Source organism: Arthrobacter monumenti, from assembly GCF_054511255.1.
In genome coordinates, this window is record NZ_JBTNCY010000002.1 from 1 (window position 1) to 57,263 (window position 57,263).

Sequence of the window (57,263 nt, forward strand, 5' to 3'; positions counted from 1 at the left end):
CATAACCCACCGGCATGGCGAACTTCGCCGGCCATCGAAATCCCGCCAACAAAACACCCACCACAAGGATGGGCAACAAAGCTAGAAGGCTAAGCACTGCAAGGTTATCCACAAATTGGTCCTCTCTGACCAGATTCCACAATACGAAATATAATTTTTGTGATGTGAACTGAGCCTAGGCGTGATGAGAGTCACGGTCAACAGCTTTTGCCGAAAACATCAGAATTGCTATTTCATCTGACACATAATCAAATTCCATCATGCGAAATTACTGCGCATAGCTGGTCATATTCTGGAAGTTAGAGAAGATAATTGGGCTTGCATATTGAACTAACGGCGCCCGGATCCAAGGTGAGGTGACGGGATCTGCCTAACGCCGACTAAAGTCAGCGACGTGGGCATAGTTTCCCGGCACCCACCCTTGCGGCTGTGAGCGCTATATCGGCAGCCACGGCCGTAGCGGCTCCCACCCGCCAAGCTCACCGCGAGGGGTTTCTCTTTCAGGGACCCTTTAGTGAAAAAGTTCGAGATCAGCCGGAGGCCTTCTTCGCCCGGCGGATGCGGTGCAGGATCGGTTCGGTGTACCCGTTCGGCTGGCTCGCGCCAAGCAGCACGAGGTCACGAGCAGCCTCGAAGGCAAGCCCAGGACCATCCGGGCCGACCAGCGGCTCGTAAAGAGCGTCGGCCGCGTTCTGTTTGTCGACGATGCTTGCAATACGATGCATGCTTTTGAGTAGATCCTCCTCGGTGATGACGCCGTGGGTCAGCCAGTTTGCCAGAAGCTGACTGGAGATCCGCAGTGTTGCCCGGTCTTCCATAAGTCCGACGTCGTTGATGTCAGGCACCGTCGAGCATCCGATGCCCTGGTCGACCCAGCGTACGACGTAGCCGAGGATGGACTGCACATTGTTGTCGAGCTCCGCCTGCTTCTCCTCATCCGTCCAATCGGGGTTCGGAGCCAGCGGAATCTCGAGGATCGGGTCGACGCCGTCGTGCGCTCTCTTCTTGACCTCATCTTGCAACAGGAATACGTCGACCTCGTGATAGTGCAGGGCGTGCAGAGTCGCCGCGGTCGGCGACGGAACCCAAGCAGTTGTGGCACCGGCCTTCGGGTGCGCGATTTTCTGCTCGAGCATCGCGGCCATCAGGTTGGGCATCGCCCACATGCCCTTGCCGACCTGCGCTCGGTGCTGGAATCCGGCCGCGAGACCGGTATCGACATTAGAGTCCTCGTACGCTTGGATAAAGCGCTGCGACTTGAGGTCGGCCTTTCTCACGAACGGGCCGGCGTAAAGGGACGTGTGTATCTCGTCGCCCGTGCGATCGAGGAAGCCCGTGTTGATGAACACGACGCGGTCCTTCGCTACTTCGATGCATGCCTTGAGGTTCAAGGTCGTCCGCCGTTCCTCGTCCATGATGCCAAGCTTCATGGTGAGCGGTGCGAGACCGAGTACCTCCTCGACCCGGCGGAATAATTCGACCGTGAACGCCACCTCCTCGGGTCCATGCATCTTGGGCTTGACGATGTACACCGAACCGGTGCGCGAGTTCTTGAGATTCGTCTGGCCCCTCAAGTCGTGGAGAGAACCGAGCGTGCATATCAGGGCGTCCAGTATGCCCTCGGGGATCTCACTGCCCTCTCGGTCGAGCACGGCGTCAGTCGTCATGAGATGACCGACCTGACGGATGAACATCAGAGCGCGTCCATGCAGGGTGACGGGGTCTCCCGTGAGCCTCTTGAACGTGCGATCCCCGTTCATGGTGCGAGTGAAGGTCTTGCCGTCCTTGAACACCTGCTCCGAGAGGGTTCCCTGATTCAGCTGCAACCAGTTCCGGTACCCAAGTGTCTTGTCGTCGGCGTCGACCGCTGCGACAGAATCCTCGAGGTCCATGATCGAGGTCAACGTAGATTCGAGCACGATATCTTTCACCCCCGCAGCATCGGTGCCGCCGATGAAATGTGAGGGATCAATCTGGATCTCCATGTGGAGCCCATTGTGGACGAGAAGGATGCCCGTCGGGGCGTCCTGCGGGCCCGCATAGCCCACGAGCTGGGCCGGGTCGTTGAGCCGGTTGGTACTCCCGTCGGCGAGTGCGATCACCAAGCCATCGCCGTCGATCGTGTACGAGATGGCGTCGGCGTGCGAACCTGATTCAAGTGGAGCGCTGTCGTCGAGCAGTTTGCGACCGATAGCGATTACCTTCGCGCCACGCGCGGCGTTGTATTCAGCACTCCGAACCAGCTCGCCCTCATCGGCGATCGCGTCCGTGCCGTAGAGCGCATCGTAGAGGGAACCCCAGCGTGAGTTCGCGGCGTTGGCGGCAAAGCGGGCATTCAGCAGCGGCACTACCAGCTGCGGACCGGCCTGGGAAGTGATCTCGGTATCCACCCCCGTCGTGCTGATTGTGAAGTCGTTCGGCTCCTCGACGAGGTATCCGATCTCTGTGAGGAAGTTTTTGTAGGCCGTCGGCTCGGGCTTACCAGGGGCGGCACGATGGTAGTCGTCGATCTTTGCCTGCAGTTCGTCGCGTTTGACGAGCAACTCACGGTTGCGGGGCGCGAGATCGCGGAGAATCTTCGCCGCTCCCTCCCAGAATGCGCCGGAATCGACGCCGCTGCCCGGCAACGCCTCGTCCTCGACGAATCGGAAAAGGGGCGTAGCTACGCTGAGGTCGCCGACCTGGATATAGTTCATCATTTGCTGCTCCTGATCACTTTTTCGCAACATGGAATGTAGAGTCTACTCTGTGGAATATATCAGAGCGGGAATCGTGGCGGCTGAGATCGGGCGCGATTAAACGACCGGAAGGAACCATGGGAAATTACTTTGAGACAGCCAACATCACCTACGAAGCGGCACAAAACGCGGTCAGCGTGGCAATCGCCGAAGGCGCGAAAATCGGTGTGCTCGCCGTCGTCACTGTCGTCGATTCCAGCATGACCATGGTGGCGTTCGGCAAGGCCGATGGGGCCACTCCACACAGCGTCGAGACGAGCCGCCGAAAAGCGGATACCGGTGCATCCACTCGCAAGAAGACCGGCTGGATGTCGGACGCGTTTGCGATTCAGCTTCCGCTCGGCACCGGCGGCCGGGTCACAAACATCCAAGGTGGATCCCCGCTGAAGTTCGAGGGCAAGAACGTCGGCGGCCTCGGCGTCGCCGGAGGCACCCCAGACCAAGATGCTTCCATTGCGGCCGCAACGCTCCTCGCCATCGGTGCCGACGCCGATTAGCCCGCTTTTCGCCGACCGCACCCCTGGACGTTCGTCCCTGACCTAAGTGAGCTTCAGGAATCATCCCTCGACGCCACGATGACCGATTGCCGTCCTGGAGGAGAGTCACGCATACTGCTTGGGTCGAACGTCAAGTCCCTGTACTCACTGAGGCGGACTGTTTGGAATTCCTGGTCCATGGCGCGGCGAATCGCGTCCGCAACATCTTCAAAGGGAAGGTTCTCCTTCGATGCCAACTGCTGAATCTGAGGGCACCTTACCTGCTTCGCCTTTTTCCTCAATTCACGAGGAGTTCGTTTCTGTATTGCCCTTACGGACAACAACGCAACGATCAAGGCAAATTGAACAAATGCGATCCATGTAGGTTCCGAATCGGAAACGAACGTATATACAGCGCTGACCACAAAGAAGACGACTATGCCCCAGGCCAGAATTTCCCAGTTCCAGGACTTTCGCTTTAAGTCAGCAAACTTTGGGCCAGTGATGTAGAGCCAATTAAGGTCTTCGTGGCCTAAGGAATGCTTATACGTGGTTCCGCGCTGGTTACCTTCAGTTGTCATAGAAATCGCCCGACCAGATCCTTTCAGGAAGTACGCCAGCGCTCATGCTATCTGACTGCTTCAGCAAGGCACGACGACGGCGGTACCCTGGTGCCGCCGTCGTCCATCCCGCTCGATAAAGTTGGGGCAACGGAAGGACCGCTCATGCGCGTGGGGATTATCGGTGGGGGCATCGGTGGGCTGTGTGCCGCCATCGGGCTGGAACGCCATGGAGCCGACGTGGATGTATTTGAACGCGCCACGTCGATCGAACCGGTGGGGGCCGGGCTGTCGATTTTCGGCAACGGGCTGGCGGCCCTTGACTCGATAGGCGTCGGACAGCGGTTCCGGGAATTGACCGATAGCCATGGCGCCGTCACCTCTGGTGGCCAGCGCAGGCCGGACGGTACATGGTTGGCCATGCTGCCACCTGGGGCGCTGCCCGAACTCCGCGTCATCCACCGCAGCGACCTGCACGACCTGCTGGTCTCCGCCCTGACGCCGGGAACACTTCACCTCGGATCGACCTGCACGGTGGAACCGGGTGGTGGCAGGGAAATGAGAGTCACCGAGGCGGCGGGTGGCACACGGACTGAGCGCTACGATCTGGTTGTCGCCGCCGACGGGATCCGCAGCCCGACGCGTGCGGGATGGGCCAACGACCCTGGGCTGAGGTACTCGGGCTATTCGGCCTGGCGCGGCGTCACCCGTGGACCTGTGGATCTCGGCGGGGAGGCGGGCGAGACCTGGGGTAGGGGACTGCGCTTCGGGGTGGTCCCGCTGACTGACGGGCGCGTCTACTGGTTCGCCGTCGCGAACATGCCGGAAGAGGCCGTAATCGACGACGAGTTCGCAGAGGTCCGCCGCCTGTTCGGTGCTTGGCACGAACCGATCCCGCAGCTGCTCGAGGGCACCGATCCTTCGGCCGTCGTCCGCCACCCAATCCACGACCTGGCCAAACCGCTGGCATCGATCCGGCGCGGTCGCACGATCCTGCTCGGCGATGCCGCACACGCCATGACGCCTGATCTGGGGCAGGGAGGCGGCCAGGCCATGGAAGATGCAGCCACTCTCGCCACTCTGCTGGCACCGGACGCGCGGCGCACGGCCCCCGACATCGACGGCATCCTGGACCACTACGACTCGCTACGTCGAAAGCGGACTCAGCCGATGGCACGCAGGTCCCGGCTCGTCGGAAGGGCCGCGCAGCTGCGGGCGGCACCCGCCGTCGTGCTTCGGGATGCCGCCATCCGACTCACACCGGCAGGCGTCATGGCACGGCAGGTTCGCTCCCTCCAGCGGTGGACGCCGCCCGTCCGTGACTAGTTGAGCGTAGCGGTGTCGATGACGAAGCGGTAGCGGACATCGGAGGCGAGCACGCGCTCGTAGGCCTCGTTGATCTTATCTGCCGGGATGACCTCAATCTCGGCGCCAAAGTGGTGCTCGGCGCAGAAATCGAGCATCTCCTGGGTTTCGCGGATGCCGCCAATCATGGAGCCGGCGAAGGACCGTCGTCCGCCAATGAGCGAGAACGCGTTGACCGGCAGCGGCTCGGCGGGTGCACCAACGTTGACGAGCGCACCGTCAAGGGCGAGCAGGCCCAGGTAGTCGCTGATGGGAAGTGAGGCGCTGACCGTGTTGATGATCAGGTCGAAGGATCCGGCCAGATCCGTGAATGTGTTCTCGTCGCTGGTGGCGAAGTAGTGCTCGGCGCCCAGGCGGAGCCCGTCTTCCTGCTTCTTCAGGGACTGCGAGAGCACTGTCACTTCCGCGCCCATGGCTGATGCCAGCTTCACAGCCATGTGTCCGAGCCCGCCGAGTCCGACGACGGCGACCTTCTTACCCGGTCCGGCGCCCCAGTGACGCAACGGCGAGTACGTGGTGATGCCTGCGCACAGCAGCGGTGCGGCCACGTCGAGCTCGATGCCCTCGGGGATCCGGAGCACAAAGTCCTCGGTCACCACCACGTGGGTGGAGTACCCGCCCTGGGTAATGGAACCGTCGCGATCCACGGCACCGTAGGTACCCGTGTTGCCGTTGAGGCAGTACTGCTCCTCCCCAGCCACGCAGTTCTTGCACTCGCCGCAGGAGTTCACCATGCAGCCGACGCCAACCCGGTCGCCGATGGCGTGCTTGGTGACGTTGGAGCCGATTTCGGCAACGACCCCGGCGATCTCATGGCCGGGTGCCAGCGGGTAGGCCTGGGATCCCCAGTCGCCGCGGACCGTGTGGATATCCGAGTGACAGATACCTGCGTACTTGATGTCGATCAGCACATCGTCGGGGCCGACGTCGCGGCGTTCGATAGTGGTGGGGATGAGGTCCTCAGTGGCGGATGGGGCTGCGTAAGCATTAACGGTCGTAGGCATAAATGACTCCTGCACATCGTGTTGCTTGAATTCTTTTCCATTTGCCAAACGTCAGAGTCCGACGTCGTTATTCCTCAGTGGGAGAACGAACCGCTCAGCCATTTGCTGGACGTGGGTCAGGATGCCTATTGACAGAACGACAAAACGGGCGGATTCTAAAACTGTCAGCATCGCTTTTAGAAGGAGAGTGTCATGGCTGCCATGGATATTCCGGCCCCAGCAACTAAAGGAATGGGCCACACCCTGCACCGCGCCCGGGTGGAACCGGCGTATGGAGCATTTTTGATGTTGTGGATCGGATTCATTGTGCTTCCGATCGCGTTCGGCCTGGACAAGTTCGCTAACGTCCTGACCAATTGGGAAGCCTATCTCGCGCCCTCGGTCGTCGGCATGCTGCCCTTCAGCGCCTCCACGGCGATGCTCATCGTTGGTGTTGTAGAAGTCGCGGCGGGAATCATGGTCGCTATCAAACCCCGCTACGCAGCCTATGTTGTGGCGCTCTGGCTGGGCGGCATCATCGTCAACCTGCTGATCTACTCCGGTTTCTACGACGTCGCCCTGCGTGACTTCGGGCTTCTCGTTGCCGCGGTCGCGTTGGCGCAATTAGCCCGCTCCTACGACCGCGAGGCAGATAAGGGAGGCCGGGCCAAGGCCTGAGCAGGAGCTGGGCGCAGAAGATCCACGTCTGGCTCAGAAGCTGCTTACCGCTCACAGTCGCCGGCGGCTACTGGGCAATTGGCCAGGCGCCGCGAATTTACTGGACTCTATAACGAGACACAGAACCGGCGGGAAGGGGACTGAACCCCTTCCCGCCGGTTCACGGCTGTATCCGTTCGGCACGGAAACTATGGAATGGCTAGCACTCGAGCAACAGCATGTGCCCCGTGCCGACCTAGCGTAGCGTCGTGGCGCTGATGTCCGAGGTCGTCTTGGCCCTCTGGGGAAGGACAGCCCGGTAGTAGGCCTTTCCTGGCTTGTAGGTGCGGTAGCTGGCCTTGCCGCTGCTGAGGCTGACCGTCTTGATGGTCTTCCAGCCACTCGTCGTCTTTCGCTGGATCTTCACCCCGGTCGGGCTATAGTACGAGTACTTATATGCGGACGGGTTGTAGTAGCGGGCGGAGACATTGACAGTCACGTAGTTGCCCTTGCGGGCCGACGAGATGCCGGCCTTTGCTTTCCCTCGGACGTAGAACGTCTTGGCGGTGCGGTCCGTGTAATCCAAAAAGTCGTAGTTCGACTTGTATCCGAAGATATCCGATGGGCCGATCTTGTAAGCACCGAGGCCGTCGCTGCCACAAATTAACATCCGCTCGGATACGTCGCTGCCACCAAACATCAGAAAATTCTTAATGTAGCCGTTGCGGGTGACATCGGTATCGATGTAGAAGTCCTCGACTGAACTGGATACAGTACGTTTCACCTTTACGGTGTTGTACTTGCAATCTGATGACGAAAACACCATGTTATTGGCCGTAAAGCCGGTGACCTCGACGGGGCGGGTGGCGGCCGACGCGGCCGGCACCGAGATGAGCCCTGCCGTCAAGGAGAGGACGGCTCCAACCGCCAGCAAGCCCAGTTTTTTGCGCGCTGAATGACGCATGATTCCCCCAAAGTGATGTGATGCGAGTGATCGCCGTGCAGAGCCGTGCGAGGCGGCCAGAGTGGCTCGCTGAATAAAGTGTAGCTTCAACCGGTGGTATGTCAACGCGCGGACCTAAGGGGCTCAACTGCAGGGTCAGCCGAACCGTTTCCGGGGAGCAAGTCCTATTGAAGTACTCCGCTAAAGTACTCTTCCGGTTTCCGGTTGGCGTTATTGGGGTGGTGTGTTGATAGCTGCATAGCTGGGCGCGCTCTCCGAAGCCACGGGCTCATCCGCCTGGATGGCTCGTGCGGCAGTTTCAATGGAACCGAGTGAAAGCCTGAAGAGGAATGATCCCGTGCTGACCCGTGCTGCACCGGCGCTGGCGAGTTCGCTGAGGGTGGGGCCGCCGGGTTTGAACAGCACATTCACGGGTGCCGGAATTTCCGAAACAACTGCGCGGATAGGCTCCTGTCCGGTGATACCGGGGACGAAGATTCCGTGAGCTCCGGCCTGGATGTAGGCGCCAGCCCTTGAGATGGCCGTCTGATGCTTATCCCGATCGGATCCCTCGTCCTTGATCCAGTAAGGGTCCGTGCGGGCATTGATGAACAGCCCTGGAGCGGCACGGGATATTGCCTTGATTTTTTCCGTCGCGACCTCAACCGGGATGAGGGTATCGTCGGCACGGCCGTCTTCGATGTTGATTCCGACTGCCCCGGCGGAACGAATCTCACGCACGTAGCCCACCACGTCGTCGGGGTTGTCACTGAATCCGTTCTCAATATCAGCGCTTACCGGAATACCGAGACGCGTACACTGTTCGACGAGTGCCAGGACGTCGGCGAATGTCCGTCCTTCGCCGTCGGGCTGTCCTCCGGCGTAGGCGGTTCCGAGGCTTGTTGTTCCTATTACACTGTGGCCCGCCGAATGCAGGCAGCGTGCGGATGCTCCATCCCACGCGTTGACCAGGAACAATGGTTTCCCTGGTTGATGGAGGGCCGCGAAGTTGTCGAAGTCCACAGTGGTCACACTCCCCAGAAGCCGAGTGAGAATTCTGCGATAACAGTGGCTAGGACGAACGACGCGGTGATGGCGACGATCCCAACAGGCACAATTTTCCAGCCGATTTGGCGCAGCAAGGGTACGTCCTTACCGAGGCTGAGGCCAGCGCTAACGAGTACCACCGTGGCAATGGACAGGAAGTCCACAGCAGTAACATACTGCACGAGCGTTTCGCCGATTGGCGACCATGGTGACGAGATGAGCGCACCGATGGTCGTTACCCAGACGATGGAGTAAATGAACCGCATAACCTTCGTCAACGCAATGCTGATAACCAATAGCGCGTCCATGGTGAGATAACCGAGCACGATGTCCCAGTTGAAGCCCCCAGCAACTATCGAGGCGGTGATGATGCCGATAATGGTTATGCCTCCGAGGCCGATCCAGAGCGGTACGGTAATTGGTTCCGTACCGGCGGACACAGCTTCCCGGAACTGACGGTTATCGGCGGAATTTTCATCGGCGGCCTGGGCCGCTGTCTTCTTGTGCGTGAGGAAGTGGTAGAACTTATCGGCCAGCGGGAGGGCAATGTAGATTCCGACGTACACGCCAAGAACGGTTGTAATCAGGTTGGAGATGGCGGCCAAGGCGAGGACCGCATCGACTTGAGCTGGAAAGGCATCCGCAATGCTCGCCGTCGCAGCGGCCATCATGGAACCCGAACCTACTCCGGCGCCCATGGCCAATGCGAGTGGATCGAAAATGTCGAGCGAAGTTACGAGCCCGGCAAGCAGTGAAATGTAGACGGCACCGAAGAGCGTTCCAAACACATACATTGCGAGTACGCCGCGATACTGATCGGAATCGGAACCATACTTCTCGCTGACCATTGCAAAGGCCGGCTCGCGGTCAAGGGAGAATGTTGCACCGATGGTTGGTTTGCCCATCCTCAGCAGCACCGCCAGGGGAAGTGCCAGGGCGATGGTACCGAGAAGGTGGCCGAATTCCTGAAGCAGGAGTGCCGGACCAGCTTCGAAAACGGTGCGCAGGCTCGGTCCGATGTTGAAGGCCAGGCGGGCAACCAGCAGTAAAACGAAGAGCCCCACCAAACTGTTGGCTACCCGTTGGAGCTTCAGCGGCATCGGCTTGAATTTTTGGATCGAAATGATCGCGCCAATAATGATGCCCCATACCATCGGGAAGATCGAGATTGCGGCCGGGCCGACAGGAATCTCAACAGTGCCGATAAGTTCGGACACGATGGCGATGACGAGTGTGGCCGCAAGGATGGGCACAACGTCTGCGAGACGCGCCCGTTGAACTGCCGTCTTTTCTACTTCGGTTCCCATGATGGGCCTTTCTACATTTCGTTAAGGGCTGCGGCGTTGGACCGAACGGTCTCAATATGATCTGGGGAAGTGGCTATCGTGGCGGCGATCCACGCCATGGCAATAGCTGAATCGAACATCAGGTCGTAGGCGGCAGGTGTATCCGCTGCTGCTGCGAAATCCTTCGTGTGAAGGGCATGTCCAACTCCGGGGATGCCTACGAAAGGATGGATGCTCGGCACTTTTTGGGACACATTCCCCATGTCAGTGGAAGCGGGCAGCAGCGGGAGTCGACCTTCGACGGAGTGGCCAAGGAAGGAGATCGATTCATTCCACAGCGCCGCCAGCAGGTCGTCTTGAATCAGCGGTTCGTACAAGGGTTCCGTCGCTTCAATCTCCAGTTGCGTGCCCGTAGCCAATGCCCCGGCTTCAAAACAGCGCCGCACCTTGGCGAGTAACTCCTCGTAGGCGGCAAGCGTGGTGGCCCGGCACTCGAATTCGACGACGGCCTTATCGGGGATGATGTTGGTGACCCGTCCCGCTTCCCTGACGAATAGCGCGACGCGGTTTGTGTCTGGCAATTGTTGGCGCAGCAGACCAATGGCTACCTGGGTGATAGTCGCGGCGTCCGCTGCATTGATGCCCGCGCTGGGACTTGCGGCGGCATGTGCTCCCCGACCGGTGTAGGTGGCACGGAATCGCCCCACTGCCTGGCACGTCGATCCGGTTATGTTGTAGGTGGGAGTTTCGTTCGTCGGGTGCATCATCATGGCGATATCGACGTCGTCGAAGGCGCCTTCGCTGATCAGTACAGCCTTGCCGCCACCATGTTCTTCGGCCGGTGTGCCGATGACCTTCAGCCTGATATCGAGTTGATCGACAAGCGGCTTGAGGCCAAGGGCGGCAGCGACACTTGCACCGGCGATGACGTTGTGTCCGCAACCATGGCCGATTCCCGGAAGCGCGTCATATTCGACGCAGATTCCTACGGTGAACTGACCGGTGCCGGCGACCGCAGTGAACGCGGTAGGCAATGAGCCGTAACCGCGCGCCATGTCGAAGCCTTCGTCCTCAAAGAGCTGGCAGAGTGCGGCCGCTGATGCGGTTTCCTCGAAGGAGATTTCAGGATTCGAGTGGATCCTCCTGCTCAGCTCCAGGACCTGGTCTGCCTTGTCAGCAATCGTGCTGGCAATGGCGGAGTTAACTGGATTGCTGTGATTTATGGCTTGGTCGATATCCGGCATTAGATACCTCTGTTCAATTCAGGAGGGATGGAGTTCAATTTCTAAACGGACGTTCAGGGTTCGGTGGGCCGTTCTTGGATAAGTTCCATAAACATTGTGTGGTGCAGCGTTTCCACATGCGAGCGGGCTAATTCCACTGCGGCGGAAACATCGTGTCGGATCAGGGCGGCCACCAGGGCAACATGGTCCTCGTTGGCGCGGTGTAGATCCTCGATGGGGTAGGGGACGAAGTACTCATACAGCTCGGTCAGAGCCGCAGTATGGACTTCTATGGCGTCACCCAGATGTGACGACTCGGCAACGAGACGGTGAAATTGATTGTCTGCTTGATGGTACTCCGACCAATTCTTTGCAGCGGCCATCTCCTGCGTCAACGTTTCCAGCTGTCCCAGCTCCTCGTCGGTGGCATTCACAGCGGCGAAGTGGGTCACTGCGCATTCTGCCAGCAGCCTTCGGTCCACGAGTGCGTGGATAGCGGGGGCATCGGCGCTCGCCGACCGCAAACGGTTCAGGACATCCTGGGGCGGGTATTCGGCTACGAACGTTCCGCCATCGCGGCCACGACGCCGAACGACTAAACCCTCTTCTGCCAGGTTCGCCATGGCACGCCGGGCAGTCATGGGGCTGACGGAGAGGCCCAGCGCGATGTCTTTCTGCCCCGGGAGTTTTTCGCCGGGTTTGAGCAGGCCGAGCCAAATCGCAGTTGCAAGCCGCGCGCGTACGGCATCGATGGCGCTGCGTCGGCCTACCCTGGCCAGAGCTCCTGTATGCAGCGCGGACTCTTCTTCGAGCATCCTTGATGGAGCGTTCATAGGCCAACCATATCGGCGTTTCCGCGCATGGTTTGATATTAGCTCAAATTGATCTAATATTGCATGCGTCACATCAGTTTTCCTCTAAAGGTGCCTCGCCATGTCACACGTTTTGCCACTTCTCGCCGTTCAGGCGGAGCCACGCCAGATTAGTGAACCGGTGTCTGCGTTCGCGGCGGAGGTTGGCGCCGCACTGGACAACCACCCGGAGTCGCAGTTGGTGGTCTTTCCGGAACTGCATCTCTTCGGTGACGGCGTTCCTGACCAGCAGCGAACAGAAGCGCTTCAGGATTCCGCCCAGCCTCTCGACGGTCCGCTGGTTCGCGATCTCCAGGAGCTGGCCGGGGATCTGAAGCGATGGCTCGTTCCGGGCAGCATCTGTGAGCGGGGGCCTGAGGGGCAGCTGTTTAATACGGCTTTGGCTATCTCCCCAGAGGGAAAGCTGGCGGCCAGCTATCGCAAGATCTTTCCATGGCGGCCTTACGAACCGTATGACCCGGGCGATGCTTTCGTCACCTTCGACCTCGAAGGATTCGGCCGTGCGGGATTATCCATCTGCTACGACGCTTGGTTCCCGGAAGTCAGCCGACAGCTCGCGTGGATGGGTGCAGACGTCATCCTCAATGTCGTGAAGACAACCACGAAAGACCGCGAGCAGGAACTGGTCCTGGCCCGGGCAAGCGCGATTACCAACCAGGTCTTTATCGTGAGCGTCAACTGTGCCAGCCCTACCGGGCGCGGCCAGAGTCTCGTCGTCGATCCCGAGGGCAACGTGATAGAGGCGCTCGACGGCGATGCGCCAGGGATTCTCTCAACATACCTCGATCATTCCCACGTAGAGCGTGTGCGAACCCACGGCACTGCTGGTCTGAACCGCATGTGGTCGCAGTTTCATTCACATGAAGCTCCGATCGAACTGCCCGTGTATCAGGGCCGTATCAACCCCTCGACCTGGACCCCGCAAGTCCATCGCCCGTAAGGATTCACTCATGCAGCAAACGCCGCACCTCGTACGGACGCTCCGGCTTCCGTCGCTTGTCCTTTTCGGACTCGCCTACCTGACCCCGCTTATTGTCCTGGCGATTTTCGGCGTGATAGCTGAAGCAACGGGCGGCGCATCGCCGTCGGCCTATCTGCTGGCGCTCGCTGCAATGTTGTTCACCGCGCACAGTTACGGCCGGATGGCGGTCGCCTACCCGGTGGCCGGTTCCGCCTACACCTACGTGCGCCGGTCGATTGAGCCGCGCACCGGGTTCCTGGTGGGCTGGGCGATCCTTCTCGATTACCTGTTCCTGCCGATGGTGATTTGGCTGATCGGTGGTTCCTACCTCAACGCGCAGTTCCCGGGAGTTCCGATCGGGCTGTGGATTCTGGGCTTCGTCGCCATCACCACGCTGCTGAACATTATCGGTATCAAGGTCGCAGAGAAGGCGAACTACATGCTGATGGCCTTCCAGCTGCTGGTCATCGCCATCTTCGTGGCATTGACCATCGGAACTCTCGTTAGTACCTCGGGCGCGGAAGCACTAATCAGCCCGGAGCCCTTCTTCAACAGCACATCCAGCCTCAGCACCATTGCGGCCGGCGCCGCCATTGCCGCGTATTCCTTCCTGGGATTCGACGCCGTCACCACGCTGACGGAAGAGACGATCGAGCCGAAGAAAAATATGCCCAAAGCCATCATGCTGATCGCCCTTATTGGTGGCGCCATTTTCGTGTCGGTGTCCTACATAACGCAGCTCATCCGCCCGGGTGGGACCTTCGAAGATTCGGCGTCGCTGGCATCGGACATTGCTTTGCAGATCGGCGGACAGCTTTTCGGTGCCATCTTCCTGGCCGGCCTCGTCGTCGCGCAGTTTGCTTCCGGTTTGGCGGCCCAGGCCAGCGCGTCCCGGCTGCTCTATGCAATGGGGCGGGACGCGGTCCTGCCCCGCAGGATTTTCGGTTACATCAACGCAAAGTTCCATACGCCGGTGTTCAATCTGATTCTCACTGGAGCCGTTGGATTGGTGGCAATCTTCCTCGACGTCGCCACGTCCACTTCGTTCATCAACTTCGGGGCTTTCACGGCCTTTACCCTGGTAAATGTTTCGGTGATTGCCTATTACATGAGGCAGCGGAAGGCAGGCCAACGGCTCAACGTAGTGTCCTACCTCGCGCTGCCGGCGGTGGGTGCACTCATCGATGCATTCCTGCTCACGCAGCTGGATCCGACGGCGATCACCCTCGGCCTGATCTGGCTCGGCCTCGGAGTCATCGTTCTGGCCATCGCCACCCGTGGTTTCCGCAACGCACCTCCGGAAATGGCGGAAGCGGAGAAAGAACCCGTCTGACAAGTTTCACCACCAATACCCGCTTCTGAAAGCCGGAAACCACATGCGAATCACGCTGGCACAGCTGGACTCAGACTCCAACGTCGGGCGGAACCTGGACCGGATGGATGAGATGGCCGCCAACGCAGCCAGGGACGGAGCACGCATGATCGTGTTTCCGGAGTACGCCATGTACGAGAAGCCGCGGGTGGACAGCAGTTTTGCCGCGGTTGCTGAACCGGTTGATGGGCCTGTGGCCGGGAGGTTTGCAGACATCGCGAAGCGGCATCAACTTGTACTGGTGGCCGGGTTCATCGAAAGTTCCGATGAACCCGGCCGGGCCTACAACACCATCCTTGCGATAGGTCCAGACGGTAAGCGCCTCGCGCTGTACCGGAAGATCCACCTGTTCGACAGCCAGGGCTTTCAGGAATCACTGCACATCAAACCCGCCACGGACCTGCGGCCGGTGACATTCGACGTCGGCGGTACCGTCTTCGGAATTCTCACCTGCTACGACCTCCGGTTCCCCGAAATGGCACGCTCAATTACCGACGCCGGAGCGCAGGTCCTTCTGGCGCCGTCGTCATGGGTTCCCGGTCCGGACAAGAGGGATCAGTGGAACGTCCTGACGAGGGCGCGGGCTATGGATAACGGTGTTTTCGTAGTGGCGGTGTCGCAGGCAGAACCGGTATCCATCGGCTCAAGCCTGGTCGCGGACCCGATAGGAGCGGTGCTGGCGCAGTGCGGCGGCGGAGCGATGAGCCAGACCATCGATTTGCCTCTGGAGCGCGTGGCCGAAGTTCGGCGGTTGTTCCCTCTCGCGCAACAGCGACGGCTCTGACAGGCAGCCCTTCAGCGCGTGAGGCGCGTCGGTGCGCCCGGTCTCCGGGCAAACCTACACACTTCTTCCACATGTCCCGCCCACACCGGCCATATGGCGCGATTGTAGGCTCGAAGCATGACGGAGGAGAGCGGGACAACGCGCACATTATTGGTCGTCGAGGATGACCCGACCATCAACCAGGCCGTGGCCGACAGGCTACGAGCGGAGGGGTTCGACGTCGTCAGTGCCTTCGACGGTCCCGGGGCACTCACAGCATTTGAAGAGCATGGGCCGGACCTCGTCCTCCTTGACGTGATGCTCCCCGGATTCGACGGGCTCGAGGTGTGCCGGCGGATTCAGGCTCAGCGGCCGGTTCCGGTTTTGATGCTGACCGCCAAGGTGGACGAGACCGACGTGTTGGTTGGTCTGGGCGTGGGAGCTGACGACTACGTGGCCAAGCCGTTCCGGATGCGCGAGGTGGTTGCCCGGGTTCAGGCGCTGCTGCGGCGGGTCGACCGGGCCAAGGAGCTGGCCGTCACCCAGCAGCCACCGCTGGCGGTCCGCGACCTCGTACTGCACCGCGACACCCGCCGGGTACAGGTCGACGGCGCCGAGGTTCACCTGACTCCGTTGGAGTTCGACCTGCTCGCCATGCTCGCCGAGCAGCCCGGAACCGTGCACAGCCGTGAGGCGTTGATGACCGAGGTTTGGGGATGGGCCGACGCCCGCGGCACGCGCACGCTCGACAGCCATGTGAAGTCCCTGCGCGCGAAGATCGGCGCCACCAGGCTGCGTACAGTCCATGGCGTCGGCTACGCCTTGGAGTACTGACATGGCCGGGGATCCGTCGCGCCGCACTCGTCCGCTGGATGGAGTGGCGTCGATCAAATTCAAAATTGGCCTGCTCGTCGCGCTCAGCATTGTGGCCGCCGTCGTCGTGCTTCAAGTGGGAAACCGTGCCGGGGTCCCCGGCTGGTTGACCCTTCCGGTAACACTCGCCGCCGCGCTGGGTGTCACGCAGTGGCTGGCACGTGGGATGACGGCGCCGCTCCGGGAGATGACCCGTGCAGCCGGCCGGATGTCGACCGGCGACCACTCCGTCCGCGTCAGTTCCACTTCGGCGGACGAGGTGGGCAGGCTGGCGCGCGCCTTCAATACGATGACCGGCGATCTGGCCATGGTCGACCAACAGCGGCGTCAGTTGCTGGCGACGGTGTCCCACGAACTGCGCACTCCGTTGGCTGCACAGAGGGCGCTGCTGGAGAACCTTGTCGATGGAGTGGTCAGGCCCGACGACGACGTTTTGCAGAGTGCGCTCACACAGTCAGAGCGGCTGAGCAGGCTGGTTGAAGACCTGCTCGACGTCGGACGCGTCGACGGCGGAGCGGCGCCCCTCCACCTCGCGCCGGTCTCCGTGGCCGAGCTCCTTGACCAGGCGGTTGCCGAGTCGAAGGTCGGCGGGAGGCGGGTGCGCATTGAGGCATCGGTCGAGACGGAGGGTCTGGTGATCCAGGCGGATGCCGCGCGGTTGGCCCAGGTCGTGACGAACCTGCTCGATAACGCAGTCAGGCACAGCCCGTCCGACGGTGTTGTGCAAGTGCGTGCCGCTGCCTACGACGACGAGTGGTTTCTTGAGGTGACTGACCAAGGCCCCGGAATCCCGACAGAAGATGCGCAGAAGGTGCTCACCCGGTTCTGGGTGGGAGACGACCGAAGCGGCGGCACCGGACTTGGCCTGGCTATCGCCAGCTGGGTCTGCCAACTGCACGGCGGCTCCATCGCTGTCCTGCCCCGGCTCGACGGCGAAACTGGCGCCCGGGTGCGTGCGGTGCTGCCGCGCAACCCCACCCACCCTGCTCCAACTCGCCCAGACACTGAGGAGACTCCCGTGACCACCCATTCCCACGACATCGGTCCGGCCCGCGGCTCGACCATTGAGCTGCCGTCATTCTCCAGCTCACTGTTCGGCAACTACTGGCCCGAACGCGGTTTGCAGACGGCACCCGTGGCGCTCTACTCGTCGATCGCGATCGGGATACTTGCCGCCGTCGTACTGCCCTACCGCAACTTCGGACTCGGCACCCTGCTGGTGCTGCTGGTCTCCGGTGGCTTGATGCTGACGCTGTCGGCCAATCGCCGTCGTCCGTGGACCATACTGGCTACGACCCTGTGCCTTGGACTGGGATCGCTGGTCATATTGCGCGCGGCGGAGTGGTTGGCGGTCCTGGCAGTTCTGGCCGCCGGGGTACTTGTCACCACCTCGCTCACCGGTGCCAAACGCCTGCTCCCGATGCTCGCCGGTGGAGCGTCCTGGGTGCTCAGCGGAATCCGCGGGCTGCCGCTGCTGCGCCGTACTTTGGCGGCAACCAGCCGGCACCGCATGCTGTGGCCCGTGTTGCGCACTGCAGCGATCTCGCTCGTGGCGCTCGTCGTCTTCGGAGGGTTGTTCGCCTCCGGTGACGCAGTTTTCGGCTCCTGGGTATCGCGAGTGCTACCTGAAGTAAACATCGCCGACAGTCTCGTGCTGCGCACCTTCGTGTGGTTCGTGGTTGGCGGCGTGGTGCTGGCAGGGTGCTACCTGGCGCTCAACCCGCCACAGGTCGAGACCGTCGCGTTGCCGCCGGCCCGGGCTGTGACCCGGACGTGGGAGTGGTTGGTACCCGTCGGCGTCGTCATCGCAGTGTTCCTGGCCTTCGTCGTGGCGCAGGCCTCAGCGATGTGGGGCGGTCACGCCTTCATCCGGAGCACTACCGGACTGAGCTACGCCGAGTACGTACACGAGGGGTTCGCTCAATTGACCATCGCCACGGCACTGACACTCGCAACCATCGCGCTGGCCGTCCGGAAGGCACCCCAGGCCACCAAAAGGGATCAGTTCCTGATGCGCGTGGTCTTGGGAACCCTGTGCTTGCTCACCCTTGTGGTTGTCGCTTCGGCGATGTTCCGGATGGCGGTCTATCAGCAGGCCTACGGCTTCACCGTGCTGCGGGTGCTCGTTGACGCGTTCGAGGTCTGGCTCGGCATCCTGGTGTTGCTGGTGCTTGTAGCCGGCATCCGACTGTCCGGCTGGTGGCTGCCGCGGGCAGCACTCGTCTCGGGTGCGGCGCTGCTGCTGGCCATTGGTCTGGCTAATCCGGAGGCGTGGGTGGCCCAGCAGAACATCGAGCGCTACCAGGCGACGGGCAAACTGGATCTGAATTACCTTTCCACTCTCGGACCGGATGCCACACCGGTTATCGAACAGGGCCTGCCTGCCGAACTGGCACGGTGCGTGATCACCCAGCAGCCCGGCGCGGACGGGAGCACCAACGACTGGCTGGCTTGGAACCTTGGACGGGTACGGGCGGCCGATGTGCCCGGCTATGGCTCCGGGCAGGCGCCGATCGGTCAGTGCCCGGGACAGATCGGGCAATGAGGAGGCTCCCGACATCGACACGGCGCAAGGCGCTGCGCCATCGGCAGCTTCACGGAGGGGATCACGGGACGCTGAGTGAATAGGCGCCGTTGCTCGCCGATTGATCAGCACCAGTTGAGGACATGGATTCAACGCATACGGGCCGAGGGCTAAGGTGGATCCCCGCGATCATGCATCTTACCGAGCCGCCAGCGAGTTCAATTGTTGGAACATCTACAGTAAGCAATGTGCAACTGCTTTGAATGATTTCCTTTTGGTTTGAAGTCAGCGACCGAAGAGCCCGGTGTGAGAGAGCAAGATAACGACCGTGGGGGCCCTGCAATTCGATAGCGTTGCCTGCGAATTCCCGGATCTGATGGTGGGAGAGATCAATAACCGTTCGTCCACTGTCCATGAGGCGCCCAACAACTTCCCGTCGTCGGGCCTTTGATCGAATCATCTCTAAACCAACCATGGCGAAGGCAGTCGAAATACACATCATGACGTTGGTGTGGTAAATCGGCTTTCCAGACTCATCAGTGGCATCGAACATCATCGGCTCATAACCAAAATTCGTGCAGAAGCGCTCCAAGGCTACTGGGTCTGCCCTGTGGGATCTTGCGGCATAGGCAACGCGACTGTCGTGGTCCAATACCATTGCCCCGGTCCCTTCGAGAAAGACGTCATCCAGTTCCAATCCTGAATAATCGATGACGTCCTGCACACGGTAGTGCGTCTTGAGGAAGTCGAGGATGTCTCCCCGGCGCTCATGCCGACGGTTATGCGCGTACATGGGAAAAGTGGCTACGTGTCCGCCGGCATGTGTTGTGAGCCAGTTATTTGGAAATACGCTGTCCGGCCGTGTGTGCTCGTGGTCATCGAACACGTGGACCGTGACTCCCGCATTCCTCAACGTTTGCGCCAGCCGCGTGACTTCGTCGCGGGCCCTCCCGGCGAGCACATAGCCGCTTTCTGTCCCAACTGTTTGGAAGGCGTTATCGCTGGCGGTGAGGGGGTTTGGCATGAATTTGTGAGGTCTGATCAGGAGGACACATGTCGGCGCTTGAACGGACATACTGTCAAGAACCGACAGGAGAGAGCGCGCCGACCAACCCGAATAAGTCTTTTGGATCCTCGGGATTCGCAACGAGGTCTATTTCCTCAAAGAACTCTGTACCGGCGACGGCATCCCGTAGGCAGCGAAGAGCGGAGAAATCAGCCACAGCGAAACCGACCGAATCGAAGATGGTTATCTGCTCGGCGGAAATACGACCGGATGCATTTCCAGTAAGTACTTGCCAGAATTCGGTAACCGAGAAGTCAGCTGACATCTGCTGAATCTCGCCCTCTATCCTGGTCTGAGGTGTGTATTCGACAAAGACGTCACCGCGATCAAGAATGGCGGCTTCAAGTTCTGTTTTACCTGGGCAATCCCCACCAATGGCATTAATGTGGACTCCTGCTGCAATCATTCCGGCGGTAAGTACCGTTGCCTCGGCTTTGTCGGCTGTGCACGTGGTGATGATGTCGGCCCCTTCCACAGCATTAGCGGCTGAGGTCGCGAGCGTTACATCAAAGCCAAGCGGTTCCAAATTCCGCGCAAACTTATCCATCGCCTGCGGGTCCGTATCCCATATGCGCAGATTCCGGACGCCAACCACACTGCGGAAGGCAAGTGCCTGGAACTCGGCCTGACTTCCCGTTCCGACCATAGCCATAGTTGTGGAATTGGGGCGCGCCAACTTCCTGGCCACCATGGCGGAAGTTGCTGCTGTTCTGAGCGCGGTGAGCAGCGTCATTTCGGAGAGAAAAGTGGGGTATCCGTTATGAACGTCGGCGAGCACTCCGAACGCCGTAACTGTTTGGAAACCGCGTGCAGGATTAGATGGATGACCGTTGACATACTTAAATCCATAGGTCGAATGATCGCTTGTTGGCATCAACTCAATAACGCCAAAAGGAGTGTGGCTTGCGATACGTGGTGTCTTATCAAACTGCTCCCAACGGCGGAAGTCGTCTTCCAGATACTCAACCATGGTCGGCATTATGCTTTCGACCCCTTGGCTGGCAACCCATCGCACCATATTGCGTACATCTACAAAGCGCGTCATTTCCGTTTCCTTTCAGCTGATTACTTGAATATCAGCCTATGAACCAGCGCTGTGCAGCATCAATTGTCACGCCGCCTGTCTTTTATTCAGTTTCTATACACTTTGCTTACTGGGCGCTTACACTTTGCCCATGCCTTCCCTAACTGATCTTGATCATCAACTCTTATCCGCGCTCAGGGAAGATGGAAGGGCCCCTGTTGCCACGCTCGCCCGGAAGCTGGGCGTTGCACGCGCGACTATCAATAGCCGATTGGAACGACTCATCGCCTCTGGAGTGATAGTTGGGTTCACCGTGAGAGTCCGCGACGAAGTCGATGCGCTGGAGATTCGTGCCATCACACTTATCGAAGTTGAGGGTCGAACGGCTAGTAAAGTCATCACCAAACTCAGGGGCTTCCCCGAAATCACTGCTCTTCACACCACCAACGGCGGTTGGGACCTGGTCGCTGAACTGCGAACTAATAGCCTGGGTGCCTTCGATGAGGTGTTGGGCAGGATTCGTGCCGTCGAAGGAGTTTTGAATAGTGAAAGTAGCTTATTGCTTAGCTCAGTGTTGAGATGACAGAGCGGAAGTCTTATCCAGGGACTGCCTCGTAGCTTCTCCAGTGGCAGCAACTATCGACCGGTGACAACCTCCGGACTTCCCGACGAACCGGGAAGAACCGGTACCGCATATCCACTGGACTGCTAACAGGGTCCCAATCAGGAGGACTGCCCGGTAGTAGGCTTTGGCCGGCTTGTAAGTCCGGTAGCTGGCTTTGCCCCTCTGAAGACTGACGGTCTGGATGGTCTTCCAACCGCTCGTAGTCTTCCGCTGGATCTTCACGCCAGTCGGGCTGTAGTACGAATAGGTCGTCGAAACTAATCTAGTTTCCGACCGCTCGTTGATTGGCTATGAGGCGTTACGGATGCAATCCATGAATATCCGTGTGCAGGCGGTTTGCCGGCGGTCGGGAAGTTGTACCAGAAGTATTTTTCGTTGGACCGTTGGCAGTAGTGGGATATGCGCGAGCCCCGCGAAGGAGATCATCGGAAGTACGAGTTCGGGAACGACGGTGATGCCGAGGCCGGCGGCCGCAAGACCCGCAACTGCCGCAACATTTTGTGCTTGCAAGACCGGGCCAAGTCGAACCTCTGCGTCTTCCAGCGCTCGTCTGACTGGTCCTTCAATGCTGCTTTCACTTCCAAATGCAATGAACGGCTCGCCTGATAGCTCAGACCAATCCAGATGTGCTTTGGAGGCGAAAGAATGCGTTCGTGGAACGGCGCAATAAAATGAGTCCAATCCAACCTGCTCTTGGTCCAACCCTTCAACCGCCCCGGATGTGGCGACTATACCAAGGTCCACGTGACCGGCTCTGACAGCAGCGAGAGTGGGTTCGAGGAGGCCGTCATTGATATGCAAACGCACTTCGGGATGTTTCTCGCGGAAGGTTAAGACGTGCGGCGGCAGAAACGTTGCGGCCACCGAGGGCAAACAGGCCACCGTGACAGAACCTCTGTCTCCAGTTAGGAACCCTTCAATGTCGCGGAATCCGTCATCAAAGGCAGCGAGTATTTTGTGGGCATACATGCTTACTTCTCGTCCGTCGCCGGTAACCTCGACATTCCTGGTTGTACGTACGAACAACCGAACATTGAGTCTTCGTTCAGCATCGGCAATCGTGCGGCTCAGTGACGATTGCGCGATCTGAAGGGCATCAGCAGCTGAGGTGAAGCTTTTGTGGTCAGCGACGGCGACGATGCTGCGCAAATGCGCGACGTTGAGATTTATGCTCACGGTTCATAAGTGTATGTCTAATTGATGTTGGACTGGAAGAAGTGACCGGCATCATACTGACGAGGGACAGTTTTGATCGAGAAGGGAAATCATCAATGCTTTCGCTCGTAGGCTATGCCACCATAGCCGTCATCTTGGCGCTTCTATTGAGTCAACGCGTCTCTCCAGTCGTCGCTCTTGCCGGTATCCCGATTGTCGGGGCGCTGATTGCAGGGAACTCGCCGACCGAAGTGGCGGGTTTCATCGCGGAGGGGCTCGGCGGCGTCGTCGGCGTTGTAGCGATGTTTGTTTTCGCCATCATTTTCTTCGGGATCCTTCGTGATGCTGGAATGTTCGATCCCGTCGTAAATCGCATCGTCAAATGGGGCGCCCGAGGACCTGTAGCAGTAACGCTTGCGACGACGACTTTGGCTCTAGTCGCTCATCTTGATGGATCTGGTGCCACCACCTTCCTGATAACAATTCCGGCCATGTTGCCGTTGTATGAGCGGCTCGGGATGAGCCGACTTGTTCTGACGACCTGTGTCGGGCTCAGCGCCGGAGTAATGAATCTAGTGCCCTGGGGCGGACCGACAGCAAGGGCAGCAGCCACAATCGAAGTTGATGCCAATGAGATCTGGGTGCCTCTGATCCCTGCCCAGATCGTCGGTATCATTTTTGTTCTGGCAATTGCGTACTTCCTAGGACGCAAAGAAACCAAGCGGCTTCAGCGCATTACAGATGGCGACGTTTCCGCTGAAGTTGAAGAGTCGACTGCACGGGTTGGCTCCGCTGACGGGCGGCATTTGAATGTGGATGGGTCTAGTGGTGACGCATCTGGTCAGCTCCAGACGATTACCCGGCAGTCGAGTTCTACCGATGAGTCTCTGCTTCGGCCGAAACTTCTGTGGGTCAATGTGACTCTCCTGGTCGCAACGTTAGCTGCCTTGGTTGCAGGGATTGCTCCGGAGATGTGTTTCATCGTCGCCGCCATTGTTGCTGTAAGTATCAATTATCCGGGGCTGAAAGCTCAGACCGCACGCTTTGACGCACATGCGAAAGCAGCCATGTTGATGGCGAGTACGTTGTTGGCTGCGGGAGTTTTGCTTGGAGTACTCGAAGGTAGCGGGATGATCGAGGCGATGGCGGGCAGCGCAGCAACCGTGATTCCTTCTGCCATGGCTCCCATGCTGCCAGTGATCGTTGGCGTACTCGGGGTGCCGATGAGTCTTCTCTTTGGACCGGACGCTTACTACTTCGGCGTGTTACCCGTCCTGGTTGGCGTTGGTGGTGAGTTTGGTGTCAGTGCTATGAATCTGGCACAGGCATCGGTGCTTGGACAGGAGACAGTTGGATTCCCTATCAGCCCTCTAACAGGATCGTTTTATCTGCTGGTCGGGCTTGCCAATGTCAATATTGGTAAGCACATTCTCCACCTGATCGGCTGGGCTTGGCTGGTCAGCATAGTCATGCTCGGCGTCGCAGTCGCCACAGGCGTAATTCCGTTGTGGGCATCATGAAAAAGGGCCGCGAAAGCATTCGGCTGGGTGCCGGTGCCGGATTCTCGGGAGACCGTATTGATCCCGCTCAGCAGCTGGCTGAGAAGGGCCAACTTGACTATCTTGTCTTCGAATGCCTTGGCGAGAGGACAATTGCCGCCAATCAAGCGAGGCGTTTGAAGGATCCACAGTACGGTTACGATTCGCTTCTGGAAGCCAGAATGCGTGCCGTGCTTCCACACATTTCTGCGGTCGGAACTAAAATCATCACAAATGCCGGTGCGGCGAATCCACTTGCAGCGGCCGATCATATTTCTCAGTTCGCTGCCAAAGTTTCTGGGGAAACAGTTAGAGTCGCTGCAGTCACAGGCGACGATGTCTTAGAGACCGTTCGTGCCCACGATCCAGTTGTCTGGGAAACGGGCCGGCGGCTATCTGAGCATTCTGAAGAGTTGGTTTCAGCGAATGCGTACATTGGCGCTGATTCGGTCGTACCCGCGCTCGAACAAGATGCAGACATAGTCATTACAGGGCGGCTGGCGGATCCATCCCTCTATGTCGCACCGATGATCCACGAATTCGGTTGGGATCAAGCCAGTGCTGCATTGCTTGGGGCTGGAACGGCGGTGGGGCATTTACTTGAGTGCGCCGGGCAATTAACGGGTGGATATTATGCTGATCCTTGCACAAAGCCGGTGAAAAATATGGCTTATCTTGGATTTCCATTCGCCGACGTTGAACCAGATGGAACAGGCGTATTTGGAAAGCTCCGTGATTCCGGCGGTACGCTCACCACGAAGACCTGTGCAGAGCAACTGCTCTATGAAGTAGGCAATCCGGGTTCGTATCTTACGCCGGACGTCACAGCAGACTTCACGAGCGTCTCGTTCGAAAGTCTTGGGGTTGACCTAGTCGGAATTTCCGGTGCCACCGGTCGCGTCCGACCGGAGAAGTTGAAGGTGACGCTCGGGTTCCGCGGCGGTTGGCTGGGCGAAGGACAGATAAGCTATGCCGGTCCAAGGGCATTTCAACGGGCGGAACTGGGAGCGGAAATCGTCTCAGAGCGACTTCGGGAGGTCCACGGTATTCCGGAGGACAGCATTTCGGTTGAATATATTGGTGCGGGTGCCGCCTTTAGGGGGATGCATACCGATCGTTCTGCTCACGAGGTGCGATTACGAGTATCCGCGCGACTTGATACTGAGGAAAGTGCGGACATCATCGGATGGGAAGTCGAAACGCTGTATACAAACGGGCCTGCGGGCGGGGGCGGCGCGCGGCGCTCGACCACAGAAGTGTTGGCTATACGGTCCTGCCTCATCCCACGACACCTCGTATCCACTGAAGTACATCTGATGGAGGCTGCGAAGTGACCGATAAAGAAGGTTCCGGCACGAGCGTCGATGACCTCGCTGATGTTCGCACGGGAGACAAGGGAGACACATTGATTCTCGCAGTGTTTCCCCGAAATGCTGATGCACATGAGTATCTACTGAAAAATCTAACCGTGGATCGGGTGTCATCGCACTATGGGAATCTTCTAACTCGAGAGGCCACTCGTATCGATATGCCCCGGCTTCCAGGGATAGTGTTCGAACTGCCCGGAGTGCTCGGCGGAGGTGTTACAAACTCTCCGTCACTCGATGGTCATGGCAAGTCTCTTAGCTATCATCTGTTGAGTCTGAAGGTATAGGCATGGCATGGAATTTGCCGAGCCGGATCTCCGGTAGCTGAGTTGTTGCTTTAGCTCCCGAGCAGTCGCTGGCCGTTGGTCCAGCAGACGGACCGGAGCCAATCGTCGTCGAGGCGGGGCTCTTCCTCGCGTAGGCGCTCGAGGGCTTCGAGCTGGTGGGCGTAGGAGTAGGGGATGTTCGGGAAGTCGCTGCCGAGGACGATGCGGTCGGGTAGGTCCGCCAGCCGGGGCAATAGCTCCGCGGGGAAAGGTGCGACATCTTCGAAAAAGTCCGTGAACACCATGGTCGTATCCAGGTGGACGTTCGGATAGCGGTCGGCCAGGTCGAGGAACTCGGCGTACTCGGGTGCACCGAGATGGGCGACGACGGCGGTCAAGGTTGGGTGGCGGCGCAGCACGCCTTCGAGTTTGTCGGGCCCGGTGAAACCTCCACGTGGAACCGGTCCGCTGCCAATATGTACGACGACGGGAACCGCCGCCTCGGCAAGCAAACCCCATACTTTGTCCAGGATGGGCTCGCGGATATCAAACCCACCGACCTGCGCATGGATCTTGAATACGCGTGCACCGCGTTCGAGAGCTGAGCGGACCTGGTCAAAAACGTCGTCCTCGGGATAGAACGTAGCGCTGGGAACACAGTCCGGATTCTCTGCCGCCAGGTCGAGTGCGAAGTCGGTTAGGTCGGCCGCCATGTTGGGTTTGTGGGCGTACGTCAGAGCGGTGAAGCAGCGCACTCCCATTTTCCGCAGGTGCGCCAGCCTGGTTTCCTGGTTCCAGCGATAGTTGATCGGCCAGGGCCGGCCGATCAGCGGGCCGGCGTCGTCGAAGTGTGCCCAGACGCGCCGCATCATCCGCTCGGGCAGGAAGTGGGTGTGGACGTCGATCAGGCCTGGCAGGCCGAGCCGCGCCCACCAAGCGGGGACGCCGTCGTCGGACATTGCTCCCAAGGTGCCGCCTTCCAACCGCCCAACTCCCATACACAGCAGTATTGCTCATAACGGCGGCGTCCTGGCCAACCCCACGCAAGAGCTGGCCAGGACGCAGTGGCGCTGCGGCCGTATTACCTGGCCAGGACTGTTTCGGAGGGTTCGGGTGCTGCCTCTTCCTTGTTGCGGTGGCGGGGGACAACGAGCGTTATCAGGGCACCAAGTACTGCCACGCCGGCGAAAACGTAGAAGGCCGCTTGATTTTGGACCTGTGCCGCAATCAGGAAGCCGCCGATGAGGGGGCCGAACACGCCGCCGAGGCGTCCGAAACCGGCACACCAGGAAACACCGGCCGCCCGGGCGGAGGTCTCGTAGTAGTTGGAAACGAAGCCATAAATGAGCACCTGGGTACCAATGGTTCCGACGCCAGCAACGGCCACCAGTGAGAGCAGCACCGCAAGCGGCAGTTCCAGTGTGAGCAGCACCAGCGACAGGGCCGCCAGGAAGAATGTCGTGGCGACAACCTTCCGGGGATCCAACCGGTCGGCCGACAGCGATGCGACCAGACCACCGAAGATGGCGCCGCCGTTGAGGACGAGCAGGAACGTCAGGGAGTACGTCTGTCCATACCCGTAGAGGCTCATGATCTCCGGCAGCCAGGTGTTGAGACCGTAGGTCAGCAGCAGGCCGGAGAAGCTCATCAGACCGAGCAACACTGTCGGGAAGAAGTAGCGCTTCGTGGCCAGGGCGGCAAAACCTGCGCGTTCAGCCTTGCGCGCGGGCTCCGACGAGTCGGTAACCGTGGCGGGCAACGGGATGCCGGTCTTGACCGAAACCGCTTTGGCATCGGCAAGGCGCCCACGGGACAGCAGCCACTTGGGCGACTCCGGGAGTTTCAGCAGGGCCATCGGGAACAGGAACAACAGCGGCAAGGCCCCGATCCAGAACAGGCCGCGCCAGCCAATCGCGTCGGTCAGGACGATCGCCAGCAGCGAGGCAAGCACCCCGCCAACCGGTACGCCGGAGTAGACGATGGCGTTGTAGAAATTGCGCTGACCCTTCGGCGCGAACTCCGCCACCATGGCGCCCGCCGTGGCGACGAGCGCGCCGATTCCGAGGCCTGTGAAGAAGCGGAGGGACCCAAAGACCATGACGTCGGGAGCCATGGCTGTTGCGGCCATCCCGAGTGAGAACACGACAATGCCGATCAGCATGATGCGACGGCGGCCGACATAGTCGCCGACGCCGCCGGCAACGAGCGCGCCGACCATGACGCCCAGCAGTGCAGCACTTCCCAGTGCTCCGGCTTCCGTTGCGTTGATGGCTCCAAGTTGGGTTGGGTCATCCAGCAGCATTGGGACGATGGCGCCGTAGACGACGAGATCGTACCCATCGAAAATCAGGGCCATGGCGGCGATCGCCACAACCCATCTGACGGATTTCTTTTGTTTCGCGGTCGCAGGTATCGCAGTTGATGTCATATGCGAGACTCCTTTGTCTTCGGGAACGTGTGCTCTCCCCAGGGGGCATTCCGGTGAGGTTGCCTTGACCTGCAGCTTCATCTGTTGCAAGCAGGCAACTGGACAGGAGGCGCCGTCGTCGTTCGCATATCCGGACCTCCACCAATTCATCCTGCCTGTCAGTGATCCCGATCACACTGGTTATTTGCCTAGGAGCGGTTAGGGGGTCGCAGCGCCGGAGTGCTGGGTGGGAATGCCCGGGCGGTCATAAGTCCTAGGGCACGCCTAGCACCCATCAAGCGGGGGCGTCGTCGCTGTTGGTTTTTGACGCGGTTAGCGGGCCTTCGATTTGAGGATAGCCTGCCGGTTTCGGGCGTACTCGTCGGGGTCGACCATTCCTCGTTTGCGCAAGTAATCCAACTGGTTCAGTTGCTGTTGCCTGCTGGGAGCAAGAGGTTGGATTGTCCGTCGAATTTGCTCCAACTGGCGTCTGTTAATAAGCCTGCGAATCAGTGTTGCTGTCAGTCCGGCGACCAGAAGGCCCAGGATCAGATGCCAATTTTCCAGTATCATGCGCTTCCCCCAATGGTCGCCAAAGCAACATCATAGCGGTGGCGGAAGGCAGACTTTCATCCAATCAGGCGATTGCGTCCCGCTAGAACTGCGGTGAAGCACATGACCAGCATGATGGCAGCCATCATTATCAGAGGCACCGTCCATCCGCCGCTCCAGTCATACAATGCGCCAAAGGCTACTGGTCCGGCTGCGGCAAGCCCATAACCGACGGACTGCGCCATGCCTGATAGATCTGCTGCCTGGGCGTGGTCGCGGGTGCGCAGGCTGAACAGGGACAGGGCGATGACGATGAGGCTGCCGCAACCCATGGCTCCCACGATCATCCAGAGCAGGGACAACTGGGGAGCCAAGGCGAGACCGGAGTATGCGATCAGGGCGAAGACGCTTGTGGTCAACGCCAACGGTCGCTGGTCGCGGGACCGATGCAGCAGTACCCCCGTGGTCAAGCTCGAGACCACTCCGGTGAAGAGGAAAATGGAGATGTGGATGCCGGACGTAGCTTGGGAAACGCCTTGGTCCTGTTCGATGCTGGGGAGCCAGGTCATAAAGGTGAAGAAAGCGACTGACTGGAGGCCCATGAAGACGGTCACCTGCCAGCCCAAGGCGGATTTCCACGGGGACCGATGTGGTGCAGTATCTCCTGTACTGGCTGTCGGCACTGCCGGGCGGCGGCGGAGCTTGGGCAGCATGACGGCCATGGCGATCAACGCGAGACCGGCCCAAATCCCAAGGGCAAGCCTCCACCCGCTCTCTGCAGAGTTGGCAATTGGTACGACGACGGCGGCACCGGCCGAGGCGAAGGCTCCCTGGACCGCTGTGTAGAGGCCCGTTACACTGCTGACACGATCGGGGAAATCGCGCTTAACCAGTGAGGGCAACAGGACATTCAGGAAGGCGATGCCGACACCCAGCAACGCCGTGCCGGCCCAGATTGCTCCCTCGATGTGCACCGACCGCGCGATGGTTCCGGCTGCGAGCAGCAGTAGGGATAGCCACAGGGCGCGGTCCAAACCGAGCCGGTGCGCCATCTTCGGGGCCACGGGGGAGGCAACAGCGAACGAGATGAGGGGCAGGCCTGTCAGGAGCCCGGCCATACTGCTCGACAATTGCAGATCACTGCTGATTTCCGTCAGCAATGGCCCAACACTGACGAAGGCCACCCGCAGATTCAGGGCTATGAGCAGGACGCCGAAAAAAGCCAGGCCGAACCGGGCAGTCCGTACCGGAGCGGTATGTTCAATTACCGGCATCGCGTTCCATCCTCACTTGGCTTCAGCAGCCGGTTCAGTAGCAACCTCAGTTTAAGGGGTCCCGAGTCCGAAATCTCCAAGCACACCATCGCCGCAGTCCGGAGTGTAGCCGACTCCCGACTTCCGTCTCCCGACTCCCGACCCCCAACGGCAGACGGTGTCGATTGCGATGCGGAATGAGCGCATACTGAAAGAACCAGTGGAGGTGGACTTAGATGGCCGCGGAAGATTGGACCCTTGGCGAACCTGAGGTGGAGCTGCCGGAGGAGCGTTATCGAACGCTGCCGGCGCGCATTCCGGTCGAGGACACTATCCCGACCAAGGACGCGTCGCCTCCGCCGGATCCGGAGATGGGCCGGAATCCCGACCGCGATTTCATGTTGCGGAACGCGGCAGGGTAGCGAACGCGGCAGGGTAGCGAATTCGCAGTCCGCGGATACGTCCGCGGCCGCCTACGCGCCTTCTTCGCCCGTTACGGGGCTGGTTCGCCGAACCACCTCAAGGGTGGGTTCGGGCTCCCGCACTGGAAGTGCAGAGGCCACCTGACTGCGCCGTGTCCTGACCAGCACATCCGACCGGATCCGGGTCTTGGTGTGTACTGCCAGGGCAGCGAGTCCTACAGAGAGTCCGCCAACCGCCAGGCCAGCGGGAACGTCGACGACGTAGTGCCAGCCGAAGTAGACAGTTGCGAGAGAGGTGAGCACCAAAAAGCTCCACATCATCCACCGCACCGGCTTCGGAAGCCGCGCCAGATGGGCGATCAGCGCAGCAGTGAATACGACGGATACGTGCAGCGAAGCGAAGGCAGCGATGCCGTGGACGGAGTCGGTCGCGTGCGGGTCGGCGAGCACCTCCACCCGGTTTTCGTAGAGCGCCTCCTGCAACCCGGTGACCGCCGTCGGAGTCAGGTCGGCGAAGGGTTCCTCGTTGACATAAATGGGTCCGAGCGAGGGCAGCATGTAGTACGTAGCTGTGCCGAGGATCCAGTTGAAGCTCAATGCGGTCACGTACCAGGCTCCGCGCGTAAGGTCATTGGACCAGACGAGCGCAGCGGCCAGCGTGATGGGCACGAAGAGCATGTAGAACATATACACGGCAGAAAGCACCACGGCGCTGAAGCCGGTGCCCAAAAGTGTGTGGAGCACGTCGGCCGGGTGTCCGCCGAAGGCGATCCAACTGTCAGTGGCCATCAGCGCACGGTCGGTCAGCCGCTCCTGCAGGAAGGGCAGGAAGCTCTTGAGGTTACGGTAGGCCACATAGGCCAGATAGAAGGTGCCGAGTCCGGCGGCGACGATGGCCAGCCGCGGTCCTGTCCACCGCTCATGCAGTATCTGCACTATCGACCGGCCCAGCCCGCGCATGCCTGGCCTTCGCAGCAGAACCCGGGGAACGACGTCGGCCGCCATTACCAACAGGACGATCAGGGGGAGCCGCACGTAGCTGGGTCCAAGGAACCCCTCGGGGTCGCGCAGCGGCAGCCCGGCCGCCGCGGCGGTCAGCACCATCAGCAGGCCGAAGGCAAGCGTGACTATCAGAGGGACACCGAACAGGCGGCGCCACGGAGGGCGTTCACGCCCGACTTCAGTGGTCATTAGACATTTCTATCCTATGAGGCGGCAGGGTTTAAGCGTGGCACAGGTCCACGCCCGATATGAAAACTGGATAGGAGAACCGCGAAGTTCTCCTATCCAGCATGCTCATGGGCACGCGGCGCGCACCTGACCGGCTTCCGGTTCTAGGTCGATGCCAGCCCAAAAATGAGCCAGCTGATCCCGAATCCGACGAAACCGATGATGGTTTCCATAACTGTCCAGGTCTTGAGCGTCGTCTTGACATCAAGTTCCAGGAACTTGCCGACGAGCCAGAATCCCGAATCATTAACATGGCTCAGCATAACGGATCCAGCGCTAAGAGCCAGAACGATGGCGACAACCTGCATGGCGTTGTAGTCGCCAGCCGCCACCAATGGCTGCATTAACGCCGCCGACGTGGTCAACGCAACAGTGGCGGATCCCTGGGCGACACGGATGATCGTTGAGATCGTGAAACCCGCAATCATGATAGGCATTCCGATATTTTCGAGGGATCCTGCGAGCGCGTCGCCGATACCACTCGCAACCAGGACTCCACCGAACATGCCACCCGCACCGGTAATGAGGATGATCGCGCAGATTGGGCCGAGCGACTTGTCGAGCAGGCCCTCGATGGTTGCCCGGCTGCGGCCGCGCCGGGTTCCCAGGACCACGGACGCGACCAGGACGGAGATGAGCAGGGCGACTGGCGTGGCGCCAAGGGTCATCAATATGCCTACCCAAGTGGCGTCGGCGTTGACGACGCCACTCGTGCCGAGGGTGTTGAGGACGGTGTTCATCGTGATGAGCAAAATGGGCAGCAGGAGCATCAAGATGACGGTGCCTGCCTTCGGCGGGTGTTGGTCGTGTTCCTGCTCGGCACCGCCGCTGATGTAATCCGGTACCGGGAACTTGAAGCGTTTGCCGCTCCACTGTCCGAAGGCGTATCCGGCGACGACCCAGGTGGGCAGGGCAACGGCCAAACCGACAAGCACGAGCAGACCAACGTTGGCGTCGAGCAGGCTCGCCGCGGCGACGGGACCTGGGTGCGGAGGCAGGAAGACGTGCATCACGGAGAAGGCGCCGGCCGCGGGGAGGGCGTATAGCAGGATGCCGCCGCCAAGCCTGCGGGCAACGGCGAAGATGACCGGCAGCATGACCACCAGGGCGGCATCCAGGAACACCGGGAAACCGAAAATCAGCGATGCGACGCCGAGAGCCAGCGGCGCCCGCTTCTCACCGAACAGACGCATCAGCGAGTCAGCCAGCGATTGCGCACCGCCGCTGACTTCAACCAGCCGTCCGAGCATCACACCGAGACCGACGAGCAGGGCGACGCTGGCGATGGTGTCTGCGAAACCGAAAATCAGGACATCGACGATGCTTCCCGCGGGGATTCCGGTAGCGAATGCGGTGATGAGGCTGACCAGGATGAGCGCGACGAACGCGTGCATCTTGAATTTCATGATCAGGAAGAGCAGGAGCACCACTGCTCCGGCCGCGATCAACAGCAGTGGAACTGTCCCCATCGGCTGGGTCCAGTTTTCGAGGATATCCATATAGTCCTTACTCAGGTTGGTGTGCGCATTGAAATGATTTTGGGCATGACGAGGTGCGGATCGGTGCGGGTGGTGCGCTTAGGACTGCGAAGGCTGCAAAATCACCATTCGGCGATGGAGCCGTCGGCGTGCCGCCAGACAGGGTTCCGCCAGCGATGGCCGACGGCGGCGCGCTCGCGGACGTACTCTTCGTTCACGTCGATGCCCAGTCCCGGCCCCGTGGGGATGGTGACGTAGCCGTCGTCGTACGCGAAAACTGACGGATCCGTGACGTAATCGAGCAGGTCGTTGGTGGTGTTGTAGTGGATGCCCAGGCTCTGTTCCTGGATGAACGCGTTGTGGCAGCCTGCGTCGAGCTGCAGGCAGGTGGCCAGCGCGATCGGTCCGAGCGGGCAGTGCAGTGCCAGTCCGACGCCGTATGCCTCCGCCATGGCAGCGATCTTCCGGGTTTCGGTGATGCCGCCGGAGTGCGAAGGGTCGGGCTGGATGATGTCGACGGCGCCGCTGGCCAGGATGGACTTGAAATCCCACCGGCTGTAGAGCCGCTCCCCGAGGGCGATAGGGGTGCTGGTCTGGCGCATAGCCTCGAGCAGGCCGTCGGTTTCTTCGCTGAGCACCGGTTCCTCGATGAACATCAACTTGAACGGCTCGAGCTCGCGCAGCAGGACCTTGGCCATCGGCTTGTGCACTCTGCCGTGGAAGTCGACGCCGATACCGACGTTGGGTCCGACGGCGTCGCGCACAGCGGCCACGCTTTCGATACAGGTCTGGACCTTGTCCCAGCTGTCGACGTACTGCATTTCGCTGGTGCCGTTCATCTTGACGGCGGTGAATCCGCGGCCAACCGCTTCCCGCGCCGCGGCGGCTGTATCGGCCGGTCGGTCGCCACCGATCCAGGAATAGACCCGGATCCGGTCGCGGACCGATCCGCCGAGCAATTCGGAGACGGGTACGCCGAAGGTCTTGCCCTTGATGTCCCAGAGAGCCTGGTCGATGCCGGCCAGGGCGCTCATCAGGATCGGTCCGCCGCGGTAGAAGCCGGAGCGGTACATGGTGCTCCACAGGTCCTCGATGTGCCGGGGGTCCTTGCCGACGACGTAGTCGGAAAGTTCCTCGACGGCGGCGGCCACGGTGGCGGCCCGGCCCTCGATGACTGGTTCGCCCCAGCCGGTGACGCCGTCGTCGGTCTCAATCTTGAGGAACAACCAGCGCGGGGGTACCTGATAGGTGGTTAGTTTGGTGACTTTCACTTATTGGCTCCTGCCGGCGAGTTTCTCCGGGCTGAAACCGCGCAGGATGGCCATCACCGGGCAGGCCGCGAAGGCCCCATCGAACCACTCGTTTACGGGCGCCATCCCATCTCCTTCGATATTGATGTTGTTACTTCTTCGAGTTCGGGCAGAAGTTTCTGCAGTTCGTCCAGATCCGCCCGCGCCTTCAGCGCCGTGACGGAGACGGAGGCGACGACGGCGCCGTTCGCGTCGCGCAGTGGCATGGCGATGCAGTTGACGTAATCCTCGTACTCGCCGGCATCGGCGGCCCAGCCGCGCTCGCGGGTGATTTCGAGTTCGGCGAGGAAGGCTTCCGGCGAGGTGATCGTCGCGTCCGTGTAGCGCGCAAAGTCGCAGGACTCCAGCATGCCTTCGACGACGGTGGGGGACTGGTGGGCGAGGATCGCTTTGCTGACGCCGGCCGTATGCAGGAGCACGGGTTGGCCGATCTGCGAGTACAGGCGCACCATGCCCGGCTGCTCGAACTTGTCGACGTAGACGATGGACCGGCTTTGCAGCTCGGCAAGATGAATGGTGTGCGAGCATCTCTGCCCCAACGCCGCCAGCTCAGGTTTCGCGAGGCTGGCCAGGTCGAACTGCTCCCGTGCCAGATTGGCAAGACCGGTCAGCCGGTAGCCCACGCCATAAAGGCCGTCCTGCCGGCGGCGGGCCAGGCCGGATTCGGCCAGCGTCTGCAGCATGCGCAACGCCGTGGAGCGGTGGACCTTCAGATGTTCGGCGACTTCCGACGGCGTCCGCGGGTGGATACTGATGAACTCCAGGATGTCGGCGGCGCGCTGGATGCTTTGCGACACGGCTACTTTCCTTCCGCCGGGACGAAGTCGCTGACGCTGCCCAGCGCACGGGCCGCGAGCCGGTGGCCGTTCAGGAGCCGCTCGCGGGAGGGCCGGCCGCGCAATAAGGCGGAAAGATAACCCGCGGCGAAGGCGTCACCGGCACCGACTGGCTCGACCACGTCGACCGTCTCCGCCGGCTCGAAGAAGCTGGCGACGCCGGCAATTTCGGTTGCGCCGACGTCGTTGTCCTTAATTACTACGACCCCGCTGCCGGCAATATATTCCGCGACACTGGCGGCATCGGTCGTATCCCACAACACCTCCGCTTCATCCCGGCCTACGAAAACCACATCGGCGCGGCGTGCGAGATCCAGGAGTGCGGGCGCGGCCTCGTCCACCGGCCATAGCCCGGGGCGGTAGTTCACATCGAAGGAGACCAGGGCGCCGGCTGTGGCGGAGCGGTCGAATACCGCCGTCAGCAGCTCCCGGCAGGATGCGGACAGCGCCGCGGTAATTCCGGAAATGTGCATCAGCCGGGCATCTTCCAGCGGCAGGGAATTGACGACGTCGGCAGTCATCCGGGAAGCCGCGGAACCGGTCCGGTAGTAATGTACCTTCGTTCCGTCCGGCTGCGGGTCCTTGAAATAGACGCCGGTGGGAGCGTCCTCGACGACGACAACGTGGGAAGTGCCGACGTCGTGCTGGTTCAGGGTGCGCAGCATCCGCCGGCCCAACGGATCGGCGCCGACCTGGCTGACCCACTCCGCCGCGTGTCCCTGCTCGGCGAGGTAGAGGGCGACCGTCGATTCGGCGCCGCCGACGCCAAGTGTGAACGATTCGGTGAACTCCAGCGGCTCGGCCTCCACAGGCGCGACGAGCGCCATCGACTCGCCGAGGCAGAAAACCTCTGTATCCCTGGCGGGCATCGCTGAGTTCAAGATCGCCAACTTCATCTCTCGTACCGGGTCGGATTAGCGGTGTGCAACATATGCAACGAGTGCGCTAAGTGTGCAACACACGAGGAGAGACGCTACGCCGTCGCCGGGCAATTCGCAAGGAGTCGTGCATCGACCGTGACTAGACGGCTGGCGTTCTCCGCAAGGCTGCTGCCGCGATGGCGCCTGCCACCAGGGTCAGCACCGCAGCGAAGAGCGCGACGCCGGTCCAGCCGTAGTCGACGAGGAACAAGCCGCCGGCCCACCCCAGCACACTGGATCCGGCATAGTAGAAGAGGTTATAGAGGCTCGATGCCTGGGCTTTACCGACTGTGGCAAGCCGTGGTGTCCAGCTGGAGGCGACGGAATGAGCCGCGAAGAACCCGCCGGTGAAGATCAGCAGCCCGATCAGGATGACCGGAAGCGAACCGATGAGCGTCGCAGCCAGTCCGGCAAGCATCACCGGAACGCTGGCGAGCAGCGCGGGCAGCCGGCCAAGCCGGACAGTCATTCTTCCCGCCAGTCCGGAGGTGACCGTGCCCGCCAAATAGGCGAGGAACAGCAGGCTGACCAGTGATGTTGGAAGGTTGAACGGTGGCAATTCCAGCCTGAAACCAAGATAGTTATAGACCGCCACGAACCCGCCCATGAGCAGAAAACCCTGGGCGTAGAGGGCCAGCAGCCGTCTGGAGCGAAGGTTCACCACGATCCGCTCCCAAAGCTTCGGTCCCTCGCCGCGGACGATCGGCCGGAAACCTCGTGGTGCAGGGGCAAGCCAGACGAAGGCGACGGCGGCGAATGCGGCAACGATGCTGACGGCCAGTACACCGGCGCGCCAATCGAAAAAGCCCGCAACCGGTCCGGCAATGAGCCGTCCTGCCAATCCGCCAATCGTAGTGCCTGCCACATAGGTTCCGGCGGCCACGGCTGCATGCAAGCGGTGGACCTCTTCGTTGAGGTACACCAGCGCCACCGCGGGAATTCCACCCAGCGCGGCACCCTCGGCGAACCGCAAGGCAAGCAGGACCGGAAAGCTGGAAGCGAGTGGCAGCAGCAGGCCAAATACGACGGCGGCACCAATGGCCCACGTCATCGCGCGTTTGCGGCCCAACCTGTCCGCGGCCCACGACCATGGAATGACGGCGATCGCGAGTCCGAGCGTCGCGGCCGAAACGCTGAGCGCGGCGGTTGCCGGGCTGACGCCGAAGTCTTCGGCCATGCCGGGCAGCACCGCCTGGACGGAGTACAGCTGCGCAAAAGTGGCGATTCCCGCGAAGAGCAAGCCCAGCACCATGTTGTGGTAGCCGCGGCTGTTCTTGGGGTGTCCCTCCCAGGTCCCTCATTCACCGAATGTGCCCTCCGGATGCTGGCTGGTTCATGCACGCACCTCTCGGAGCCCGGGGTTGGAATCGATTCACAACCATAATCCTCCCCGCCGGACGTGACCGGCAAAACGGCCGTCTTCCACCGCGGGAGGGAGGGACATATTCGTCCGGGGCGTGCTCTGTACGGAATACCCTTTGGAATAGTCCGGCGTCGTCAGGTCTTGCCCACAGTATGACTACTATTGCGATCATCGGAGCAGGACCAGGACTAGGCGCAGCTGTGGCACGGCGGTTCGGCGCGGAAGGCTTTGCGGTTGGCCTCATCTCCCGCCATCAGGGACGACTCGACGCTTTGGCCGAGGACCTGGCGAAGGACGGAGTGCAGGCCAAGGGGTTCGCAGCAAATGTCCGCGACCCGGAATCAATTGCGAAGGCGCTGGAACAGGTAACCGAAAGCCTGGGCCCGATCGAGGTCCTGCAATACAGCCCATTGCCGCAGAAGGACTTCATGCGCCCGGTGCTGGAAACCACGCCGGCCGACCTTGAGGGCCCGATCGAATTCTCTATCTACGGACCGGTCGCTGCGGTGCATCAGGTGGTGCCCGGAATGCGTTTCCTCGGGGAAAACCGCGGCACCATCTTGTTCGTCAACGGCGGTTCGGCCGTAAAGCCGGGCCGCAACGTCACGGGTACTTCCGTCGCGTTCGCCGGGCAGGCCGCCTACGCACAACTACTTAACGAGGCTCTTGGCGAAGAAGGGATACAGGTGTCCCAGCTCATTATTGGCGGCCGCATCATTGCCGGCGATCCCGAGAAGGATCCCGATGTACTCGCCGGCCACCTGTGGGATTTGCACACCAAGCGCGACCGCTTCCGTCACCAGGTCAGCGAAGACTGACAACCGCTGCCCGCGACCGGCCAGCTCCAGAGTTTCTGCGCCAGCCGGTTCCCAACTTTCGGCCACCGCTATATTCTAAGGGTGCTTAGCAATCGTTTCCCGCTACATGCACAAACCTTGGAGGCAGACTGATGGGCCAACCGGCGCAGCAACAGCAAGTCCCCGGCGTTCAATCCGAAATGACGCCCGTTCCGGACTGCGGTGAAAACAGCTACCGCGGTTCCGGCAAGCTCGAAGGCAAAGCGGCCGTCATTACCGGCGGCGACAGCGGCATCGGCCGGGCGGTCGCGATCGCCTTTGCCCGCGAGGGTGCGGATGTTCTGATTGCGTACCTGAATGAAGATGACGACGCGGAGGACACCGCGCGGCTGGTCGAAGAGGCGGGGCGGAAGGCGGTGTTGATGCGTGGCGATCTTTCCGATGCGCAGCATTGCCGGGACGTCATTGAGGACGCAGTCGAGGAGTTCGGCAAGGTCGATATCCTCGTCAGTAACGCCGCGTTCCAGATGTCACATCAGTCCCTCGACGAGATCTCCGAGCAGGAGTGGGAGTACACCTTCAAACTCAATATCGGCGCCATGTTCCACCTTGTCAAGGCCGCCGTGCCGCATATGAAGCCGGGTTCGGCCATCATCGGCAGCTCCTCGATCAACTCCGATACGCCGAGTCCCGAGCTGGCTCCGTACGCCGCGACGAAGGCAGCCATCGCCAACTTTTCCGCCAGCCTGGCTCAAATGCTCGGTCCCAAAGGCATCCGGGTCAACAGCGTGGCTCCGGGGCCAATCTGGACACCGTTGATTCCGTCCACGCTGCCGGAGGAGAAGTTGAAGTCCTTCGGACAGGATGTGCCGCTGGGCAGGGCCGGGCAGCCCGCGGAACTGGCGCCCGTTTATGTACTGCTCGCTTCCGACGACGGCAGTTACGTCTCCGGATCCCGCGTCGCAGTTACCGGCGGCAAGCCGGTTCTCTAACCACTACCTAAAGGAGAGACGAAGTTATGAGCAGCTACCACCCCGAGAAGGACCCGCATAACCCGGACCGGCCTGACGGCGAAAAGCCCGACGGCGATCAGGATCACGGCGACCGGAACTCCAAAAGCAAAGGTGACAACACCAATCCGGATCCACTGGACGACAACGTGACGGGTCTTGAACCAGGCGGCGGCGTCCCGCCCGGAGAAACGCCGCCCGCCGAGGACCAGATGAGCTCCGACCAGGGCCACGACGAGTAGCGGGCTTTCCGGCTCAGCCGGTCAGTGCATCGACCACCGCACGGGTTACATCCTCTGTCGTGGCGGTACCGCCCAGGTCGGCGGTGCGGGGGCCGCCATTCGCGAGCACATTGGCGATGGCGTCGATGATTGCGCCGCCTGCCTCCGCTTGCCCCAGGTGCTCCAGCATTAAGGCACCTGACCAGATCTGGCCGATTGGATTGGAGATCCCCCTGCCGGCAATGTCCGGCGCGGAACCGTGAACGGGCTCGAACATCGAAGGGTGCGTCCGCGTGGGGTCGATATTGGCTGATGGTGCGATCCCGATGCTCCCGGCGACGGCTGCCCCGAGGTCTGACAGGATGTCACCGAACAGGTTCGACGAGACCACTACATCCAGAGACTGCGGACGTTGGACAAAATACGCGGCCAACGCGTCGATGTGCATTTGCGATACCGCGATGTCCGGATACGACGCGGCAGTCTCGTTGAATACTTCGTCCCAAAACGGCATCGTATGGACAATCCCATTCGACTTCGTCGCGGAGAGCAGTTGCCCCTTTCGCTGACCTGCCAGCTCAAAGGCATATTCCATGACGCCCCGCACGCCGCGCCTGGTGAAGACTGACTCCTGGATCGCGATCTCCTCCTCGAGACCCCGGTAGATCCTGCCGCCAATCTCGGAATATTCTCCTTCGTTGTTCTCCCGCACGACGACAAAGTCGACGCCGTCGCCGGTGTTGCGTAAGGGCCCGTCAATTCCCGGGAATAGCCGAATTGGGCGGTAGTTCACGCGCTGGCGGAATGCGCGCCGGATGGGGATGAGCAGGCCCCAGAGCGAAATGTGGTCGGGAACTCCGGGGTAACCGACGGCACCGAGAAATACGGCATCACTGTCCCGGAGCTGTTCAAGACCGTCTTCGGGCATCATGGCGCCCGTCCGGGTGTAGTACTCGCACCCCCAGTCCTGGGACTGCCACTCCATCTTAAAATCCCACTTGGTGCCGGCAGCTTCGAGCACGCGCTGCGCGGCCGGAACCACTTCCTTGCCGATTCCATCTCCGGCTATTGTCGCAATTTGGTACTGCACGCATTTCTCCTTCTACATACCGATAAGTGTGGAAACTGGAAGCGGAACCAGAAGGACCCGCGTGAAGATCAGAAAGCAACCGACTACGACGACGACGGCGACGACGGCGTCCTGCGCCACGTCGCGCGGCCGCGGCCGGCCTTCCCGGATTAGAAGCGCCATAATCAAAAAGGCGCCCACGCCGCTGATCGTGAAGCCGAAAATTCCCAAGGCAAATGCCCAGCCGATAACCAGCGCCGCCGCGATGGCGAACATGCGCAGACTGATTTGCCGCGGTCGGCGGGTGCGGTCGCCCCGCAGGATCCCATGGACAAGAATTCCCACTCCGCATGCGGCAAGAACGATCAGAACAAAGTCGGGGAAAACACCCACCATCGGGTCGTTGTAGTCCCGCTGGATCCAGAAGACACCGGCCACAACGAGGAGGATCGCTCCGCAAATGACGCTTGCCCTCATTCCGCATTCACCCTCTCGGCCTTCCGCTTTTCCCTGCGGTCAGTAATCAAGGGCCAGGCCAGTCCGAGAATGACGAGGACGATAAGTACCAGGCTGATCGGCCGGGTAAAGAACGATGTCCAGGGGTTCGCCTGAGCGGTGGCCGTTAGTAGTCCCTGTGCCAGGCCGGTTTCGATGATTGGTCCCAGGACAACGCCGAGCACGATTGCTGCCGGCGGCAGGCCGACATTCCGTAATCCATAGCCGATGAGTCCAAGGGCCACCATCATCAGGACGTCGAGGGCGCTGTTCCGGACAGCGTACGATCCAACAATTGTGAGCAATGCGATCAGGGGTGCCAGGTAGTGCGTTGGCGTCCGGACCACGGCACGCTGGAGGCCGCGGCCCGCGACCAGGCCGACCGGGGCCATCAGGATCGCTGATACCCCAACTGCGAGAATGAAGGTGAAGGTCAGTACGCCTTGCTCCTCGAACAGGTCAGGCCCAGGACGCAGACCGTGCAGCAGGAGCACGCCGTAGATCACGGCATCCGGCGGTGCCCCGGGGATTCCCAGCGTCAGCAGCGGGACCATCCCGCCACCGACGACGGCGTTATTGGCAGCCTCCGGTGCGACGACGCCGTCAATCTCGCCCTTTCCGAAATTCTTGCTTCGTTTGGAGGTGCGCTTTGCCTCGTTGTATGCAATCAGGTTCGCAACGCTTCCTCCGGCACCCGGCAGGATGCCAACGAAGGTTCCGATAACGGAGGATCTGATGGGGTTGAGCGGCCGGGACAGCAGGTCACGCAGCGTACTCCTCAACTCGCCGCCCCGTTGCCTGGCTTGTGCATCTGCCGCCATGGCCGCCGTCCTAGAGCCTGGGGCGATAACCATGTCCACAATTGTTGGAATCGTGAACAGCCCAATAAGGGCCACGATCAGCGGAATGCCTCCCTGCATTTGAGTGAAGCCGAAGGTGAATCGCACCTCCCCGCCGACGGGTGAGATGCCGATTGTGGAGATCAGCAGACCGAGGAAGCCGGCCGCGAGTCCTTTGACGAGCGAGGGCGCAATCCCTGCGATCATGGTGAGGCCGAAAATCCCCATCCAAAAGTACTCTTGCGGCCCGAACGCCAGCACAACCTGGGCCAGCATCGGTGCGAGGATCAGCAATCCGAGCACCCCAACCACGCCTCCGACGACGGACCCAACCGTGCTGGCGATGATCGCCGCTTCACTACGGCCCTGCTGCGTCATCGGATAGCCATCAAACGTCGTTGCAATCGATGACGGCGTACCGGGAGTGTTGACAAGGATGGCCGTAAATGACCCGCCATAGATTGCGCCCATGTAGAAAGCGCCCATCAAGACCAAGCCTGTGGTCGGATCCATTGCGAACGTGATCGGCAGCAGCAGGGCAAGCCCAACCGTAGCGCTCAGCCCCGGTGTCGCACCGACGGCCATGCCGGCAATGACGCCGACGATGATGAGGAGCAACATCATCGGCGTCACTACCTGGCCCATGGCCTGCGTGATGTCTACGAACATGGAGGCATCAGTCCTTGAGGAGACCGAAGCGCTCTAGAAGGTCTTCGGCTTCTGCGGTTTGCTCTTCAGTAAACTTCGTCGCTTCCTCGGGGCCCATGTCTTCAATATGGAATCCGAGTTCTTCCATCTTCTGCTTCACTTCGGGGTCTTCATTGACCGTCTTGAATGCGTCGGCGACCTGCTGCACGATTGCATCCGGCGTGTCCGGTGGAACGGCTACGCCGCGCCACGCACCTTGGACGACGTCGTAACCCGAATCTTTGAAGGTTGGAGCCTCCGGTAACTCGGGAAGCGGTTCCTCCGAAGCAACGGCCAGCACCTTGCCACCCTGCTCCTTCAGATTCAAAGCTTCGGTGTTGTAGGTCATCAATGCATCGACCTGGCCGCCCAGCAAGGCGGGCGTAGCGGCGCCTGTACCGCTGAACGGCACGTAGGTGAGATCGATATCGGCGGCCTTGTTGAGTGCCAACGTTCCTATGTGGTTAGCGGAGAACGACGAGCTGCCACCGACGGTGAGCTTCTTCTCCTCTGCTGCCTTGACGAAGTCCTCGACCGTCTCGTACGGACTGTTTTTCGAGACGACCAGCGCGTTGGGCGTGCTCTCGAATATGTAGGCCCATTTGATCTGCTCTGTTTCGTAGCCCGCATCGTCCCTGGCCAGCGGCTGAAGGACGATGTGGGGGAGATTCGCGCCCATCAGCGTATGGCCATCGGGCTTAATGCTGGTTGCCAGTTCCGACCAACCCACGGCGCCGCCACCGCCGGGGCGGTTCGAGACCGAGACGGACTGCCCCATCGCGTCCTCCAGCGCTTGTTGTTGGAGTCGGGCAGTGATGTCCGACTCGCCGCCCGGATCAAAGGGGATGATGTATTGCACCGCTTGTGTCGGATAGTTCTCGGCTTCGTTGCCGCTTTGTGTAGTGCCGCAACCGGTAAGCGCCATTGCTGCACCCGCCAGTAGGGCGATGCCCATCTGTGTCCGAACTCTAGCCATGATGCATTCCTTTCAACTGCGGTTTTCGGCCGCTGATTTAGAACTGTTGGTTGAACAGTTCACGAAGTGTTGACTTGTGTTCAATGCCGATCCCGGGTGCTTCCGGAAGCCGGACCCGTCCGTCGGTAATTGGTGTCTCGTCTGCAAAACCGCCAAACGGTTCGAAGACCCGGGGGTAGGATTCGCAGCCGCCGAGACCGAAAGCTGCCGCGACCGCCAGGTTGTACTGATGTCCGCCATGGGGATAGCAACGGTCCGGTTGCCAGCCATGGATATCGAGTACATCGAGCATTTCGACATACTCGGAGACGCCATAGCTCAGACACGGATCCATTTGAAGTACGTCCCTTCCGGGCCGCAGTCCGCCGTGCCGTGCGAGATTGCGCACCTCATGAACGGAAAAGAGATTCTCCCCGGTGGCGAGGACTCCGCCGTACTCCTGAGCTATCGCCGCGTGTGTCTGATAGTCCAGCGGGTCGCATGGTTCCTCGTACCAAACCAGGTCGTACGCTTCGAGTGCTGCCGCGTAGTCCAGGGCTTCCCGCAATCCGAACCGGCCATTGGCGTCCACCGCCAGCCGGGAACCGTCAGGCAATACTTCAAGAACCGATTCGATCCGTTTGATGTCCGCGCCGATGGATGCGCCGCCAATTTTCATCTTGACGTCCTTGTAACCGAGCCCGAGGTACTCCTTAATCTCCCGCTGCAACTCGGACAAGTCGTCGCCCTCCCGGTAATAACCACCGGCCGCATAAACAGAAACGGTCTCGGGCAGTGGGTTGTCCGGTCGGAACCGCTCTTGCAATGCCCGGTGCAACGGTTTGCCGGCAGCTTTCGCCGCGAGATCCCACATCGCCATGTCGAGAGTTCCAACCGCTACCGCCCGATCGCCATGGCCGCCTGGTTTTTCATTCCGCATCACGATCTTGCGGACGGCGACCGGATCAATAAAGCCGGTACCGTCGTCGAGCAGCTCCTTGGAGTCAGCCGCTTCCAAGCGTGGAAGCAGCCGGTTAGCGAGAAGCCCGCTTTGCGCATAGCGGCCATTGGAGTGGAAGCCGTAGCCCACGACCGGCTCCCCATCAACGACGGCGTCGGTATATACGGCGACCATGGAAACCGTCATCTTCGAGAAGTTGATGACGGCGTTGCTGATGTGCGCGTCCAAGGGAACTTCCGTGATCTTGATGTCAGTAATGCGCATGTGTTAAGTCCTCCTGGACCTGTTTAGTGGTTGGGCAGTTGAGCCGCGCAAGAGGAGCTCTGCATGCATCCTTACAACTTGCGGTGGCTCCTTCTTTTCCGTCGACAGAATGCTGGCAACCAGGTTGGCGGCGCTCTGTCCCATCTCCCGATACGGCGCCATGATGGTGCTTAGCTGCGGGCTGTACAGCTGTCCCCACTGCGAGTCGCCGTAGACGATGAGGGACAGCTCATCGGGAATGCGGATACCCAACTCCCGCACCGCATGCGCCACACCCATCGACAAACTGGAGCTTCCGACCAGCAATGCAGTGGGCAGATCAGGACCGGACAGGAGCTCCTGAGCGGCTTGGTAGCCATCGCCCTCGGTCGGAGGAAGCAGACGGGTGTGTGCCGGGCGGAGTTGTTTACCACCGCGCGCCAGTTCCTCCCGTACGCCCTCAAGCCGTTCGCGTCCGTTACTGACCGCGTCCGTGGTGCCGATATAGGCGATTGATTCATGCCCCAGATTCAGCAGGTGACGGGCAGCCCCGGCAAATGCCGCCCGCTCGTCGCAGAGGACCATGTTCTCGGACAACCCAGCGGTTCGATTGAATTCGAGGACTGACATCCCGGCGAGCAACTTGCGGGACGCTGCGGTCATCGACGGCGACGGCGCGACGATAATTGCACCCACCCGGGCCTCTGCCAGACTCCGAAGGGCGTTGAATTCGAGCTCGGGATCATCACCGGAGATGGCAAGAATCATCTGATGGCCGGAGCGGGAGACATACTGCGCGCATGCATCGGCAGCAATGGAGTAGGCGAGATTTTCGATGGCGGGAACCAGGAAGCCGACGAAGCTGCGGGTTCGCGATCGAAGCGACCGCGCGAGCCGGTTGGCCACGTATCCACGGGATATTGCGTGAGAGCGGACCCGTTCCGCAACTTCGGGCCGGACCGCCGGACTGTCGTTCAAAACTCTGGAAACCGTGGCGATTGACAGGCCCAACTCGTTTGCCAAGTCGACGATGCGCACCGGAGCGGCAGAAGCATCGGAGCGCATGGGGCCGTTGCTGCCCGCATTCCCGGACAACGACTCGCTCGAAACACTCGATGCGGACATTACGCCCCTACGTTTGAAAACGTTTACAAAACATTACGGTAATGAGACGTAGAACACATGTCAATGGTTTTGAGAGAACCTCTTATGTCGGTTCAACGCTTCTGCAAGCAGCGTCGCGGAGGGTTATGGGCACCCTTTACCGTCCGGTGCCGGCGGAAAAGTGAAGAATTTTTGTTCCGTTGGGCAGGGCCAGATTCAGGGCTCGCATGGGGTTAAAGCACCACACCGGCCGTGGCAACCAGATCAGAAGCATGCCGGAATGTATGACGGCGCTGTCCCCGTTCCAGTGACGTTCGAGGATACCTATGCGAACCGATCCGCAGCCGCCGGTCGTAGCAAGTATGCGGATTGCGGATGACCTCAACGAGGAAGACCTGAAGCAAAGCGAAGGAATCACTACCAATGTCGATCTCGCTCAGACGATTCTGCAAGCCGCTGGGGTCACAGCTGACCCTATGAGCTTCACTACGTTTATGAAAAGCCTGAATATGCCGGGATCCGGGACGATCTGAAACTATGCCGGCGGCCAGTTCTTGAAGGTCTTGGGCCGTGGCGGCGCGAAGGTCCGGACTTTTGACGTCGACAATCCCATTCGTACCAGCGACTCGGCGATCGTGACTGCTGCCGCGACGCCGTCGACTACGGGTACGCCGGTGTGTTCGACGACGCGTTCGTTGAGTCCGGCCATGCCTCCGCAGCCAAGGCAGATTACTTCGGCCTTATCCCGCTCCACGGCGAGGATGGACTCGGCAACGATGGCCTTAACGGTGGCGTCGTGGTCCTGTTCAAGTTCCAGCACGCCGAGGCCGCTCGCCCGGACAGAGGCGCAGCGGTCGAACAGTCCGGCGAGCTTGAGCCGGTCTTCGATGAGGGGCACGGTCCGGTCCAAGGTCGTGACGACTGAGTATTTGTGCCCGAGGAATTGCGCGGTGCTCGCAGCGGCTTCGGTGATGTCGACAACCGGCACGTCGAGAAGTTCCTGAAGGCCCTCCCTGCCGTGTTCTCCGTAGCCAGCCTGGATGACGGCGTCGAACGGGCCATCATAGGAGCGGACGGTCTCCATGACGGCGACGGCGGCCAGATAGCTTTCGTAATTGCCCTCGACGGAGTCGGCTCCGAAGAGCGGCGTGAGCGGGACGATCTCCGTGCCCGGGGCCGCGACGGCGGCTGCCTGGCGGCCAATGGCTTCGGTCATGGCCTCGGTGGTATTGACGTTGACGACGAGGATTCTCACGCCAGGCCTCCTAACGTTGTGCGGTGTGCGCGGTATGTGCGATGTATGTGGTGATGGCGGTCTGGCTGCGGGGGTCGTGACGCGTTGGACGGCTATTCGCTTGCGACGGCGATCGATTCGCCGTCGACGTCGCGGATTGGCTTGCTCCGGTCCGCTATGCCGAAGTAGAAGATCAGGGCGAGGCCTGCGCCGATGAACCAGGAGAATCCGGACAGGGCCGCAAACATGGGCACGAGGGCCAGCGCGATGGCGATGATGGCCGCCGGAATGAGGGCGATGATGGCGCGGGGATTGTAGCCCGCGCGGTAGTGGTAATCGCCGTCGGGCTCATCTGTATAGAGGTCGGGGATATTGATTTTGGACCGGCGGAGCAGCCAGTAATCCGCGATGATGACGCCGAATACCGGGCCGAGGACCGCCCCGAGGCCGCCGAGGAAGTATTCAATCACCACGGGGGAGTTGTAGAGATTCCAGGGCAGGATAACCAGACCGATGATCGCGGTGACCAGTCCGGCGCGGCGGAAGTTGAGTTTCCGCGGGAACAGGTTCGCGAGCATGTAGATCGGGGCGACGAAGTTCGCCAGCAGATTCACCGCGATGGTGACCAGGATAAGCGCCACGCAGGCCACGACCAGCAGGAAGGTGTTGGGGATGGTTTGGACGATGTCGGACGGTCCGGTGATGATGTTGCCGTTAATTTCGAACTGCGCGCCGGCCAGGACGACGACGATGGCGGCGAAGAAGAGCATGTTGACCGGGATGCCGATGATGTTGCCCTTGACGATGGCCGCCTTGCTCTTGGCCGACCGGGTGAAGTCGCAAACATTGAGTACGAATGTGCCGTAGATGACGACCCACAGGGCGGCTCCCTGGAAGATCTGCAACCACATCCCGCCGCCGGTCAGGCTCTTGTCAGTGGAAAGCGCGATGGATCCACCGGCTTCAATGAACATCCAGATGGCGATCGCGAGCATAGTGGTCAGGATGATCGGTCCGACGTAGGCCATGTATTTGCGGATCATGCCCATGCCGTAACTGACGATTACCACCTGGACTATCCAGAGGGAGATGAACGAGATCCATCCGAGTGCAGACAATCCCAGAATCGAAATTTCGGTGAGCGATTCAAGGGATGGGAACAGCGCCAGGAGCAGCACATTCAGTACCGCCGCGGCGAGGTAGGTTTGGATGCCGAACCAGACGATGGCCACTCCGCCGCGCACCAGCGCAGCAATCTGTGCTCCGCTGATTCCGAATGCGATCCGGCTCATCACCGGAAACGGAACGCCGGTCTTCTCACCCATGAAACCGGACAGGGTCAGCAGCAGGAAAATCAGGAGCGAACCAAGCAGGAACGTCAGCATGATCTGCCAGACTCCGAGGCCCAGCGCGAAGAGCCCGATCGCAAAGGCGTAGTTGCCCAGGCTGTGCACATCGTTGGCCCATAGCGTGAAGATGTTGTAGGAGCCCCATCGCCGGCCAGCCTTTTTGGTGGGGGCTAGATCGTAGTTATACAAGCGGGGGCTGACTTGAAGATCTGTCGTTTGAGCCTGATTGAATGTAGTCACTGAATACCTGGAATTCCGTACTATGAAATCTGTTTCTCGGTAATTGAAAGAAGCGTACGCGTGATCGGGCTCACGGTCAAAGCTGTTTCGGCGGGTAATCGATATTGCGTATCCGCTCCCGATGCTGATACTGCTTGATGCACATCAGCCTTGGGCCAACACGTCCGTAGGCAATGTCACGACAGAGAGGGCGGATCGTCCATGCGGTACATCGTTGGTTACACTCCTGATTCACGGGGAGCGGACGCTCTTGCGCTGGCTGCCGTTCTGGCGCGGAATCCGGGCGCCCGGCTGGAGGTCGTCCACGTCCTGGATGGGCCGGCGCCCATCGACGCAGCTTCCGGTCCCGAGCGGAATGTGCAGGAAATCCGCGCCGGTCGTGCGCAGGAGTGGCTCGATGAAGCCCTGGAGATGATTCCCGGCGATGTCTCCGCTGCCAAGCAGCTCCGATACGCGCATTCATTCGCCGAAGGTCTTATCGACGCGGCGACCGAAGGTGAAGCCAACCTGATCGTCGTCGGCGCTGCCCGCAATGGTTTCCTCAAGCGGTTCACCGTCGGTTCGGTCGCCAGCTCGCTGCTGCATGCTTCGCCGGTCCCGCTGGCCCTGGCGCCGTCAGGTTACGAGGCGCCGGCCAGCATCACCCGGATCACCTGCGCCATCGGTACCCGGCCCGGCTCGGAAACACTCTTCGACGTAGCCGTGGATGCCGCAGCCTTGCGCCATGTTCCCCTGCGGCTGATTTCGCTTCTCGCCTTGGACGCGCACGACGACGACAATGGCCAGCGGGCCGTCGAGCAGGCGCAGGCGCACGCGCAAGAGGTGCTGGAGCAGGCCTGCGAAAGTGTAACGGCCGGGACGGAATTGAGTGCCGCCGTCGCACGCGGGAAGACCATCGAGGACGCGATAGAAGACCTCAAGTGGGAAGAAAGTGAAATCGTCCTGATCGGGTCCAGCCGGCTGGCGAAGCGCAGCCAGCTCTTCCTCGGGACCACGGCGAACAAGATGCTCCGCTCACTGCCCGTGCCTATGGTCGTTGTGCCGCGCGATCACGTGTCGCTCGATCAGTCCCCGACGGCGTAGCTGCTCCCGCTGCGCTGGACCGTTGCGCCAGCGGCTTCGCCGGCGCACCAGTCCCATCGCTCCGCCAAGCCGGAAAACCCGAGTTACGCCAGCAAGAAGCAGGCGATGCCGAGGATGGCCGCGACTCCGGCATTAGCCAAAACCACAGGTTTGAAAACACTGCCGAACTGGATGGGTCCGGCGTCGGGTGTGGTGGCGTCGGTGGAGGATTTGCCGCCCTCGGCGACGGCGATGGCCAGGGCCACCCGTGGCGGAGCCGCCATGAAGGTGACGGAGGCCGCCGCGTTCTGGCCGGCCAGGGCAATCAGCGCGCTGCTGTTCAACGCGTTGGCGGCCTGCACCGTGCTGGTGGAGAACATCGCGGCGGATCCGGTGTTCGAGCCGGTGATGAAGCCGCCGAGCCCGCCGACTACCGGAATGAGCGCCAGGTAGGCCGGCCCGAGCTGCGCAGCGTAACCGGCCAGGGCGCTGCTCATTCCGCTGGCGGCGAGCAGTCCGCCGAGCACCAAAAACGCACTGGTTGAGTACGCGATCGTCCACCAGGCGCCGAGACCCTCGACGATCAACCTGGATAACCTGACACCGCGCATCCGCACCAGCGCCGGAGTCAGCAGGCAGGTCAGCAGCAGCCACGTCGCAGGACTTGCCACATACTCGCCGGCGCCTTCTATGTTGAGGAGATCAACCAGGATGCTGGTGATCAGCAGTCCGACAATCAGCACGGAGTACGGAAGGACTGCCCGGCGGATCGGGCCCCGGAGCGCCGCCCGCGAGCCGTCCCTGATATTGGCGATCACCAGGGTCGCCGCGATGGAGACCAGCGATGCCGCGACGCCGGCCAGCGGAACCGAGACGAAGTAGTTGAAGCCGATCAGCACGCCCCACATGAGCAGGCTGACGCCCACCGCATGCGGGATATAGGGAGCGGCGCGGCGGAATCCGAAACCCAGCAGCAGCGCGGTCAGGCTCATCACCAGCAACACCGGCAGGGTGAACACCGCGCTCCAGGTGCCCAGCGCGCGGAAGCTGACATTGCCCAATTCCGACGCCACAAGGGTCCCCGGTCCGAGCGATCCCCAGGCGCCGAGGACGAGCCCCATCAACCCGACTGTCGCCGCCCGGGCGGGGGAGAGGCCGAAGTGAAGCAGAATCGGGATTCCTACAATCACACCAAGACCGAAACCGGTCACCGATTCGGCGAAGGGCGTGATGCCCAGGACCACGAGCAGCACCGCCCGCTGAGGTGTGGAACAGGCGGCCTCGATCCACGTCGAGATTGTCGCCTGCGCCCCGGAGGCACGCAACAGTCCGCCGAGCATCACACCGCCGAGGATGATCAGCAGGACCTCAATGATGAGCGGGCCCAAAGACGCCGTGAATTCAGTGGCGTTTCCGGTGGAGATGGGGAAGGCAATCCAGCTGACGACGACGGCGGTCAGTACCGCGGCGGAGGCGGCAAAGTGTGACTTCAGGCCGGTGGCCAACAACGCGCAGGCGACGAGTATCGGCGCCGACGCGAGTAACGCCGTCGTCCAGTCAACCATCCATGCACCTCCGCGGGGCCGCAACGATGCAGCAGCAAATTTCAGTCAGGAGGAGCCGTTATTCGAGTACCGTCGCTCCGGAGAGCAATCTTAGCCGCTATGGCCCCCGGAAGTTCGCTGGGGGCCCGCCCGGTCAGCACGTTACCGCCGGTGGGTCCGCCCGGTCAGCACGTTACCGCCCGGTGGGCCCGCCCGGTCAGCACGTTAGCCGCCAGTCAGGTCGCTGCAGTGGGCTGAACTGCGGCTGCGGGGCTGATGCGCCGACGTCGTTGTTCAGGCAGGTGATCCTGCGGCGGTTCGGCTGTACCGGCGGAGCAGGAGGTAAGCGGCGCTGCCGGCCAGCAGTCCCCAGAACGGCGAGACGATGCCCATCGGCGCGATTCCCGACGCTGTCACGACCAGCGTGATGATGGCGGCTTCGACCGCAATGGGATGTTCTTTGACGCCGGAGATCGTGTCGATAAAGGAACTTTGCAGGGCGCTGAGCAGCGCGACGCCGGCCAGCGCCGTCATCATTTCTTCCGGGACGGCGGCGAAGAGCGACACCGCGGCATTGCTGAAGAGTCCAAACAGGATGTAGAAGATACCGCAGAAGAGCCCGGCGATATAGCGGCGCCGCAGGTCTTCGTGCGCTTCCCGGCCGGAGCAGATCCCGGCGGTTACTGCTGCCAGATTGATGCCGTGGGAGCCGAACGGCGCGGAAACCAACCAGGCTAGCGACGCTCCACTGAGGATGAGTTTGTCGTTGACCTGATAGCCGGAGGTGTGCATTACAGCCAGTCCGGGGCCGTTTTGTCCGGCCATCGTGACGATCATCAGCGGGATGGAGATGCTCATGATGGTCTGGAAATCGAAGGTCGGAGTGGTCCAGATCGGGCCACTCATATCGAATTCGAGCGCCGGCGCGTTGGCCTGCCCGCTAACTGCACTGAGGACCGCCCCCACCAGCACAGCCAGCAGCACGGCATAGCGGGGTGTGATCCGTCGGCCAATCAGGAACGCGGCCACCAGTCCACCGGCAATAAGAGGGGAATCGACGACGGCGGAGGCCACGTTGAGGACGAAGGGCAACAGGACGCCGGCCAACACGGCCGCCATCACCGGTTTGGGGACGATGGCCAACAGTTTTCCGAAGAGACCGGTGGCGCCGAGGACCAATGCCAGCAGTGCGGCCACGATATAAGCGCCAATGGCATCGCTGTAGTCGTAATCTCCGAGAGCTGTCAGCAGCAGGGCCGCGCCGGGAATGGACCAGGCGACGACGACCGGCTGGCGGGTAAACAGGCTGAGGGCAATGCAGGTTACGCCGCTCGCCACTGCGATGGCCCAGATCCACGACGTCGTCTGCTCCGTGCTGAGCCCGGCACTGTGCGCGGCCTGCAGAACGACCAGCATAGGTCCCGCATAAGAGACCGCCACGGCAACAAAACCGGCCGTCACCGCGGACAGCGACATGGAGGCTCGGAGGCCCGGTCCGTTCGGTCGATCCGGTTTGGTCAATGTCCTCGCCATCAGCGCCCGCCTTCTTGGTCCGTCCCCGAGGTTGCGCATCACTGTAGCGGAAATGCGGCGTATGAGTGGGGGTGTTTCGGATATGGATCGGTATCGGAGCGTGGGTTTCCGGCTACGCCAGCGGCTTGTCCTTACCGCTCGAAGCCCGCAACTGTGAAGTACGTCCTGAACACCAACGTAGTAGCCGCATTGCGGGTTCGGAGACGAAATCTACCGGTCGAAGCTTGGGCGGTGTCAATCCCGGTAGCCGATCAATTCGTAACGGTAATCGCAAGGGTTGCGACATTTCTCCGTGCCATCACGTTGCTGCTTATTGGGTATTCGCAATACCGCGCCTACATGACACGGCCAGAACGCACGAAACCCGCCACTGTGACCACACTCTGAGGTCCGAAGACAGGCAGGAAAACCCCCACGACATGCCTGGCCGGTGTTTCCAGATCGGATTTTTCTAGCTCTTTCCCCGGGGCGACTAGACAATCCCTGACCCTAGTTTCGCTCGGTTGGGGTGCCCGCGACTGGGCGGGCGCAGCTATGAACGAACGGGAGACAGGCCGGTGTTCCAGTTTCCCCTTGACTACCCGATTGCTGAGCTTTGAGCAGGATCGATTACTTTCGGAAAACCGGGGTCGGAGTTGTCGATGACGAGGTCCGCTCGCTCCCAAGGCCGTGCTGCTGCGAAGTACATACGCTGGCCACCAACGTAACGACGCATGGATGGATGTTCTGGATCCGCTTCAGTGCCGTCCCTGGTCGCCATTCGCCGTGCCGTCTCGTCGAAGGGCACATCGAGAAACAGCGAAAGATCCCAGACATTGACGAGCTCGTCCAGGTGAAGGAACATTCCTTCGATAATGACAACCGTATCTGTCGCGGATTGTTGGGGCGATGGTTGTAAAGCCTTGTCCTTCGATGGGTCGAATGACGCTGCGCGGTAGATCCCGGTACCGGATGGGAGCAGCGGTTCGATGACGTCTCGCCACAGCGCCTCGTAGTCATAGCTGTCTAACCAGAACCCTTCCGGGGAGTGGCGGCCCCGACGATGTCGGACCTCTGGCGGATTGAGGAAGTCGTCGACGTGAATCACGGCCGTCTGCCGACTTGGAAACGACATGGCCAGAGTGTTTGCGAAGGTCGTTTTGCCGCTTCCGTCGACTCCATCGATGCCGATCAATGTACGGTGGGCAGCGGGCAGTTGGGTACTGATGAAATCAGCGATTGCCGGAATGCCCTGAAGGTCCATGTGTCCAGTTTCCCTCAGGTACGGCAGGTGTCCTACAACCGACTCCTCACCGGAACTACAACCTGAACTGGTGCCGCATCGTTGCAACAGACGGCTGGCCGCCGTCGGGGTGATATTCATTTTAGGAAGTGATTGCACTGCAATCACTTCTCAGCTGTACATAAGCGACCCCGGCGTCGTCAGTACCTCGCCTGTCTCCAGCCAGGTCTTCAGGCCGGAGAGGATCATTGGCCAGCCACCGTAGAGCTGATCGTTTGCACCTTCCCTGAGCTGGTCGTGGGTCACCGTGAGGCGGCAGGAGTCGCCGACGGGTTCAATCTCCCAGGTGATCCTCGAGGTTCCCTCGCTTTTCACGTCCTCGTCCCACAACGCGGTCATGCTCTGCACCAGGCGGCGTGGCGGATCGACCTCCAGGTTTTCGCCTTCGCCGAGCGGTTCCCCGGCCTTCGGATTGCTCATCTCGAAGCGGGAACCCGGCGTCCAGTCGGAGGTGATCGTGTTGCCGAACTGGTACTTGCTCCTGATCTCGCTGTCGGTGATGGCTTCCCAGAGAGCCTCGGGGGTGGTGCGGATATAGATTTCGAAAATCTTCTCCATCGGACTTTCCAATCTCGATTTCAGGCCGCTCAGTCCCGCGGCCCACGGTTCTGCATATTTGCTCACCCATCTGTCGTGGATGAGCCGGATAGGTACCGGGTTCAGGAAATGGAGTTTTTCACGTCCCCGGCGCCTGGTGACAACCAGGCCGGCTTGCTCGAGCAGCTTCAGGTGCTTCATGACCCCGAAGCGTGTGATGTCGAAGCGGGCTTCGAGCGCACTCAGTGTCTGTCCGTCCGACCGGAAGAGCTCGTCGAGCAGGTCTCTCCGGGTCGGGTCGGCCAACGCCTTGAATACTGCATCCACGCTCTAATAATAGGTGACCATATGGTCACATGTATAGGGTTTAGAGGTTCCCGGTCACGATTTTGCGGATGGTTTCAACAGGGAGTTTTGGCTTGCGGTGTTCGTCGGTCAGGCCGTTCGCTTCCTGCAAGGTGTCGGTGAGCTGCGTGTAGCAGAAGCCCGCCAGGACGGGGCTGGCATACAGTGCCGAGAAGAGGCCCTGAAGCTGGTCGGCGAACTCCTCGGGGGATGCCGCCGTCGAATATCCCCAGGTGTCGATGGCGCTGTCCGGGGCATAGGAAACGCCGCCGAATTCCGACACCATCACCGGCTGATCCCGCTTGCCGGTGGGCAGCGCCATCAACCTACGTCCGGCCGGGCCGATTCCGTCGATGAGTGCCTGTACGGCCTGGGGATCCTGGTAATGGGACAGCAAACTGTCATGCGTCGTCGCGTAGTCGTGGATGGTCATCAGATCCGAATCCGCATGCTCCCAGCCGTCATTGGAAATAACCGAACGGGACGGGTCCAAGGCCTTCGTCAGGTGGTACATGGCCTGCGCGAAATGCAGTTGCGCGGGGTCGTGCGAGATGTGCTGGACACCCCAGCTTTCGTTCATCGGGACCCAAGTGACAATGCAGGGGTGGGAGCGGTCCCGCTTCAGCACGCTCATCCATTCACGCGTAACCCGTTCGACGGCGGTGGTGGAGAACTCGAAGGTGCTCCCCATTTCGCCCCAAATCAGCAAGCCAAGGCGGTCTGCCCAGTACAGGAAGCGCGGATCCTCGACTTTTTCGTGCAGGCGGGCGGAGTTGAAGCCGAGGTCTTTGATCAGCTGGACCTCGTCGCGGATCGCCTGTGCGTCCGGGGCGGTGAGGTGCGACTCCGGCCAGAAGCCCTGCTCGAGCACGGAGCGGACGTAGTAAGGCCGGTCGTTCAGCAGGAAATGTCCACCGGCTTCGCCGACGCTGCGCAATCCGAGGTAGGACCAGAGCTCGTCAAGGACCGTGCCGTCGTCGTCGAGCACAGTCACATGGGCATCAATCAGGCGCGGATGTTCGGGGGACCAGAGCAGGGACTCGTACGCCTGGCCATTTGCCTGACGGGCGATCGCGCAGCTCATCCGGGTGCGCGGTTCGGAAGTGGCGAGCTCCTGCGTGCCGAGGTGCTGGTCGCCGTAGCTCAGCTCAACCCGGACTTTGACCGCGGCGCTCGGACGGCGTGAAAGTTCGACGTCGAGCTGCACTGTTCCGGCGGGTACATCCGACTGCCAGGCAATGTTGTGCACATGCGTTGCCGGGACGGCCTCCAGCCACACCGGCTGCCAGATGCCCGTGGTGCGGTGGTACCAAATGACGTGCGGATCCTCGAGCCAGTCCTGCTTGCCGCGCGGTTGGGAAACATCGTGCGGATCATCTTGGGCCCGGACGACGAGAGTAAGATCCTCGCCGGTGCTGGTGTGCCCTGTGATATCGAAAGAAAACGGGGTCTGTCCACCTTCGTGGGTTCCCAGAAGCTGCCCATCCAGCCAGACGGCGGCACGGTAGTCGACGGCGCCGAAGTGCATCAGGATGCGGTCGTCGTCATTGGCACGGCCGGCCGCGGCGATGTCGTCGGCGGTGATGGTGCGCTTGTACCAAACGACGGGGTGGAATCCGGTGTCGCCGATGCCCGACTTGGCGGACTCGGGCGGAAAAGGGACCGTGATGGTGCGCGGGAAGTCGTGCGAGCCCAAGGCCCAGCCGGCATCCACGCCGTCGTCGCCGTCGTCGTGCGCAAAGGCCCACTCTCCGGAAAGGTCCTGCCAGGCACCACGCACCAATTGGGGGCGTGGGTAGGTGCCGTCCTGGCTGCTGGCAGAGGTCGAAGATATGTTGGGCATGCGGATATCCTGACTCAGATTTCCAGCGCTGTAAAGTCCAGGCAGTCAGCTGCAGGGGAGGGCGGCGATGTGGCCGATCAGTTGTCCGGGGCGGGAGCGCTGTGCCGGACCGCGAGCGAATGCGGCACGACGCGGTGCCGTCCGATGCCTTGATAGCCATTGATGCGTTCGGCCAGCAGCTCCAGCGCGACCTCGGCCAGCCGCAACTTGTCCGGGGCGATGGAGGTGAGGGTCGGCGTCGTATAGGAGCCTAGAGCCGTGTTATCCCAGCCGACCACCGCGACGTCGTCGGGCACTTTCACGCCCGCGGCGGTGAGGCCGCGCAGCGCGCCAATGGCGAACTTGTCATCACGGCAGACAACGCCGTCGAAATCCACTCCCCGCGACAGGGCGGCCGTGACGGCTTCCGCGCTCGCTTCCGGGGAGAAATCCGGAACGGGGAAAACGAGATCGGGATT

52 protein-coding genes (1 of these 52 running past the window's edge) are annotated in these 57,263 nt (G+C 61.0%); 18 read left to right on the forward strand and 34 right to left on the reverse strand.

The features are described from left to right. Positions 1-530: 530 nt before the first annotated feature. Complete coding sequence (locus ACX80B_RS02895; protein ID WP_459292882.1) at positions 531-2,699, reverse strand: malate synthase G; 2,169 nt, start codon at positions 2,697-2,699, stop codon at positions 531-533. A gap of 116 nt (positions 2,700-2,815) precedes the next feature. Between ACX80B_RS02895 and ACX80B_RS02900 the strand changes: the two genes are divergently transcribed. Further along, on the forward strand, positions 2,816-3,235 hold the full coding sequence (locus ACX80B_RS02900) for a GlcG/HbpS family heme-binding protein (RefSeq protein WP_459292884.1): 420 nt from the start codon (positions 2,816-2,818) through the stop codon (positions 3,233-3,235). Positions 3,236-3,288: 53 nt separating this feature from the next. Here ACX80B_RS02900 and ACX80B_RS02905 read toward each other — a convergent pair whose 3' ends face one another. Continuing rightward, positions 3,289-3,795, reverse strand: coding sequence for a hypothetical protein (locus ACX80B_RS02905; RefSeq protein WP_459292886.1), 507 nt, complete (start codon positions 3,793-3,795; stop codon positions 3,289-3,291). A 144-nt stretch (positions 3,796-3,939) separates the two neighbouring features. Between ACX80B_RS02905 and ACX80B_RS02910 the strand changes: the two genes are divergently transcribed. Beyond that, entirely contained in the window at positions 3,940-5,100 is a 1,161-nt protein-coding gene (locus tag ACX80B_RS02910; RefSeq protein ID WP_459292888.1) for an FAD-dependent monooxygenase, read from the forward strand. Here ACX80B_RS02910 and ACX80B_RS02915 read toward each other — a convergent pair. Beyond that, complete coding sequence (locus tag ACX80B_RS02915; RefSeq protein ID WP_459292890.1) at positions 5,097-6,143, reverse strand: NAD(P)-dependent alcohol dehydrogenase; 1,047 nt, start codon at positions 6,141-6,143, stop codon at positions 5,097-5,099. The genes ACX80B_RS02910 and ACX80B_RS02915 overlap by 4 nt on opposite strands. A gap of 192 nt (positions 6,144-6,335) precedes the next feature. Here ACX80B_RS02915 and ACX80B_RS02920 point away from each other — a divergent pair, with 192 nt between their 5' ends. Further along, positions 6,336-6,800 carry a hypothetical protein gene (locus ACX80B_RS02920; RefSeq protein ID WP_459292892.1) on the forward strand — a complete coding sequence of 155 codons (465 nt, stop codon included), beginning with the start codon at positions 6,336-6,338 and terminating at the stop codon, positions 6,798-6,800. Between the two features lie 235 nt (positions 6,801-7,035). Here ACX80B_RS02920 and ACX80B_RS02925 read toward each other — a convergent pair whose 3' ends face one another. The 5 genes from ACX80B_RS02925 to ACX80B_RS02945 form a co-directional block, all read right to left on the reverse strand. Next, complete coding sequence (locus ACX80B_RS02925) at positions 7,036-7,743, reverse strand: hypothetical protein (protein WP_459292894.1); 708 nt, start codon at positions 7,741-7,743, stop codon at positions 7,036-7,038. A gap of 210 nt (positions 7,744-7,953) precedes the next feature. Next, complete coding sequence (locus tag ACX80B_RS02930; RefSeq protein WP_459292896.1) at positions 7,954-8,754, reverse strand: isocitrate lyase/PEP mutase family protein; 801 nt, start codon at positions 8,752-8,754, stop codon at positions 7,954-7,956. Further along, positions 8,751-10,076: a DUF3100 domain-containing protein gene (locus tag ACX80B_RS02935; protein ID WP_459292898.1), complete on the reverse strand. Its 1,326-nt coding sequence runs from the start codon at positions 10,074-10,076 to the stop codon at positions 8,751-8,753. Before ACX80B_RS02935 ends, ACX80B_RS02930 begins: the two co-directional genes overlap by 4 nt. A gap of 11 nt (positions 10,077-10,087) precedes the next feature. Further along, positions 10,088-11,299 carry a M20 family metallopeptidase gene (locus ACX80B_RS02940; RefSeq protein ID WP_459292900.1) on the reverse strand — a complete coding sequence of 404 codons (1,212 nt, stop codon included), beginning with the start codon at positions 11,297-11,299 and terminating at the stop codon, positions 10,088-10,090. Between the two features lie 53 nt (positions 11,300-11,352). Then, positions 11,353-12,111 carry a FadR/GntR family transcriptional regulator gene (locus ACX80B_RS02945; protein ID WP_459292902.1) on the reverse strand — a complete coding sequence of 253 codons (759 nt, stop codon included), beginning with the start codon at positions 12,109-12,111 and terminating at the stop codon, positions 11,353-11,355. Positions 12,112-12,211: 100 nt separating this feature from the next. On the opposite strand from ACX80B_RS02945, the gene ACX80B_RS02950 reads away from it, so the two are divergent. The 5 genes from ACX80B_RS02950 to ACX80B_RS02970 all read left to right on the forward strand — a co-directional run bounded on the left by ACX80B_RS02950 (position 12,212) and on the right by ACX80B_RS02970 (position 18,664). Beyond that, positions 12,212-13,090 carry a carbon-nitrogen hydrolase family protein gene (locus tag ACX80B_RS02950; protein ID WP_459292904.1) on the forward strand — a complete coding sequence of 293 codons (879 nt, stop codon included), beginning with the start codon at positions 12,212-12,214 and terminating at the stop codon, positions 13,088-13,090. Positions 13,091-13,100: 10 nt separating this feature from the next. Then, complete coding sequence (locus ACX80B_RS02955; RefSeq protein WP_459292906.1) at positions 13,101-14,444, forward strand: APC family permease; 1,344 nt, start codon at positions 13,101-13,103, stop codon at positions 14,442-14,444. A gap of 43 nt (positions 14,445-14,487) precedes the next feature. Beyond that, positions 14,488-15,267: a carbon-nitrogen hydrolase family protein gene (locus ACX80B_RS02960; protein WP_459292908.1), complete on the forward strand. Its 780-nt coding sequence runs from the start codon at positions 14,488-14,490 to the stop codon at positions 15,265-15,267. A 117-nt stretch (positions 15,268-15,384) separates the two neighbouring features. Beyond that, complete coding sequence (locus tag ACX80B_RS02965; RefSeq protein ID WP_459292910.1) at positions 15,385-16,080, forward strand: response regulator; 696 nt, start codon at positions 15,385-15,387, stop codon at positions 16,078-16,080. A 1-nt stretch (position 16,081) separates the two neighbouring features. Further along, entirely contained in the window at positions 16,082-18,664 is a 2,583-nt protein-coding gene (locus ACX80B_RS02970) for a DUF4153 domain-containing protein (RefSeq protein ID WP_459292912.1), read from the forward strand. Between the two features lie 61 nt (positions 18,665-18,725). Here ACX80B_RS02970 and ctlX read toward each other — a convergent pair whose 3' ends face one another. Next, the gene (ctlX, locus tag ACX80B_RS02975; protein ID WP_459292913.1) at positions 18,726-19,718 is read right to left on the reverse strand and encodes a citrulline utilization hydrolase CtlX; all 993 of its coding nucleotides are present in this window, start codon (positions 19,716-19,718) and stop codon (positions 18,726-18,728) included. A gap of 4 nt (positions 19,719-19,722) precedes the next feature. Then, the gene (locus ACX80B_RS02980) at positions 19,723-20,754 is read right to left on the reverse strand and encodes an ornithine cyclodeaminase (RefSeq protein ID WP_459292915.1); all 1,032 of its coding nucleotides are present in this window, start codon (positions 20,752-20,754) and stop codon (positions 19,723-19,725) included. A gap of 130 nt (positions 20,755-20,884) precedes the next feature. On the opposite strand from ACX80B_RS02980, the gene ACX80B_RS02985 reads away from it, so the two are divergent. Continuing rightward, the gene (locus ACX80B_RS02985; protein WP_459292917.1) at positions 20,885-21,316 is read left to right on the forward strand and encodes an Lrp/AsnC family transcriptional regulator; all 432 of its coding nucleotides are present in this window, start codon (positions 20,885-20,887) and stop codon (positions 21,314-21,316) included. 330 nt (positions 21,317-21,646) lie between these two features. On the opposite strand, the gene ACX80B_RS02990 is transcribed toward ACX80B_RS02985, so the two are convergent. Beyond that, a complete protein-coding gene (locus tag ACX80B_RS02990; protein ID WP_459292919.1) occupies positions 21,647-22,534 on the reverse strand; it encodes a LysR family transcriptional regulator in 888 nt (295 codons plus the stop codon). A gap of 95 nt (positions 22,535-22,629) precedes the next feature. On the opposite strand from ACX80B_RS02990, the gene ACX80B_RS02995 reads away from it, so the two are divergent. The 3 genes from ACX80B_RS02995 to ACX80B_RS03005 are packed head-to-tail and all read left to right on the forward strand — an operon-like array spanning position 22,630 to position 25,705. Further along, positions 22,630-24,033 carry a CitMHS family transporter gene (locus tag ACX80B_RS02995; RefSeq protein WP_459292921.1) on the forward strand — a complete coding sequence of 468 codons (1,404 nt, stop codon included), beginning with the start codon at positions 22,630-22,632 and terminating at the stop codon, positions 24,031-24,033. Further along, positions 24,030-25,385 (forward strand): acyclic terpene utilization AtuA family protein, encoded by a 1,356-nt coding sequence (locus ACX80B_RS03000; protein ID WP_459293539.1) that lies wholly within the window; start codon positions 24,030-24,032, stop codon positions 25,383-25,385. Before ACX80B_RS02995 ends, ACX80B_RS03000 begins: the two co-directional genes overlap by 4 nt. Continuing rightward, on the forward strand, positions 25,382-25,705 hold the full coding sequence (locus tag ACX80B_RS03005) for an AtuA-related protein (protein WP_459292923.1): 324 nt from the start codon (positions 25,382-25,384) through the stop codon (positions 25,703-25,705). The genes ACX80B_RS03000 and ACX80B_RS03005 overlap by 4 nt, the downstream gene beginning before the upstream one ends. A gap of 50 nt (positions 25,706-25,755) precedes the next feature. On the opposite strand, the gene ACX80B_RS03010 is transcribed toward ACX80B_RS03005, so the two are convergent. The 3 genes from ACX80B_RS03010 to ACX80B_RS03020 form a co-directional block, all read right to left on the reverse strand. Then, on the reverse strand, positions 25,756-26,682 hold the full coding sequence (locus ACX80B_RS03010; protein ID WP_459292925.1) for an amidohydrolase family protein: 927 nt from the start codon (positions 26,680-26,682) through the stop codon (positions 25,756-25,758). An 83-nt stretch (positions 26,683-26,765) separates the two neighbouring features. Further along, entirely contained in the window at positions 26,766-28,112 is a 1,347-nt protein-coding gene (locus ACX80B_RS03015; protein ID WP_459292927.1) for an MFS transporter, read from the reverse strand. Positions 28,113-28,720: 608 nt separating this feature from the next. Continuing rightward, entirely contained in the window at positions 28,721-29,917 is a 1,197-nt protein-coding gene (locus ACX80B_RS03020) for a CynX/NimT family MFS transporter (protein ID WP_459292929.1), read from the reverse strand. 215 nt (positions 29,918-30,132) lie between these two features. On the opposite strand from ACX80B_RS03020, the gene ACX80B_RS03025 reads away from it, so the two are divergent. Beyond that, entirely contained in the window at positions 30,133-30,318 is a 186-nt protein-coding gene (locus ACX80B_RS03025; protein WP_459292931.1) for a hypothetical protein, read from the forward strand. Positions 30,319-30,369: 51 nt separating this feature from the next. Here the strand turns inward: ACX80B_RS03025 and ACX80B_RS03030 are convergent, their stop codons facing one another. The 6 genes from ACX80B_RS03030 to ACX80B_RS03055 form a co-directional block, all read right to left on the reverse strand. After that, a complete protein-coding gene (locus tag ACX80B_RS03030) occupies positions 30,370-31,509 on the reverse strand; it encodes a phosphatase PAP2 family protein (RefSeq protein ID WP_459292933.1) in 1,140 nt (379 codons plus the stop codon). Between the two features lie 143 nt (positions 31,510-31,652). Continuing rightward, positions 31,653-33,047 carry a GntP family permease gene (locus tag ACX80B_RS03035; protein ID WP_459292935.1) on the reverse strand — a complete coding sequence of 465 codons (1,395 nt, stop codon included), beginning with the start codon at positions 33,045-33,047 and terminating at the stop codon, positions 31,653-31,655. Between the two features lie 101 nt (positions 33,048-33,148). After that, entirely contained in the window at positions 33,149-34,297 is a 1,149-nt protein-coding gene (dgoD, locus tag ACX80B_RS03040) for a galactonate dehydratase (protein ID WP_459292937.1), read from the reverse strand. 92 nt (positions 34,298-34,389) lie between these two features. Then, on the reverse strand, positions 34,390-35,133 hold the full coding sequence (locus tag ACX80B_RS03045; RefSeq protein WP_459292939.1) for an IclR family transcriptional regulator: 744 nt from the start codon (positions 35,131-35,133) through the stop codon (positions 34,390-34,392). 2 nt (positions 35,134-35,135) lie between these two features. Next, positions 35,136-36,068: a sugar kinase gene (locus tag ACX80B_RS03050; protein WP_459292941.1), complete on the reverse strand. Its 933-nt coding sequence runs from the start codon at positions 36,066-36,068 to the stop codon at positions 35,136-35,138. Positions 36,069-36,192: 124 nt separating this feature from the next. Next, complete coding sequence (locus tag ACX80B_RS03055) at positions 36,193-37,344, reverse strand: MFS transporter (protein WP_459292943.1); 1,152 nt, start codon at positions 37,342-37,344, stop codon at positions 36,193-36,195. A gap of 263 nt (positions 37,345-37,607) precedes the next feature. On the opposite strand from ACX80B_RS03055, the gene ACX80B_RS03060 reads away from it, so the two are divergent. From ACX80B_RS03060 to ACX80B_RS03070, 3 genes are all read left to right on the forward strand, one after another. Beyond that, positions 37,608-38,273, forward strand: coding sequence for an SDR family NAD(P)-dependent oxidoreductase (locus ACX80B_RS03060; RefSeq protein WP_459292945.1), 666 nt, complete (start codon positions 37,608-37,610; stop codon positions 38,271-38,273). A 131-nt stretch (positions 38,274-38,404) separates the two neighbouring features. Next, a complete protein-coding gene (locus ACX80B_RS03065; protein WP_459292947.1) occupies positions 38,405-39,244 on the forward strand; it encodes an SDR family oxidoreductase in 840 nt (279 codons plus the stop codon). A gap of 26 nt (positions 39,245-39,270) precedes the next feature. Next, entirely contained in the window at positions 39,271-39,504 is a 234-nt protein-coding gene (locus ACX80B_RS03070) for a DUF6480 family protein (protein ID WP_459292949.1), read from the forward strand. A gap of 13 nt (positions 39,505-39,517) precedes the next feature. On the opposite strand, the gene ACX80B_RS03075 is transcribed toward ACX80B_RS03070, so the two are convergent. Genes ACX80B_RS03075 through ACX80B_RS03100 form a run of 6 tightly spaced genes read right to left on the reverse strand, consistent with a single transcriptional unit; the run spans position 39,518 to position 45,857 of the window. Then, positions 39,518-40,573, reverse strand: a complete 1,056-nt coding sequence (locus ACX80B_RS03075; RefSeq protein ID WP_459292951.1) for a tartrate dehydrogenase — start codon at positions 40,571-40,573, stop codon at positions 39,518-39,520. 12 nt (positions 40,574-40,585) lie between these two features. Next, complete coding sequence (locus tag ACX80B_RS03080; RefSeq protein ID WP_459292953.1) at positions 40,586-41,029, reverse strand: tripartite tricarboxylate transporter TctB family protein; 444 nt, start codon at positions 41,027-41,029, stop codon at positions 40,586-40,588. After that, on the reverse strand, positions 41,026-42,555 hold the full coding sequence (locus tag ACX80B_RS03085) for a tripartite tricarboxylate transporter permease (protein ID WP_459292955.1): 1,530 nt from the start codon (positions 42,553-42,555) through the stop codon (positions 41,026-41,028). Before ACX80B_RS03085 ends, ACX80B_RS03080 begins: the two co-directional genes overlap by 4 nt. A 7-nt stretch (positions 42,556-42,562) precedes the next feature. Beyond that, the gene (locus tag ACX80B_RS03090; RefSeq protein ID WP_459292957.1) at positions 42,563-43,528 is read right to left on the reverse strand and encodes a tripartite tricarboxylate transporter substrate binding protein; all 966 of its coding nucleotides are present in this window, start codon (positions 43,526-43,528) and stop codon (positions 42,563-42,565) included. 58 nt (positions 43,529-43,586) lie between these two features. After that, complete coding sequence (locus ACX80B_RS03095; RefSeq protein ID WP_459292959.1) at positions 43,587-44,753, reverse strand: enolase C-terminal domain-like protein; 1,167 nt, start codon at positions 44,751-44,753, stop codon at positions 43,587-43,589. 3 nt (positions 44,754-44,756) lie between these two features. Continuing rightward, positions 44,757-45,857 carry a LacI family DNA-binding transcriptional regulator gene (locus tag ACX80B_RS03100; protein ID WP_459292960.1) on the reverse strand — a complete coding sequence of 367 codons (1,101 nt, stop codon included), beginning with the start codon at positions 45,855-45,857 and terminating at the stop codon, positions 44,757-44,759. A 305-nt stretch (positions 45,858-46,162) separates the two neighbouring features. Here ACX80B_RS03100 and ACX80B_RS03105 point away from each other — a divergent pair, with 305 nt between their 5' ends. After that, the gene (locus ACX80B_RS03105) at positions 46,163-46,369 is read left to right on the forward strand and encodes a hypothetical protein (RefSeq protein WP_459292962.1); all 207 of its coding nucleotides are present in this window, start codon (positions 46,163-46,165) and stop codon (positions 46,367-46,369) included. 2 nt (positions 46,370-46,371) lie between these two features. On the opposite strand, the gene ACX80B_RS03110 is transcribed toward ACX80B_RS03105, so the two are convergent. Continuing rightward, positions 46,372-47,091: an aspartate/glutamate racemase family protein gene (locus tag ACX80B_RS03110; RefSeq protein WP_459292964.1), complete on the reverse strand. Its 720-nt coding sequence runs from the start codon at positions 47,089-47,091 to the stop codon at positions 46,372-46,374. Positions 47,092-47,183: 92 nt separating this feature from the next. Next, the gene (locus tag ACX80B_RS03115) at positions 47,184-48,659 is read right to left on the reverse strand and encodes an NCS1 family nucleobase:cation symporter-1 (protein WP_459292966.1); all 1,476 of its coding nucleotides are present in this window, start codon (positions 48,657-48,659) and stop codon (positions 47,184-47,186) included. A gap of 201 nt (positions 48,660-48,860) precedes the next feature. Between ACX80B_RS03115 and ACX80B_RS03120 the strand changes: the two genes are divergently transcribed. Next, positions 48,861-49,742, forward strand: a complete 882-nt coding sequence (locus ACX80B_RS03120) for a universal stress protein (RefSeq protein ID WP_459292968.1) — start codon at positions 48,861-48,863, stop codon at positions 49,740-49,742. 83 nt (positions 49,743-49,825) lie between these two features. Here ACX80B_RS03120 and ACX80B_RS03125 read toward each other — a convergent pair whose 3' ends face one another. The 6 genes from ACX80B_RS03125 to ACX80B_RS03150 all read right to left on the reverse strand — a co-directional run. Then, the gene (locus ACX80B_RS03125; protein ID WP_459292970.1) at positions 49,826-51,286 is read right to left on the reverse strand and encodes an L-lactate permease; all 1,461 of its coding nucleotides are present in this window, start codon (positions 51,284-51,286) and stop codon (positions 49,826-49,828) included. A 273-nt stretch (positions 51,287-51,559) separates the two neighbouring features. Further along, entirely contained in the window at positions 51,560-52,798 is a 1,239-nt protein-coding gene (locus ACX80B_RS03130) for a benzoate/H(+) symporter BenE family transporter (RefSeq protein WP_459292972.1), read from the reverse strand. 577 nt (positions 52,799-53,375) lie between these two features. Continuing rightward, complete coding sequence (locus ACX80B_RS03135) at positions 53,376-54,188, reverse strand: nucleoside/nucleotide kinase family protein (RefSeq protein WP_459292974.1); 813 nt, start codon at positions 54,186-54,188, stop codon at positions 53,376-53,378. 3 nt (positions 54,189-54,191) lie between these two features. Beyond that, positions 54,192-54,944, reverse strand: coding sequence for an ArsR/SmtB family transcription factor (locus ACX80B_RS03140; RefSeq protein ID WP_459292976.1), 753 nt, complete (start codon positions 54,942-54,944; stop codon positions 54,192-54,194). A 40-nt stretch (positions 54,945-54,984) separates the two neighbouring features. Then, a complete protein-coding gene (locus ACX80B_RS03145; protein ID WP_459292978.1) occupies positions 54,985-56,805 on the reverse strand; it encodes a glycoside hydrolase family 2 protein in 1,821 nt (606 codons plus the stop codon). 77 nt (positions 56,806-56,882) lie between these two features. Continuing rightward, positions 56,883-57,263, reverse strand: partial view of a LacI family DNA-binding transcriptional regulator gene (locus ACX80B_RS03150; RefSeq protein ID WP_459292980.1) — the 3' end only. The gene runs 636 nt beyond the window's last position; 381 of the gene's 1,017 nt are visible here — the last part of the coding sequence; the start codon falls outside the window, past its right edge — the gene reads right to left on this strand; it ends in the stop codon at positions 56,883-56,885.

Bases quoted from the DNA above. Each gene is read 5' to 3' on its own strand.
- ACX80B_RS02895 (WP_459292882.1), bottom strand. From the start codon at position 2,699: ATGATGAACTATATCCAGGTCGGCGACCTCAGCGTAGCTACGCCCCTT.
- ACX80B_RS02900 (WP_459292884.1), top strand. From the start codon at position 2,816: ATGGGAAATTACTTTGAGACAGCCAACATCACCTACGAAGCGGCACAA.
- ACX80B_RS02905 (WP_459292886.1), bottom strand. From the start codon at position 3,795: ATGACAACTGAAGGTAACCAGCGCGGAACCACGTATAAGCATTCCTTA.
- ACX80B_RS02910 (WP_459292888.1), top strand. From the start codon at position 3,940: ATGCGCGTGGGGATTATCGGTGGGGGCATCGGTGGGCTGTGTGCCGCC.
- ACX80B_RS02915 (WP_459292890.1), bottom strand. From the start codon at position 6,143: ATGCCTACGACCGTTAATGCTTACGCAGCCCCATCCGCCACTGAGGAC.
- ACX80B_RS02920 (WP_459292892.1), top strand. From the start codon at position 6,336: ATGGCTGCCATGGATATTCCGGCCCCAGCAACTAAAGGAATGGGCCAC.
- ACX80B_RS02925 (WP_459292894.1), bottom strand. From the start codon at position 7,743: ATGCGTCATTCAGCGCGCAAAAAACTGGGCTTGCTGGCGGTTGGAGCC.
- ACX80B_RS02935 (WP_459292898.1), bottom strand. From the start codon at position 10,076: ATGGGAACCGAAGTAGAAAAGACGGCAGTTCAACGGGCGCGTCTCGCA.
- ACX80B_RS02940 (WP_459292900.1), bottom strand. From the start codon at position 11,299: ATGCCGGATATCGACCAAGCCATAAATCACAGCAATCCAGTTAACTCC.
- ACX80B_RS02945 (WP_459292902.1), bottom strand. From the start codon at position 12,111: ATGAACGCTCCATCAAGGATGCTCGAAGAAGAGTCCGCGCTGCATACA.
- ACX80B_RS02950 (WP_459292904.1), top strand. From the start codon at position 12,212: ATGTCACACGTTTTGCCACTTCTCGCCGTTCAGGCGGAGCCACGCCAG.
- ACX80B_RS02955 (WP_459292906.1), top strand. From the start codon at position 13,101: ATGCAGCAAACGCCGCACCTCGTACGGACGCTCCGGCTTCCGTCGCTT.
- ACX80B_RS02960 (WP_459292908.1), top strand. From the start codon at position 14,488: ATGCGAATCACGCTGGCACAGCTGGACTCAGACTCCAACGTCGGGCGG.
- ACX80B_RS02965 (WP_459292910.1), top strand. From the start codon at position 15,385: ATGACGGAGGAGAGCGGGACAACGCGCACATTATTGGTCGTCGAGGAT.
- ACX80B_RS02970 (WP_459292912.1), top strand. From the start codon at position 16,082: ATGGCCGGGGATCCGTCGCGCCGCACTCGTCCGCTGGATGGAGTGGCG.
- ctlX (WP_459292913.1), bottom strand. From the start codon at position 19,718: ATGTCCGTTCAAGCGCCGACATGTGTCCTCCTGATCAGACCTCACAAA.
- ACX80B_RS02980 (WP_459292915.1), bottom strand. From the start codon at position 20,754: ATGACGCGCTTTGTAGATGTACGCAATATGGTGCGATGGGTTGCCAGC.
- ACX80B_RS02985 (WP_459292917.1), top strand. From the start codon at position 20,885: ATGCCTTCCCTAACTGATCTTGATCATCAACTCTTATCCGCGCTCAGG.
- ACX80B_RS02995 (WP_459292921.1), top strand. From the start codon at position 22,630: ATGCTTTCGCTCGTAGGCTATGCCACCATAGCCGTCATCTTGGCGCTT.
- ACX80B_RS03000 (WP_459293539.1), top strand. From the start codon at position 24,030: ATGAAAAAGGGCCGCGAAAGCATTCGGCTGGGTGCCGGTGCCGGATTC.
- ACX80B_RS03010 (WP_459292925.1), bottom strand. From the start codon at position 26,682: ATGGGAGTTGGGCGGTTGGAAGGCGGCACCTTGGGAGCAATGTCCGAC.
- ACX80B_RS03015 (WP_459292927.1), bottom strand. From the start codon at position 28,112: ATGACATCAACTGCGATACCTGCGACCGCGAAACAAAAGAAATCCGTC.
- ACX80B_RS03020 (WP_459292929.1), bottom strand. From the start codon at position 29,917: ATGCCGGTAATTGAACATACCGCTCCGGTACGGACTGCCCGGTTCGGC.
- ACX80B_RS03025 (WP_459292931.1), top strand. From the start codon at position 30,133: ATGGCCGCGGAAGATTGGACCCTTGGCGAACCTGAGGTGGAGCTGCCG.
- ACX80B_RS03030 (WP_459292933.1), bottom strand. From the start codon at position 31,509: ATGACCACTGAAGTCGGGCGTGAACGCCCTCCGTGGCGCCGCCTGTTC.
- ACX80B_RS03035 (WP_459292935.1), bottom strand. From the start codon at position 33,047: ATGGATATCCTCGAAAACTGGACCCAGCCGATGGGGACAGTTCCACTG.
- ACX80B_RS03050 (WP_459292941.1), bottom strand. From the start codon at position 36,068: ATGAAGTTGGCGATCTTGAACTCAGCGATGCCCGCCAGGGATACAGAG.
- ACX80B_RS03055 (WP_459292943.1), bottom strand. From the start codon at position 37,344: ATGGTGCTGGGCTTGCTCTTCGCGGGAATCGCCACTTTTGCGCAGCTG.
- ACX80B_RS03060 (WP_459292945.1), top strand. From the start codon at position 37,608: ATGACTACTATTGCGATCATCGGAGCAGGACCAGGACTAGGCGCAGCT.
- ACX80B_RS03065 (WP_459292947.1), top strand. From the start codon at position 38,405: ATGGGCCAACCGGCGCAGCAACAGCAAGTCCCCGGCGTTCAATCCGAA.
- ACX80B_RS03070 (WP_459292949.1), top strand. From the start codon at position 39,271: ATGAGCAGCTACCACCCCGAGAAGGACCCGCATAACCCGGACCGGCCT.
- ACX80B_RS03080 (WP_459292953.1), bottom strand. From the start codon at position 41,029: ATGAGGGCAAGCGTCATTTGCGGAGCGATCCTCCTCGTTGTGGCCGGT.
- ACX80B_RS03085 (WP_459292955.1), bottom strand. From the start codon at position 42,555: ATGTTCGTAGACATCACGCAGGCCATGGGCCAGGTAGTGACGCCGATG.
- ACX80B_RS03090 (WP_459292957.1), bottom strand. From the start codon at position 43,528: ATGGGCATCGCCCTACTGGCGGGTGCAGCAATGGCGCTTACCGGTTGC.
- ACX80B_RS03095 (WP_459292959.1), bottom strand. From the start codon at position 44,753: ATGCGCATTACTGACATCAAGATCACGGAAGTTCCCTTGGACGCGCAC.
- ACX80B_RS03100 (WP_459292960.1), bottom strand. From the start codon at position 45,857: ATGTCCGCATCGAGTGTTTCGAGCGAGTCGTTGTCCGGGAATGCGGGC.
- ACX80B_RS03105 (WP_459292962.1), top strand. From the start codon at position 46,163: ATGCGAACCGATCCGCAGCCGCCGGTCGTAGCAAGTATGCGGATTGCG.
- ACX80B_RS03120 (WP_459292968.1), top strand. From the start codon at position 48,861: ATGCGGTACATCGTTGGTTACACTCCTGATTCACGGGGAGCGGACGCT.
- ACX80B_RS03125 (WP_459292970.1), bottom strand. From the start codon at position 51,286: ATGGTTGACTGGACGACGGCGTTACTCGCGTCGGCGCCGATACTCGTC.
- ACX80B_RS03130 (WP_459292972.1), bottom strand. From the start codon at position 52,798: ATGGCGAGGACATTGACCAAACCGGATCGACCGAACGGACCGGGCCTC.
- ACX80B_RS03145 (WP_459292978.1), bottom strand. From the start codon at position 56,805: ATGCCCAACATATCTTCGACCTCTGCCAGCAGCCAGGACGGCACCTAC.